This window comes from Nocardia spongicola, assembly GCF_047200775.1.
Taxonomy (GTDB): Bacteria; Actinomycetota; Actinomycetes; order Mycobacteriales; family Mycobacteriaceae; genus Nocardia.
In genome coordinates this window covers 1-56,371 of record NZ_JBJZOO010000005.1, presented here as the reverse complement: position 1 = coordinate 56,371, position 56,371 = coordinate 1, and the positions used below count along the sequence as shown (strand labels likewise).

Below are 56,371 nucleotides of genomic sequence, written 5' to 3'. Positions count from 1 at the left end.
TCGCTCGTCTGCTCGAATGCAGTCCCCCTGAGGGAATCCCGTGCAGTAACTGGAAAAGTCGACCAGACCAGAACCGGTACCGCTGTCAGCCGGCCGCGCCAACGACTTCCACCCCATGGATCCGGGCGGTCTTTTGCATCCCGTCGTCCATGGTCATCAGTGGATAGGCGAGGCGCTGAGCCAGTGCGATGTACCAGGCATCCGCGTAGGTGGCGTTATCGATCAATCCCATGGCAGCGACCGAATCGACCGGCTCGCGGATCCGCTCCACGGGGTGATTGCTGAACGCCGCGATCAATGCGCGCGCCTGATCGAATTCCAGTTCGCCGCGGCGCGCCAGCCGGATCAGTGCTGAACCGACCTCGAAGTCCACATGCGGCGGAGAAACACATCCGGCTGTGCGGATCCGGTCCGCATAGCCAGGCGGCAGAGCCCCCCGCAGCAGATCGACCCAGACCGAGGCATCGACGACGATCACTCTTCGCCCCGGTCGTAACCGTCCCGAATCTCACGCACCGCTTCGGCTCCGGATACCGTCGCCCGGCCGGTAATACCCAGCCGCCGATGCGTCTGCCGTAACTCTTCGTCCCATGCGGCGATAGCCCGCCGCTGCAGTTCCTGCCGAACATCTGCTGCCATCAGGTCCCGCAGATATGCCGACACCGACTTATGCTCAGCACTGGCTTTCTCCGCGATCACCGCTGCCACTTCATCCGGGACATCTCGCACCTGAACCGTGGCCATAGCCCACCCTCCTCCCCATGATTACATGCAATACTTCATGCAAAGGATAGCATGCATCTATTGTGAGGAAGTGGACCGTTCGGTGGGAGGAGTTGATCCGCTACCGGAGTCTGCCACTACGAGTGCGGTGCTTCCTGGTCGGCGAGAAGCCGGCTTCCGCATCCTCGACAGTGGTAGCGGTGGGGCTGGAACTGTAGGTGGGTGCGGTGGCATGCTCCGGTCCACGACTCGCTGCGGCACTTTGAATATCAGCGCGTTGAATGAAGGGGATAGATTGCCTCAGGGTAGTAGTTGCGCCGCATAGGCTTGGTGATGAGGAGATATTCTTGATAATCTGCCCGCTCTTGGACTTGGAATGATGGTTATTTCAGGGATGAACGTGCTGCGTATCTCCAGCTCGCTTGTCGAAAAACAATCTGGAGGTTCGTGTGTCTCTATCATCGGTTGTCGAGTCGACCGAATGCCTTTCCGAGGGCGCGAATGTCGAGTACCTGTTTTTCTGGGGTCATCAGCCGGAGCGGGACGGTAGTGTCGGACGTGGGTGCCTCAGTCAATGGCGGGATGCCCCGTTCGAGCTTTCGGGTAACGAATTTCGTACTGCTGAGCACTATATGATGTGGCTCAGGCACTGAAGATCTTTCGATATTTCGGCCGGACTGCGGGTGCATCCTTTTCCGGCACATCGTGATTGTGCTACGCCGCAACCCGATCCACCCGAAACGACTCACCGAATTGCCGAAAGATCTTTAGGTCGTAGACCTGGACATAGTCCAGTTCGTACAGGGGTGCTTCCCCGGAGTCTTCTCGATAAGTCATTCCGGACATGGGCGAGGTGGTGATTCGTGCCGCAAGCCGGAACGCTCTGATATCGTCTGGGAGACAACAACATTCACTATAGGGGATGGGCTGATATGGCGAACACTCAGGGGCGGAAGAAGTCTGCCGAGGCACTCCAGACGGTGGCCGTTTTGGCCGGAATCCCGCTGGGCGTGGTCCCGCTGGTGAAATACTTCACCAGCGACAATCACAGTGGCGGCATCTACAGCAAACTCTTCGGGGAAGAGCTGGGCACCCTGGGCTTGGTGTTGCCTACGCTGGTGATCATCCTGGTCGTGCTGCTTGTGGGATTTCTCGAGGTCGTCAAGAAGCGAAACTAGTCGGGGTACCACCGTTGTACTCCAGAGCGACTTCGTGGCCGGTGACGAGGATGTCGGATAGTGAAGTCATGAGTTGCGGTGTCGGCGTCGACGGTTTCGACCGGCTGTTTGCGAGTGATCTCTGGCAGGTGCCGACACCGGATTCGTACCGTGATTTCGAGTCGTGGTCGATTGTCGGTCCCGATGGATTTCGAGTTGTTCGTATGCCTGGAGGAGATGTCGCCGAATGGTCCCACGGATAACCAGTATTCGTGGAGCCGGGTGGGTCTTCGTCGGATCTCCGGCTCTCGATATGGATTTGGATTCAGCCGTGGCTGCTCAGCTCCCGATCTGGTGGCGCAGGCGGTGGACCGCGTCGTCCATATGCTCGATGAGCAGGGCCCGTGCTCGGGCCGGTGGTGCGGTGGCGATGGCCTCCCTGAGGTCGATGTGTTCGCGGGCCTGCTCGAGGAGGTCGGGATAGGTGGTTTGCAAGGCGCCGAGGCACATTCGGGTTTCGATCAGCAGGGTGCGGGCAGCGCGTACCAGCCGTGGGCTGGCCGCACTCTCCACCAAGGCCTGGTGGAAGGCTTGGTCGGCGTCGGATACGCCTACCGCGTCGCCCTTTTCGGCATAGGCGAGCATGTCCTCGATGCTGGGTTCAAGGGCCTTGTAGGCGAGGGTGCGGCGGCCGTCGAGGATCAGTTCGAGCGCACCGCCTTCCAGTGCCGTCCTGGCTCGGTAGATATCGATGATGTCGTCGAGGGTCAGTTCGATGACGAAGATGCCGCGGTGGCGGATGCTGTGCAACAGGCCTTCGGACACCAGGCGCTGCATCGCCTCGCGCAACGGACCGCGCGATACCGCGAACTGTGCGGCCAGATCGGCTTCGCCGAGCTGGGTGCCCGGCGCGAGACTGCCACGCATGATCGCCTCGCGGAGCCGATCGGCGATCCGCTCCGCGGTCGATTGCCGATTCACCGGCTCGAAGTCAACGACGGACATCGGTCTTCCGGTGTGCGAACAGCGCGCCGAACGCGGGGGAGACCGGTTCGACGCCGGCCAAGCGCAGGCCCGCCCAGATCGTGACCTGATTGGCGGTCAGCACCGGTTTGCCCAGCCTGGCTTCCAGATCGGGCAGTACCGCCAGGGTGCGCATAGCGGTATCGGGGATGAGGAGGGCTTGTGCGTCGGGGTGGTCGTTGTCCACGGCCAGTTGCAGGACCTGGTCCGGGGTGAGGGTGCCGACTTCCGCGGCGGTATCGATACCCGCGCTGGCCATCGAGACGACGTCGATATCGGCATCGGCGAGGAATTCCACGAACAGCTGGGCGACATCATCGGGATAGCTGGCCGCGACCGCGACGGTGCGCAGGCCGAGTGCGTGTACCGCATCGGTGAAGGCGAAACTGGTGCTGGTCGCGGGCACTCCCGCCGCGGTGGCCAGTGCGTCCGCTTGGTCACGGGCGCCTGTGGGGCCGTAGACGAAACTGCCCGAGGTGCAGGCCCAGACGATCGCTTCGGGCTGATGCGGGGCGAGTAATGCCGCGCCGCCGCGTAACTTCTCCGGGCTGCCCAGTTCGAGCAGTTCGGGGACGGCGTGCAGATCCGTACCGTAGATATGCGCTACCGGTAGGTGCGCGCCGAGTGCCTCCGCCGCTAGTGGATAGTCGTCTTCGGCTGCGTGGTCGGGGTAGATGAAGCCGACAGTGGGTGCGCGCATAGGGGGTTCTTTCTCCTTCGGATCGTCGGGAACCGGACCGTCAGAAAACGTTGAGCAGCCATTTACCCGGCCCCATCATCGGCAGTTTCATCCGGCCGAGGCAGGCCCACATGGTGAGCTGGTTGGCGGTGAGTACGGGTTTGCCGAGCGCTTTTTCCAAGGGCTCGATGACGTCGTAGGTAGGCAGGTTGGTGCAGCTGACGAAGATGGCTTGGGCGTCGGGGTCGTCGGCACTGACGATGCGTTCGGCGATGGTGCGGTAGCTGACTTTCCAGATACCGCCACCGAGTCCGAGATGATCCGAGCGCACCACGGTGCATCCGGCTTCGGCGAGGAAGTCGTGCAGTTTGTGCGTGAGGATCTCGTCATAGGGGGTGAGTACGGAGATCCGGGTGAGGTCGAGATGCTGGATCGCCTCGATCAGCGCGCCCGAGGTGGTGACCGCGTGCTGAGCTCCGGCCTGGCAAATGGTTTCGCGCAGTGCCTTCTCGTGGGCGAGACCCTTGATGAAACTGCCCGAGGTGCACAGATAGGCGACCACTTCGGGTTCTACGTGCAGCACATTGCGGGTGGCCGCGGTCAGATGCGCGGCGTCGGACACCAGCTCGGCCATCTCCAGTGACACCGGGACAGGTTCATAGGGGGTGCGAGCCAGGTGCAGGCTCACCTCTAGCGGGGCCCAGCGCCACAGCTCACGTTCGAGCGCGAGGTCGAACGGGGCGATGATGCCGATGTCTCGTTGCGCGACGGGCCCGTCGAGGTCAGGAAAGCTCAGATCCACTGCGGCCCCTCTCGTGCCCAGCCGGGACGACCTCCGAACCCGATCGGATTGTTGACAATCATACGATGTGATCTTACTGTGTCAATGTGAATCAGGGCCCGATTGTCACCGTCCTGCATAGTGACAGTGTGCCCGACGGTGAGGACATGGCCCGTGTGGCAGATAGTGCGACCGTTCGCTACACCGAGGCGGACGGGCTTGTGAGCGCCCTGCGTGGGGCGGAGGTGTTGTTCGTCTACGACTTCGGCACCACCGCTTTGCCTGGTGCGTGGCATGCGGCCGATCGGCTGCGCTGGCTGCACATGGGCTCTACTGGTGTCGACCCGGCGATGTTTCCCGAGTTGCAGGGAAGTGACGTGGTGGTGACCAATACCCGAGGTATCTTCGATTCGGCGATGGCCGAATACGTACTCGGACAGATTCTCGGTTTCGCCAAGGATTCGTACGGCTCGCTGATGTTGCAGCAGCGGCACGAATGGCATCATCGCGAGTCCGAACGGATCGCGGGGGCGACGGCGGTGATCGTCGGCACCGGCTCGATCGGCCGCCGCATCGCCCATCTGCTGCGCGCGGTGGGGATGTCGGTGCGGGCGGTGGGCAGGCGCGCCCGTGACGCAGATCCGGATTTCGGTACCGTCACCACCGATCTGTACTCCGAACTGGCCGAGGCCGATTATGTCGTCGCCATCGCTCCGTTGACCGAACAGACCAGAAATATGTTCGATGCCAAGGCTTTCGCCATGATGCCGCCTTCGGCCAGGTTTATCAATGTCGGGCGAGGGGAACTCGTTGTGACCGACGATCTCGTCGACGCCTTGCGCGCCGGAACGATCGCCGGAGCGGCACTCGATGTGGTGGACCCGGAGCCGCTTCCGCCAGGCCACCCACTATGGGATCTACCGAATGCTCGGATCACTCCGCACAATTCCGCCGACTTCATCGGATGGCGTAGCGAGATCGTCACAGCGTTCACCGAGAACTTCGACAAGTGGATCGCCGGACATCCGCTGGACAACGTGGTCGATAAAAGACTGGGCTATGTGCCCAGTTGAAGGAGCCCATTCATGAGCTACCCCGATATGAACCATCCCACCGATCCGACCGTGATGACGGCGGTCGAGCTGGTCTCCGCCTATGCCGCGGGTGTGCTGTCGCCGGTCGAGGCGACCGAGGCGATCCTACGGGCGATCGCCGAACGTGACGGCGCGCTCAACGCTTTCTGTCTGGTCGATCCCGACCGGGCGATGGTGCAGGCGAAGGAATCCGAGGCGCGCTGGCAGTCCGGACATGCCAGGGGCCTGCTCGACGGTGTGCCGATCTCGATCAAGGACATCTTCCTGACCGAGGGCTGGCCCACCCGGCGCGGCTCCGCCTCGATCGACCCGGCCGGTCCGTGGTCGGTGGACAGTCCTGCGGTGGCGCGGCTGCGTGAGGACGGCATGGTCTTCCTCGGCAAGACCACCACTCCGGAGATCGCCTGGAAGGCCGTCACCGATAGTCCGCTGACCGGGATCACCCGCAACCCGGCTGATCCGGCCACCACCGCGGGTGGGTCCTCCGGTGGCAGCGCCGCGGCTGTCGCGGCGGGCCTCGGCCCGGTCTCGGTGGGCACCGATGGCGGTGGCAGCGTGCGTATCCCGGCGGCTTTCTGCGGGATCGTCGGTTTCAAGCCGACCTACGGCAGGATTCCGCTGTATCCGGCCAGTCCGTTCGGTCCGCTGGCGCATATCGGTCCGATGACGCGCACCGTCGAGGAGGCGGCGCTGCTGATGGATATCCTGTCGCTGCCCGATCCGCGCGATCCGACCGCACTGGCTCCCATGCTCACCACATTCCGTGCCGAGATGCACCGCGATGTGCGTGGGCTGCGGGTGGCGTATTCACCGACGCTCGGCTACGCCGAGGTCGATCCCGAGGTCGCCGCGATGGTTGACGCGGCAGTACAGCGGCTCGCCGCGGCCGAGCTGCGCGTCAGCGCCACCGACCCAGGTTTCGACGATCCCCGGGAGGCGTTCGAGCTGCTCTGGGCGGCGGGGGCGGCCACGATGCTGTCCGGTTTCCCCACGGGCACCCGCGAGCGGGTCGAACCCGCGCTGCGCCTGCTGTGGGAACGCGGGGAAACCATCAGCGCTGTCGATTATCTGGCCGCGCGTAACGAGGCGGCGCGTATCGGTATCACGATGGGCGCTTTCCACACCGATTACGACGTCCTGATCACCCCGACGGTACCGATTCCCGCATTCGAGGCGGGCCATGATGTCCCTCCTGGCAGCGGTATGCGCAGCTGGCCGGAGTGGACGCCGTTCACCTATCCGTTCAACCTCACCCAGCAGCCCGCGATCAGCATCCCGGTCGGCACCACCCGCGCCGGTCTTCCGGTGGGTATGCAGCTCATCGGTCCACGCCATTCCGACGATCTACTGCTGGCGGTGGCGCGCTACGCCGAGTTCGTGCTGGCGTCCTGAACAACCGGTGGCCCCGCGCGGTATGCGCGGGGCCACCGGTGTGTCGGATTCAGGCGCGGGCGAAGGCCAGTGTTTCGCCCTGGACCCCCTGCAACCACAAGGTGTTGCAGGCCGCGGCCATCTCGGCGAGGCCATCCTCGATGGTGGCGAAGACATTGCCTGGCACCCAGCCGAGATCGCCGTTGATCAGCAGATTGTTGCGACCGTAGAAGAGTGCGAGGTCGGTAGCGCCCTGTTCGTGCTCGGCCGCAGAGCCGGGCTCGTAGCCGTAGGCCGGATTGCCGATCTCCCACGGCTCGAAATCGAAGAGGCACACATCGCCGGGGATCGGCGTGACCGTCGGATTCTCCCGATGCGGTGCCGCGCTGATCCGCGGGAGCAGGGTGTACACCTCGTTGCGGGCGTACTTGGCGTGGAATGCGTCGCCGGCCTGCGGCAGGGCGTCCCACACCGCGGCACAGGTGCCAGGTGCCTCCGCGTCGAGCAGGCGGGCGCGGCAGGTCACCCCGGCTTTGGTGAGGGTGATGGTGATATAGCGGGCCATACGGTCTGGCTTCCTGGTCGGTGCTCGCCGGGCGAGCGGGGCGGGCCGGGACACCGGCGGGGTCATCGGGCGTTATAACTCGGCAAGGACCTCCGACCAGATCGCGAGTGCGTCCTCGATCTGGGTCTCGGTCACGATCAGCGGCGGAACCATCCGTACCACATTCATATGCGCGCCGCAGGTCAGCAGCAACAGGCCCTTGTCGACCGCGGCGCGCTGGGCGGCCGTCGCGGTGGCCGGATCCGGTTCGCCGGTGGCGGTGGTGAACTCGGCGCCCGCGAGCAGTCCGAGGCCGCGGACATCGCCGATCGCTTTGTTCGCACTATCGCGCAGACCGCTCAGCAGCTGCCTGCCCCTGGCCGCGGCATTGTCGACCAGCCCTTCGGATTCGATGACCTCCAGCGTGGCGACCGCCGCCGCGCACGACACCGCGTTCCCGCCGTAGGTGCCGCCCTGGGAGCCGGGCCACGCCCTGGCCATGAGTTCGCGCGGCGCCGCTATCCCCGAGAGCGGGAACCCGCTGGCCAGCCCCTTCGCGATGGTGATCACATCGGGCCGCACATCGAAGTGCTGATGTCCGAAGAATTTTCCGGTACGGCCGAAGCCGGTCTGGATCTCGTCGAAGACCAGCAGGATGCCGTGCCGATCCGCGCGCTCGCGCAGCCCTTGGAAGAACTCGGTGTTTCCCGGAATGTAGCCGCCCTCGCCGAGCACCGGCTCCACGATGAACGCCGCGGTCTCGGCGGGGGAGGTGAGTGTGGCGAAGAGATAGTCGAGTTCGCGGAGTGCGAAGGCGGTGGCCTCCTGTTCGCTCCAGCCGTAGCGGAATGCGGTGGGGAAGGGCGCGACATGCACGCCGGACATGAGCGGGCTGAAGCCGGCCGAGAACCTGGTGCCCGAGGTTGTCATGGTCGCTGCCGCGACGGTGCGACCGTGGAAACCGCCGTGGAAGACGATGACGTTCGGCCGTCCGGTGGCCTGGCGCACCAGTCGCAGCGCTGCTTCGATCGCCTCGCTGCCGGAGTTGGCGAAGAACAGCGTGTCCAGCCCTTCCGGAAGCACCGTGCCGAGCCGTTCGGTCAGTTCCAGCAGCGGCCGGTGCATCACAGTGGTGTACTGGCCGTGGACCAGCGAGGCGACCTGCGCCTGTGCCGCCGCGACCACCCGAGGGTGGCAGTGCCCGGTGCTGGTCACGCCGATCCCCGCGGTGAAATCCAGATAGCGGCGACCGTCGGTGCCGTAGAGGTAGCACCCGGCGCCGTGATCGACGGTCACCGGCGTGGCCTGTTTCAGGACGGGCGATAACTCGGTCATAGTGGTACGCCTTCCTGGCGAAGAGGGATGAGATGCCGACGTGAATGTCTGACGTGAGTGGGGCTGACGTGAGTGGCTGACACGCTTGTCGTACACGATTGTCTATTGTCGGATTGTTGACAATATGCATAACATGACCGCACAGATCGCAGCAATGGCCGATTGCTGCGCTGGGCGGAGAGGAGCCACCGACGATGCTCGCCGATAGCACCCTGAGCGCAGCCGAACGGACCGCGATCGATACGGTGCCGCGCGGACTGTTCATCAATGGTGAGTGGCGGGAGACCGCGCGAACGTTCCCGGTTGTCGATCCGGCGACCGGGGTGCCGCTGTGTTCGGTGGCCGACGCGGATCCCGCGGACGGACTCGCCGCCCTGGACGCGGCGGATGCGGCGCAACCGGCCATGGCAGGCACCTCGCCGCGGGAGCGCGGGGATCTGCTCATGCGGGTGCATCGCGCGCTGCTGGCAGAGACCGAGCGGCTCGGCCTGATCATGACCCTGGAGATGGGCAAACCGCTCGAGGAGGCACGCCGTGAGATCGCCTACGCCGCGGAGTTCTTCCGCTGGTTCGCCGAGGAGGCCGTGCGCATCGACGGCGGATATATGTCCGCGCCGACCGGTGGTGCCCGTTTTCTGGTGACCAAACAGCCGGTCGGCCCGAGTTTGCTCATCACGCCGTGGAACTTCCCCATGGCGATGGGTGCGCGCAAGATCGCGCCCGCGCTCGCCGCAGGCTGCACCTGCGTGGTGAAACCCGCTGAGCAGACCCCGCTGAGCATGTTGGCGCTGGTCGAGCTGATGGCGACGGCCGGGCTGCCTGCCGGGGCGGTCAACGTGGTCACGACCACCGACCCCGCGGCGTTGATGACACCGCTGATCCGTGACGAGCGCTCACGCAAACTGTCGTTCACCGGCTCGACCGCGGTCGGTAAGGTGCTGCTCGAGCAGTGCGCGCAGACGGTGATGCGTACGTCGATGGAACTCGGCGGTAATGCTCCGCTGCTGGTATTCGACGACGCCGATCTCGATGAAGCGGTGGAAGGCGCGCTCGAGGCGAAGATGCGCAATATCGGCCAGGCATGCACCGCCGCCAACCGTTTCCTCGTCCAGCGTGGTATCGCCGAAGAGTTCGCGCAGCGGCTCGCCGCCCGAATGGCGGCCCTGCCGATGGGGCGGGGCACCGAGCCGGATGTGGTGGTCGGTCCGCTGATCGACGCGGATGCCGTCGCGAAGGTGCAGCACTTGGTCGACGACGCGCGTACCCGCGGTGCCACCGTGCTCACCGGTGGCACCGCGCCGACCGGTCCCGGCACTTTCTATTCCGCGACCGTGTTGGTGGATGTGCCCGATGACGCCGAGTTGTACCACACCGAGATCTTCGGGCCGGTCGCGGCGATCGGTGTTTTCGATACCGAGGACGAGGCGATCCGGCGAGCCAACGGCACCCCGTACGGCCTGGTGAGCTACGTTTTCACCGAGAATCTCCGGCGTGGCCTGCGGGTATGTGAGGCGATGGAGACCGGGATGGTCGGACTCAACCAAGGGGTAGTGTCCAATCCGGCCGCACCGTTCGGTGGCGTCAAGGAATCCGGGCTCGGCCGCGAGGGCGGATCGACCGGGATCGATGAATTCCTGGAGATCAAATACATCGGAGTGCGACTGTGAAGGAGTGCCGGTGAGTGGATATCGCCTCGCCACGATTCCGGGGGACGGGATCGGGGTCGATGTCACCGCGGAGGCGGTGCGTGTACTCGATGCCGTGCTCCCCGACCTGGTATGGACCGAATTCGACTGGTCCTGTGAGAATTACACGCGCACCGGGGCGATGATGCCGCCCGACGGTGTCGAGCAGCTCGCGGGCTTCGACGCGATCTTGCTCGGGGCGGTCGGTTTTCCCGGGGTGCCCGACCATATTTCGCTGTGGGGTCTGCTGATCCCGTTGCGCCGTGCTTTCGGTCAGTACGTCAACCTGCGTCCGGTGCGCCTGCTGCCGGGAACCGAGTCGGCGCTGCGCGGCCGGACCGCGGACGATCTGGACATTCTCATCGTGCGGGAGAACTCCGAGGGCGAGTACTCGCAGATCGGCGGTATGCACAACGAGGGGCGCCGCGACGAATTCGTGCTCCAGGAATCGGTATTCACCCGGACCGGATGTGAGCGGATCATCCGCTACGCCTTCGAACGGGCCGCCGAACGGTCGGGGCAGCTGTGCTCGGCGACCAAATCGAACGGGATCATCCATTCGATGCCGTACTGGGACAGCGTCTTCGAACGTATCGCGGCCGAATACCCGCAGGTGCGGACCCGGCAGATGCATGTCGACGCACTGGCCGCCGAGCTGGTGCTGCATCCGGACCGGCTCGATGTGATCGTCGGCTCGAATCTGTTCGGCGATATCCTCTCCGATCTCGCCGCCGCGATCACCGGCGGACTCGGCCTGGCGCCGTCGGGCAATATCAACCCGGAGCGCACCGGTCCGTCGATGTTCGAGTCCGTGCACGGCAGCGCCCCCGATATCGCGGGTCAGGGGATAGCGAATCCGGTCGCCGAGATTCTCGCGGGAGCGATGCTGCTCGAGCAGCTCGGTGAGTCAGCGGCGGCCACCGCGGTCGACCGGGCGGTCTGTGATGTGCTCGCCGCGGGCGAGGTCCGTACTCCGGATCTCGGCGGCACGGCGACCACCGCCGAACTCGGCAGTGCTATCGCGGCTCGTGCCGCCGAACTCGCCCACCGCACCGCGACTGCCGACCTCGGCTGATCCACCGCGGGTACGAGCCGATCGCTCTGTGATCGGCTCGTACCCGCGCCGCAGCAGGTCGGTTCGCACCGGAGCGGTGATTCCGGCGCAGGCCCGCCGCTGGCTCAGGATGTGAGCCAGATGGCTTCGGCAGCGGGATTGCCCAGGTCCGTGGCCGTCTCGGTGGTGCCGATGCGGATAGCGATGGTGCCTGCGAAATCGCGGCGTTCGACGACCGTGATGGTGGTGTCGAGGGCGATGCCGACGGAGTCGAAATAGCGCAGCATCTCCGGATCCGAATCGGAGATGCGGGCGACGCGGCCGGATTCGCCCGCGGTGAAGTCGCTCAGTTGCCTGGCGGGCGGGGTCGGCACCGCACCGTCCACCGAGGGGATCGGGTCGCCGTGTGGATCCCGATCGGGATAACCGAGTTTGGCGTCGATGCGTGCCATCAGCAATTCGGAGACCGCGTGCTCCAGTATCTCGGCTTCGTCGTGCACCTCGTCCCAGCCGTAACCGAGTACGTTCACCAGGAAGGTTTCGATCAGCCGGTGTCTGCGCACCATGGCGATGGCGGCGCGGCGCCCCTCTGGAGTCAGTGTGATCGCACCGTAGCGGGCATGCTCGACCAGCCCTTGGTCGGCCAGTTTGCGCACTGCTTCGGAGACGGTCGAGGCGGAGACGCCGATTCGTTCCGCGAGCAACTTGGTGGACACTCTGTCCTCGGACCACTCCTGCGCGGTCCAGATGACCTTCAGATAGTCCTGGGCGACCGACGAGAGCACAGGAGCGATCGTCGCGGTGCTTCCTCGGGCTTCGCCTGGCACAAGGGTGCCGGCCAGCTCACGTCGCGTGGCTATATCACGTTTACCGGGCACATACTCGAGCTTAGGCATTATGACGCTGATATACACATTCAGGCGCTGATATCCCCATTCGGGCATTCCGGTCGGTTCGCCGGGGATCGGAAACGTTGTGTGACATCAGCATGCCCGACTACTGCTCGCTACCCGGGGTGCGTAGGCTGCGCACTGTGCAGAGATGGCGAAGTCTCGACGAAGTGCCCGCGGATTGGGGGCGCTGCGTCCTCACGATCGGTGTGTTCGACGGCGTGCACCGCGGCCACGCGCAGTTGATCAGTAGGGCGGTGAAGGCCGCGGCCGCCCGCGGTGTACCCGCGGTGCTGATGACCTTCGACCCACACCCGATGGAGGTGGTCCGCCCCGGCTCGCATCCGGCGCAGCTGACCACGCTGACCCGTCGGGCCGAACTGGCCGAGGAACTGGGTGTCGACGTGTTCTGCGTCATCCCGTTCACGCATGAGTTCATGAAACTGACCGCCGCGCGTTACGTCCACGATCTGCTGGTCGAACGGTTGCATGTGGTCGAGGTGGTGGTGGGGGACAATTTCACCTTCGGTAAGAAGGCGGCGGGCACGGTCGAGACCATGCGTGAACTCGGTAAGCGGTTCGGCTTCGAGGTCGACGGCGTGACCTTGCTCGGGGAACACGCGGTGACCTTCTCCTCTACGTACATCCGTTCCTGTGTCGACGCGGGTGATATGGCGGCCGCGGCCGAGGCGCTCGGCCGTCCGCATCGGGTCGAGGGGGTGGTGGTGCACGGCGACGGCCGTGGGAAGCAACTCGGGTTCCCGACCGCGAACATCGCTCCGCCGATGCATGCCGCGATTCCCGCCGACGGGGTGTACGCGGGCTGGTTCACCGTTCTCGGCCCAGGTCCCCGCATCGGTACCGTTACTCCGGGTGAGCGGGCGATGGCCGCTGTCTCGGTCGGCACCAACCCGACTTTCTCCGGGCGTGCCCGCACCGTGGAGGCGTACGTGCTCGACGGCGAGGCCGATCTCTACGGTCAGCACGTCGCGGTCGATTTCGTGGAGCACGTACGCGGCCAGCGCAAATTCGATTCGGTGGACGAACTCATCGAAACCATGGGCCGTGATGTGAGCACCGCGCGCAAGATTCTGACCGCCGTCGGTGAACGGTGAGTGCCATCAGCACCTGCGGATAGGTCCCCGCGCATCGGGTGGCCGAGTCCATGGTGCTTATCGATAGGTCGCGCTCGCCGCGCAGCACGGCACGATCGACCCGGCAGACCAGGGATATCCGCTGTGATTTCGGCGGGAGCATCTGCTCCGGTAGGGTGGATCCTCGGGTTTGCTGCGGTCCGCGGTGGCGCCCACACCGGGTAACCGGATATTCGCGCGCGGAACTGAGAAACAGGAGTGGATGCCCCATGGCGCTGACCACCGAGCAGAAGTCGGCGATTCTGGCCGAATACGGCCTGCACGAGAAGGACACCGGCTCGCCGGAGGCGCAGATCGCGCTGCTGTCCAAGCGGATCGCCGACATCACCGAGCATCTGAAGAAGCACAAGCACGACCACCACACCCGCCACGGTCTGATGGCATTGATCGGTCGCCGTAAGCGGCTGTCGAAGTACCTGCAGGACAAGGACATCAACCGCTACCGTTCCCTGATCGAACGCCTCGGTCTGCGGCGTTGATCGTATTCGCCGCGCCGCATCGGCGGCGTCGCGAAGGTGCTGCCGGGTGACCGCTCGCGTGCGCGCGGGCGGGCTCGGTGGGTGTGCTCGGCGGTGCGCCTGCCGCCGCCGAAGCCCGGTATGCCGCATACCGTAGCGGTCGTCCGAGCGGTGGAAGCCCACCGGATTTCGGCGAAGCGAGGTAGCAGGTAGCTCGGCCAACGAGGAGACGTACAATCTCCTCGTTGGCTATTCGTGCATCAGGGGAGGAATCCGCTCCGCGGCACGACAACAGTGCACAGCCGTATGCACCCGACCGCGTGGCGTCGGTCTTCGGTAGTGGCCTTTCGACAGCGATTTCGCGTCGTCGGGCTTCGATCGATGACCGCCTCCGCGTCGCCGTTTCCAAGGGGATCCGGCCGGGTGCGCACGCGTCGGCCGGGAAGGCAGCCGCGTGCCCGTGCCCGGTGCGGCTGACGATAGCCGGATCGCGCCTGTCCGACAGGCGCTCGAGTCGGCGAAGACGAGAGGTTGAGAGAGAAGAATGACCGAAACAACCGAACGCAAGACCTCGGCAATCGAGGTCGAACCCGGTGTTTTCGAATCCGTCGCATTGATCGACAACGGCAGCTTGGGTACCCGCGTCGTCCGGTTCGAGACCGGGCGTCTGGCCCGGCAGGCCGCCGGCTCGGTCGCCGCCTACCTGGACGACGAGACCATGCTGCTGTCGGCAACCACCGCGGGTAAGCAGCCCAAAGACCAGTTCGACTTCTTCCCGCTGACGGTGGACGTCGAGGAACGGATGTACGCCGCGGGACGCATCCCCGGCTCGTTCTTCCGCCGTGAGGGCCGCCCGACCACCGACGCGATCCTGACCTGCAGGCTGATCGACCGTCCGTTGCGTCCGTCGTTCGTCGACGGCCTGCGCAATGAGATCCAGGTCGTGGTCACGGTATTGAGCCTGGATCCGAAGGATCTCTACGACGTGGTGGCGATCAACGCCGCGTCCGCGTCCACCCAGATCGCGGGCCTGCCCTTCTCCGGCCCGGTCGGCGGGGTGCGGGTCGCGTTGATCTCCGGTCAGTGGGTGGCGTTCCCGACCACCGAGCAGCTGGAGGACGCCGTATTCGATATGGTCGTCGCCGGCCGGGTGGTCGAATCCGGTGATGTGGCCATCATGATGGTCGAGGCCGAGGCCACCGAGAAGGTCATCGAGCTGATCGAGGGTGGCGCGCAGGCGCCGACGGAGGCGATCGTGGCCGAGGGCCTAGAGGCCGCCAAGCCGTTCATCGCCCGTCTGTGCCGTGCCCAGCAGGACCTCGCCGAGCTGGCCGCCAAGCCCACCGAGGAGTTCCCGCTCTTCCCGCCGTACGGCCAGGACGTGTACGAGGCGGTCGAGGGTGCCGCCAAGAGCGAGCTGGGCGAGGCGTTGAGCATCGCGGGCAAGCAGGAGCGCGAGGAGAAGATCGACGAGATCAAGCTCGCCGTGCTCGATCGCCTCGGTGACGACTTCGCGGGCCGCGAGAAGGAGCTCGGCGCGGCGTTCCGCTCGGTCACCAAGAAGCTGGTGCGCCAGCGCATCCTGTCCGATGGCTTCCGCATCGATGGCCGTGGTCTCGCGGATATCCGCGCGCTGTCGGCCGAGGTCGCTGTGGTGCCGCGCGCGCACGGTTCGGCGCTGTTCGAGCGGGGCGAGACGCAGATCATGGGCGTCACCACCCTGGATATGGTGAAGATGGCTCAGCAGGTCGACTCCCTCGGCCCGGAGACCAGCAAGCGCTATATGCACCACTACAACTTCCCGCCGTTCTCCACCGGTGAGACGGGCCGGGTCGGTTCGCCCAAGCGCCGCGAGATCGGCCACGGCGCACTTGCCGAGCGGGCGCTGGTCCCGGTGCTGCCCAGCCAGGAGGAGTTCCCCTACGCCATCCGTCAGGTGTCCGAGGCGCTCGGCTCGAACGGCTCCACATCGATGGGTTCGGTGTGTGCCTCCACCCTGTCGCTGCTGAACGCCGGTGTGCCGCTGAAGGCACCGGTCGCCGGTATCGCCATGGGCCTGGTGTCGGACACCGTCACCAATGACAAGGGCGAGGACGAGGTCCGCTACGTCGCGCTGACCGATATCCTCGGCGCCGAGGACGCCTTCGGCGATATGGACTTCAAGGTCGCGGGCACCCGCGAGTTCGTCACCGCGCTGCAGTTGGACACCAAGCTGGACGGTATCCCCTCGCAGGTGCTGGCCGGTGCGTTGAGCCAAGCGCACGATGCGCGCACCACCATCCTCGACGTGATGGCCGAGGCCATCGCCACCCCGGACGAGATGAGCCCGTACGCGCCGCGCGTCACCGCGATCAAGATCCCGGTCGACAAGATCGGCGAGGTGATCGGCCCCAAGGGCAAGGTGATCAATCAGATCACCGAGGACACCGGCGCCAATATCTCCATCGAGGACGACGGCACGGTCTTCGTCGGCGCGACCGACGGTCCCTCGGCACAGGCCGCGATCGATGCGATCAACGCCATCGCCAACCCGCAGCTGCCCAAGGTCGGCGAGCGCTTCCTCGGCACGGTCGTCAAGACCACCGCCTTCGGCGCCTTCGTCTCGTTGCTGCCCGGCCGCGACGGTTTGGTGCACATCTCCAAGCTCGGCAACGGCAAGCGCGTGGCGAAGGTCGAGGACGTGGTGAACGTCGGCGACAAGCTGCGGGTGGAGATCGCCGATATCGACAACCGCGGCAAGATCTCGCTGGTGCCGGTCGACGAGAACGCCGAAGAGCCCGCCGCCGATGCGGCCGATGCGGCGGCATCCGATACCGCCGATGCGGGTTCGGCCGGGGCCGAGTAGTACTCGCCCCTGTGACGAAGAAGAAAACGACGATTTCCCCTCTGCTCGATACCGGGCAGGGGGGTTCGTCACTCGAACTGAGTGTTGGCAGCGACAGCGGAGTGCGGCGTACCGTGCTGCCCGGTGGACTGCGCGTGGTTACCGAGCACCTGCCAGGGGTCCGGTCGGCATCCATCGGTATCTGGGTCGGGGTCGGTTCGCGCGACGAAGGTCCGACCGTCGCCGGTGCCGCGCATTTTCTGGAGCACTTGCTGTTCAAGGCGACCCCGACACGGTCGGCGAGGGGGATCGCCGAGGCCATGGACGCCGTCGGCGGCGAGCTCAACGCGTTCACCGCCAAGGAGCAGACCTGCTACTACGCGCATGTCCTCGACGAGGATCTGCCGCTGGCCGTCGATATGGTCTCCGATGTGGTGCTCAACGGTCTGTGCCGGGCCCAGGACGTCGATGTCGAGCGTCAGGTAGTGCTCGAGGAGATCGCCATGCGTGACGACGATCCAGAGGATCTGGTCGGCGACGCGTTCCTGACCGCGTTGTTCGGTGATCACCCGATCGGGCGCCCGGTGATCGGCTCTGTCGATTCCATCGAGGCCATGCGGGCCGCTCAGTTGCGGTCGTTCCATATGCGGCGGTACCGCCCGGACCAGATGGTCGTCGCGGTCGCGGGCAATGTGGAGCACGACCGCACGGTGGAATTGGTGCACCGCGCTTTCGCCGATCGGCTGGATCCGGCCGCGACGCCCGCGCCGCGGCGTGAGGGCCGGTTCCGTCCGCGGGGTGCGCCGGTGCTGCACTGGAGTCACCGTGACAGCGAACAGGCGCATCTGGTCCTCGGGGTGCGCGCTTTCGGCAGGCATGAGGGACAGCGGCGCTGGCCGCTTTCCGTGCTCAACACGGTGGTCGGCGGGGGACTGAGTTCGCGTCTGTTCCAGCGCATTCGGGAAGAGCGCGGATTGGCCTATTCGGTGTATTCCAGCGTCGATACCTTCGCCGATACCGGTGCGTTCTCGGTGTACATCGGCTGTCAGCCGGAAAATCTCGGCACGGTGGCGGCGCTCGCGCGTGGTGTGCTGGAGGAAGTGGCCGCCGACGGAATCAGCGCCGCTGAGTGTGTTCGGGCCAAGGGTTCGCTGCGCGGCGGTTTGGTGCTCGGTTTGGAGGATTCCGCCTCGCGGATGAACCGGCTCGGGCGTAGTGAGCTCAGTTATGGCAACCATCGCAGCGTCTCGGAGACCCTGGATCGCATCGACGCCGTCACCACCGACGAAGTATCGGACGTGGCGCGCACCTTGCTGGCCCGTCCCTTCGCCGTAGCGGTCGCCGGACCGTACAGGCGCACTCGTGAGCTGCCCGCGGCCGTTCGGCGGCTGGCGCCGAACTGACCCGCCGCCGACCGGGAATCCGTCGGCGGCGAGCCGGTCACTCCTGGTCGGCGCGGTTGGCAGCGGCGACGATCGCCGGGATCAGTCCGGGTAGTGCCGACTCCAGGTCGTGGATGCGCAGCCGCTGACAAGTCTGGCCACCGACGATCAGTCGTTCGGTGATGCCTGCCTCGCGCAGGATCTTGAAGTGGTGGGTGGCGGTCGATTTGTTGATCGCCTCGTAGAGCGCACCACAGCGGACTGCTGTCCCGGCGTTATCGAGCCTGCGCACCATCTCCAGGCGTACCGGGTCCTGTAGGGCGTTCAACACCGTGGGCAGCGCGGCCACCGGTGGCGCCTGCTGCGCGGTGGCTTCGGCTTCGGCCATGATTCGGCTTACTCCTCGGTTTGATGATTGTCGTACCGGATGTATTGTCGTTTTCGGTTCGATCACTATCAAACTTACCTGATCGGAGTTCCGATGGCAGCGACGATCGCGGCAGCCGCCCCTGAGCAGACCACGCAGCGCTGGGCCTATGCCCTGATTCTGGCGGCCACTGGTGTGGCGCTCGGGGTCTCGGGTGCCCCCGCGCCGCTCTATGGCGTCTACGAAGAACAATGGCACTTCTCGTCGCTCACCACGACCATCGTGTTCGCCGTCTACGCCGTGGCCGCGCTGGGCGCGGTGCTGGTGTCAGGGCCGATCTCCGATGTGGTCGGCCGTAAGCCGGTATTGCTCGGTGCCTTCACCGTCATGGTCGCCGGGGCGATCGTATTCCTGCTCGCCGACAGCGTGCCCATGCTGCTGCTGGCACGCGCGTTACACGGCTTCGCGGTCGGTTCGACCGTGGTCGCAGGCGCCGCCGCGCTGCTGGACCTGCGCCCGCATCGCGGTGCGCGGTCCGGGCAGCTCAGCGGTGTCGCGTTCAACGTGGGGATGGCGGTGGCGATCCTGGGCTCGGCGCTGCTGGCGCAGTATGCTCCACATCCACTGCGCACCCCCTATGTGGTGGTCACCATCGTCTGTCTGATGGTCGGCGTCGGTGTGCTCGCGCTGCGCGAACCGCACTCCGTGCGCGTGGCCGGACCCATCCGGATCGCGAAACCAGCTGTACCGCAGGAAATCCGGGCCGAATTCTGGTTCTCCGCGCTCGGCGTGATGGCGGCGTGGTCGGTGCTCGGCGTGCTGTTGTCGCTCTACCCCTCGTTGGCCGCGCAGCAAACCGGTATCCACAACCTGGTCTTCGGCGGCGCGGTCGTCGCCTCGACCGCGTTGTCGGCTGCCATCGTGCAGTTGTTCGCGACCAGAGTGCCCGCTCACCGCGCCGCGATCCTCGGCGACACCGGTATGGCGCTGTCGCTGCTGCTGACCGTGCCCGTACTGGCTACGCACAATTGGATCGCGGTGCTCGGCGCGGGAATTACGCTCGGCGCGACTTTCGGTCTCGGCTTCGGTGGTTCGCTGCGTCACTTATCGAAGGTCGTGCCGCAACACAAACGCGGCGAGACGATGTCGGCGTACTACCTGCTCGCCTATTCCGCCATGGCATTGCCCACCATCCTGGCCGGCTGGGCCGCGACCTCCTGGGGCTTGGCCGCTGTGTTCCCATGGTTCGTCGGTGTCGTCGCCCTGGCCTGCCTGACTGCCGCCGGACTCGGCCTGCGCAGTAGCCGGGTGACGGCGCACCGGCCCCGCTGAGCGGCGATTGGCTTTTTCTCCTTGCTGTCCGCTAATGTTCTGTGACGCGTCACGGACAGCACCGTGATGCGAATGCGGATGTAGCGCAGCTGGTAGCGCATCACCTTGCCAAGGTGAGGGTCGCGGGTTCGAATCCCGTCATCCGCTCCACAATCAGGTGCTCCGTCATCGGTCGGATCGACAGGGCGGAGCGGGTGTACCGATCGTGGTCGGCCGCGAAGCTCGCTGTAAGACATTCATCGCTGATGTGTTCGCGCAATGTCCTTCTCTGTTGTGGAACTCCGCTCAACGGAACATTCTGGTTGCGCATATGTCGAGGGGTTCTGCTCTGCCTACGTACATGACGCGGATCGGTTCGCCGGGGTCCGACTGCCGACTGCATCGATGACGGCGATAGCGCGGTGGCCCGTACAGTCGATCAGTTGTTTGTCACGGCATTCGGCAACGCCACTGCTGCTCGTTCTCGGCGGAATCATAATCACCGCCGAACTCCCTGTTTCCGATGTGGGCGAGCATTCCATCACCGGCCTCGGCCCTGCTAGCATTCAGTTACTGAATGAATATTCAATCAGGAGGCTCTCATGTTCTGGAATGCGACAAAAATCCCTGATCAACGCGGTCGGACCGCTGTGGTGACCGGTGCCAACGGCGGGCTTGGGCTCGAAACCGCGCGGCAGCTGGCCGCGAAGGGCGCGCATATCGTGATGGCGGTACGCAACCAGCAGAAGGCATCGGCCGCGGTCGACGAGATCCGCCGGACCGCGCCGGACGCTTCGCTCGAACTGGTGGCATCGGACCTCGCATCGCAGGCCTCGGTCCATGCTGCGGCCGAGCGGATCCTCGGCGCACACCAGCGCATCGATATGTTGATCAACAACGCCGGTGTGATGGCGATCAGCGAGACGAAGACCGTCGACGGGTTCGAGATGCAGTTCGGTGTGGACCATCTGGGGCATTGGACACTGACCGCACTGCTGATGCCCGCATTGCTGCGGACCGAGGGCGCGCGGGTCGTCACGGTGACAAGCACAGCGCATCACGCGGGCCGCGCCGTCGACCCGGCCAATCCGCACCTGGAGGGCCGCTATACGCCGTGGCGCGCCTACAGCCAGGCCAAACTCGCCAACTTCCATTTCGGCCTCGGACTGCAGCGTGAGTTCGACAAGGCTGGTGTGGACACCGTCAGCCTGATCGCGCATCCGGGACTGTCGAACACCGATCTGCAAGCGGTCAGCGTGCAAGAGTCCGGTGGCGGACTGAGTCAACGGCTCTCGCTCTTGGCTGCCCGGCGTACCGGGATGTCTCCGGCCAACGGTGTGCTGTCCCAGCTGCGCGCGGCGACGGACCCGACCGCGAAGGGAGGCGAGTTCTACGGGCCGCTATTGGTCAACAACGGACCGCCGGTGCGCAAACCGATCTTGCGCCGGATCGGCATGGGTACTGCGATCGCCAAACTGTGGGAGGTCTCCGAGCGTGAGACCGGGGTATCGATCACAGTGTCCACCCCGGCACACAAGTGACGACAAAGCCGGTGGACCGCGCTGCGGCGGTCCGTCGAGCGTTGCGCGCATTGGTGGCGCGCAATGGTTTCCACGGCACATCGATGAACGCGGTCGCGAAGCAGGCTGGTGTGGCGACCGGTACCGCCTATACCCATTACGCGTCCAAGGACGAACTGGTGCTGGCCACGTACCGGGAAACGAAGGCATGGCTCGCGGCCGCCGTCACCGCGGGGCTCGATACCGCCGCGCAGGCGGCCGAGCGTTTTCGCAGCGCCTGGGTGAGTATCTACCGCTATTTCGAAGCACATCCCGATCACGCCCGCTTCCTGTTGCAGGTGGACAACTCGCCGTATCGGGAGGCCGCGCACCACGCGGCGATCGCTGACGGTGACCCACTGGTGGACCAGATGGTGCTACCCGATGTCGCTTCCCGGCTGCTACCGCTTCCGCTGGAGGTGCACTACGAACTCGGCTTCGCTCCGGCCGTGCGGCTCGCGACCGCCGGGATCGAACTGACCGAGGAGCAGCTCGACGAGATCGCCACCGCGTGCTGGCGGGCGGTCTGTCTGCCGAACTGACTTTCGACGCTATCGGCGGAAAATCCGTTGTCCGGCCGCGGCGCCGTACGTAACGTCACTTCGGTTTGTGCATTGATCAACCGAAGGAGATCGGTCATGGAGCCCGTTACCGAACGCGATATTCGGTCGTCGTTCGTCAACTGCTCGAAAGGGGAGGCCAAGCGGCTGTCCGTGCCGAAGAACCTGAACGAACGGCCGTGGGACGATCTGGACTTCCTCGGCTGGAGTGATCCGTCCCTGCCGGGGCGCAGTTACCTGGTCGTCCCGCAAGAGGAGCGCTTGATCGGTGTCGTACTGCGCTATGCCACCGGCGGTACGGGGCGGACACAGCTGTGCTCGATCTGCCTGACCACGCATATCGGCGGCGTCTCGTTGATGACCGCGCACAAGGCCGGGGAATCCGGGCGCCGGGGTAACTCGGTCGGTAGCTATATGTGCACCGACCTCGCCTGCTCGCTCTACGCGCGTAACAAGAAGCGGCCCGCGCGTGGAACCCGATCCCGAGAGGATCTCACACCCGAGGAGAAGGCAGAGCGGGCGCGCGAGAATATGGCCGCGTTCCTCGCGAAGCTCTACACCTGACCGTTCTTCGAGGTATGGATGCCGACCGCGTCGCCACTGCGGCACGGAGTGGTGCTCGACTCCGGGGAAAGCCGCCGCCTGTCCGAGTTCATCGGTTCACCCGCAGTGTTGTATGTGGCGAAGCCGAGGGCGAATACACACGGCCCTGGGCGTGGTATGTACCCACACGGTAACGTCGGCGGAATGAAAATCCGTGGCGCGGTCCTGGAGCGGATCGCGGCACAGGCGCCCTACGCCGAATCGATGCCGATTACGGTGTGTGACTTGGATCTGCGCGACCCCGGCCCCGGGGAGTTGCTGGTTCGGATCGAAGCGGCGGGACTGTGCCATTCCGACCTGTCCGTCGTCGATGGCAACCGGGTGCGGCCGGTGCCGATGCTGCTCGGACACGAAGCCGCGGGGCGGGTCGAGATGGCCGGCCCCGACGCGGGCGATATCGCGGTCGGGCAGCGCGTCGTGATGACGTTTCTGCCTCGCTGTGGCGAATGCTCGGGTTGCGCGACGGGCGGTCGCACGCCCTGTGTGCCTGGCAGCGTCGCCAACAATGCGGGCGAACTGCTCGGCGGGGGACGGCGATTGCTCCGTGACGGCGCCGAGGTGCACCACCATCTGGGCGTATCCGCGTTCGCCACACACGCGGTGGTGGATCGCAGATCGGTGGTCCCGATCGATGACGATGTGCCCCCCGAGGTCGCGGCCGTGCTCGGCTGCGCGGTGCTGACCGGTGGCGGTGCCCTGCTGAATTCGGCGAAACCCGCTGCCGGGGACCGGATCATGGTCGTCGGCCTCGGTGGGGTCGGTATGGCGGCGGTCCTGGTCGCTGTCTCGCTCGCCGTGGCGGGCCATGAGGTCATCGCCGTCGATACCGTGCCGGACAAACTGAAACTCGCAAAGGAACTGGGTGCCGACGCGGTGTACACACCTGCCGAGGTCGCCGAGCTCGGTGTGCAGGCCGAGGTGGTGGTCGAGGCCGCGGGCAATATCCGTGCCTTCGAGACCGCCATCGCCGCGACCGCACCCGGCGGCACCACGGTCACCGTCGGATTGCCCGCGCCCGATGCGGTGGCGAGCATCTCGCCATTGGCTTTGGTCGCGCAGGGGCGTTCGATCGTCGGCAGTTATCTCGGTTCCGCCGTGCCTTCCCGCGATATTCCCGAGTACGTCCGGATGTGGCGGTCGGGCCGGCTGCCGGTGGAGCGGCTCATCTCGGCGCATATCGGTCTCGGTGAGATCAACCGTGCCATGGACGAACTCGCCGCGGGGAACGCCATGCGACAGATGATCGTCTTCGACTGAGGCGGTCGTCCGGAATCACCGACGGTAGTCGAATGGTGGCTGAGCAGTGCTCTGGTGCCACCATTTCACTCCACTCACCAGGTTGAGCAGCCAGTACCTGTCGGTGTCGGTCGGCCTGCTCGTCGCAGGCTCCGAATTCTCGAACATATCTTCGGCAGCAGGGGCATCGCACGCACCGAGCATCCGCACTGATCGAGGGCTGTCCGGCCTGCGCTTGGCCCGGTATGGGTTGCGGCTGTCTCGTCTGTGCTCGGCCGGGTGCGGGCGGTGGCCGGATCGCGTCCGGCGGGGCCTACTAGGCTGACTGCGACTGGAACGGAACGAGGAGGTGCGGTGGCCATTCGGGTCGGAGTGCTCGGAGCGCGTGGCAAAGTCGGAGCGGCGATCTGTGCGGCAGTGACCGCCGCGGACGATCTGGAGCTGGTCGCGCAGGTCGACAAGGACGATTCGCTCGATCTGTTCACTGCGGCGAACACGCAGGTGGTGGTTGATTTCACCCACCCGGATGTGGTGATGGGCAATCTGCGCTTCCTGGTGGAACACGGCATTCACGCGGTGGTCGGCACTACCGGGTTCGACGCGGACCGTGTGGCGCAGGTGCGGGAGTGGCTGAGCGGACGTCCGGAAGTCGGCGTACTGATCGCCCCCAACTTCGCCATCGGCGCGGTGCTGTCGATGCGTTTCGCTGAGCAGGCCGCCAGGTTCTTCGAATCGGTCGAGGTCATCGAACTGCACCACCCGAACAAGGCGGATGCGCCGTCCGGCACCGCCTACCGCACCGCTGGCCTGATCGCCGCGGCCAGGGATACCGCGGGGCTGCGCGATAGTCCCGATGCGACGAGCACCGAGCTGGCGGGCGCCCGTGGCGCCGATGTGGACGGGGTGCGGGTGCATTCGGTGCGGCTGGCCGGGCTGGTCGCGCACCAAGAGGTGCTGTTCGGCACTCAGGGGGAGACCCTCACCATCCGGCACGATTCGATCGACCGCTCCTCTTTCGCTCCCGGCGTGCTGCTCGGTGTGCGCGAGATAGCGAACCGTCCCGGCCTCACTGTCGGTCTCGATCCTTTCCTGGACTTATGAGTGAGCCGACCGGTGAGTGAGACGGGACCGGTGAGCGAGTCCGAACCGGCTGATCAGAACAACGGCGCGCAAGTCGTCAAGATCGTGGCGCTGATCGTGGCGTTGATCGTGGCGCTCTGCGGCTACTTCGTGCTGCTCGGCCGGTACGCGTTCATCCTGATGGGTTCCGGTGAGGTGGCTGGAATCGGCGTCGGTATCGGTGTGCTGATCCTGCCTTTCCTCGGGGTCTGGATGGTTGTGGCCACTATCCGTGCGGCACTGGCACATCAGCATCTGGCGCGGCGCATCCACGAGGAGGGCCTCGAACTCGACGTCACCCAGTTGCCGCGTCGGCGGTCCGGTCGCATCGAACGCGCGGCAGCCGATGAACTGTTCGCCGCCGTCGAGGCCGAGTGGAAGGCCGATCCGGACAATTGGCGCGTGTCCTATCGCCTCGCCCGCGCCTACGACTACGCGGGGGATCGGGCCAGAGCCAGGGAGACCATGCGGCGGGCGGTCGAGCTGGAGCGGCACGAGCGCGACAACACCTGACCGCCGCGCGGCCGAGAGGCGGCCGATACCATCGCACCGTGGCTCGATTGCTGCTTATCCATCACACTCCGTCCCCGCATACGCAGGCGATGTTCGAAGCCGCTGTCTCCGGGGCCACCGACCCCGAGATCGAAGGCGTGGAGCTCGTGCGCCGTGCCGCGCTGGCCGTTACCGCGTCCGATGTGCTGGCCGCCGACGGATACTTGCTGGGGAGCCCGGCGAATCTGGGATATATGAGCGGCGCGCTCAAGCACGCATTCGATACGTTCTACTACCCCTGTCTCGATTCGACGCGTAAGCGGCCGTTCGGCCTCTACCTGCACGGAAACGAGGGCACCGAAGGGGCGGAGCGAGGTGTCACCGCCATCACGACCGGGCTGGGGTGGGTGCGGGCCGCTGATTATGTGGTGGTGTCGGGCAAGCCTGCCAAGAGCGACCTCGAAGCGTGCTGGGAGCTGGGGGCCACAGTGGCCGCGCAATTGATGGCGGAGTGAGCCGGTGCCTGCTGTCGGTGCGCTGTGGCATGGTTCGGGCATGCGGAAGATGGGTGCGGCGGCGGCGCGTCGAACAGCTTTGGCGGCACAGGGTTTCGGAGCGCGCAAGCCGACGCGAGCGACACGGCGATCGGTGCTCGGAGTGCTGGACAGAACGCAACTGTTGCAACTGGATTCGGTGTCGGCGGTGGTGCGCGCGCACTACATGCCGGTATTCAGCCGTATCGGGCCCTACGATCGCGCTGTGCTCGACCAGGTCGCGTGGCGCGATGGCGCGCGCCGTCCGCGCGCGCTGGTGGAGTACTGGGCGCATGAGGCCGCACTCATTCCCGTCGAGGACTGGCCGCTGCTGCGCTGGCGTATGCGGGAATACGAGCACGGCCGCTGGTCCGGTATGCGTGCGGTGATACAGCGTAATCCGACTCTGGGTAAGGACATCCTCGATGTGATCACCGAGGTGGGCGCGGCTACCGCCGGTACCGTGGAGCGCCACCTCGAGCTGGACAAGCCGCGGTCGGGAGGTTCCTGGTGGAATCTCAGCGATACCAAGCTGATCTGCGAGCAGCTCTTCGCCGCCGGGGAGTTGTCCGTGCCTACTCGTGTCGGTTTCGCCAGGCATTACGACTTGGTGGAGCGGGTGATTCCGCCGCAGGTGCTGGAGCGTGTCGTTCCCGAGCAGGAGGCGGTACGTGAGCTGGTGCTCAGGGCGGCTACGGCGCACGGTATCGCCACGGAGGCCGATCTGCGCGATTACTACCGTCTGCGGCGTACCCAGACCGAGCCCGCCATCGCCGATCTGGTGGACGCGGGGGAGCTCGTTCCGGTAGCGGTAGCGGGCTGGGAGCGACCGGCCTATCTGCGGGCAGGTGTGACGACACCACGTCGTATCGAAGGCGCCGCGCTGCTCTGCCCGTTCGATCCGCTGATCTTCTTCCGGGCACGCACCGAACGGATCTTCGGTTTCCGCTACCGCCTGGAGATCTACACCCCCGAGCACAAACGGGTGCACGGCTACTACGTCTTCCCGTTCTTGCTCGACGGTGAACTCGTCGGACGTGTCGACCTGCGCGCGGACCGTGCGACCGGCCGGTTGTCGGTGCCCGCGGCATTCGCCGAACCGGGCTACGACACCCCGGCCACCGCGGCCGCGCTCACCGGCGCGCTACGCGAACTGGCCGATTGGCTCGAACTCGATGATGTGGTGATAGGCGAGCGCGGCAACCTCGCCGCATTGCTGTAGTGCGGTGGCCTCAGTCGTCGCGTTTCGGTCCCGGCCCGCGCATCTGGTCCCGCAGCGCACCGTACACGGCGCCCGACAGCCAGGAGTTCAGCGATTGACCGCTTTGCGCGGCAGCCTCTTCCGCACGAGACTTCATCTGCTCGACCAGCCGGAGCGTGACTCGGCTGATATCTCCGGTCATCTCCTCGATCGTCGGCGGTTCGTCGGTCGCCGCGCGCTTACGCACATCGATGGTGGCAGCGGTGCCGTCGACCGACACATGGACAGTGCGATCACCGAGTGCCGAGCTGATCTCCGCGGCCAGATCGGACAGTGCGGCGAGTACGACCAACCGGGCCGGTCCCTCTGTCGCCGAGGCCAGTGCCGCGGCGGTGGCCTGGGTTTTCTCATCGCCGAGAGCCGCGGCGGCGATGAGATTTTCGCGCAGCTGGGCGGTATAGGTGGTCAAATCCATGACATTATTATGACGCCATATTTGATGTCATACTAGAGTGATAAAGATGTCATGATGCAGTCTTAACGCGGTCGTAAGGGGAAAGCGCGCCAGTTGTGATCCGATCGCAGACAAGGGTGTCGAGGGCGGATCACAGACCAGGTAGCCTTTCTGACCATGACGAACGGTGAATCGACGGCAACGGAGCTGCACGCGTCCGGCACAGTAGGTGTCGCGATGGTGACCCCCTTCAGTGCCGAGGGCAAGCTCGACGTCGATGCCGGTGTCGCGCTCGCGGCTCGCCTGGCCGACCACGGGGTAGATCTGCTCGCGATCTCCGGAACCACCGGAGAATCGCCGACCACGACCGAATCGGAAAAGGCCGATCTGCTGCGCGCCGTCGTCGACGCCGTGGGCAACCGGGTCACGGTGATCGCGGGTGCGGGCACCTACGACACCGCGCACTCGGTCGAACTCGCGCGCAATGCGCAGCGCGCGGGCGCGCACGGATTACTCGTCGTGACGCCGTATTACTCCCGGCCTACGCAAGAGGGCCTGATCGCGCATTTCACCGCGGTCGCCGATGCCACGGATCTGCCGGTCACTCTCTATGACATCCCGGGCCGGTCGATAGTCCCGATCGCCAGCGACACTATTCGCGCGCTCGCCGAACATCCGCGTATCGTCGCGGTGAAAGACGCCAAGGGCGATCTGAACATGGGCGCCGAGCTCATCGCCGATACCGGTCTGGCCTTCTATTCCGGTGACGACGCGCTCAACCTGCCCTGGCTTTCGGTCGGCGCGGTCGGATTCATCAGCGTTATCGGGCAGCTCGTGCCCGAACGGCTGCGTGCGCTGCTGGAGGCGTATACCGCGGGCGATGTGGTGCGGGCCCGCGAGATCAACACCACACTGCTGCCATTACATGCCGCCATGGCCAGACTGGGTGGAGTCGCGATGAGCAAGGGCGGGTTGCGGCTGCTCGGCGTCGAGGTCGGCGAACCGAGGTTGCCGCAACTGATGCCTACCGCTGAGCAACTGGCGGAGCTGACCAACGACCTGCGGACTGCTGGAGTGCTTTCGTGAATGATTCATCGACCCGACGTCCCCGCCGTAGCGCGTCCCGTCCCGCCGGGGCGCCCGCGGTACCCGTACCGGTCGCGCAGCCGACACCGGTCGAACCGCCCGAGGCCGCGGCCACCGCGGCTCCGGTAGCGGCAGAGTCCGGTCCGGTTACTGCGCAGACCCCGCCCGCTGCGCAGACGAAGCCCGCGCGGGCCAGGCAGACTTCCCGGACGCAGGACACGCAGTCTCGGCGAGCGAACCGCGGACGTACGCAATCCGGTCCCCGGCGAGGCGAAACACCTGCACCGCCTGCGGATTCGAGTGCCGCGCACGACCGTCTCGGCGCTCCTCCCGTGCTGCCGGAGAACGGCCTGCGGGTCTTCGCTCTCGGCGGTATCGGTGAGATCGGTCGCAACATGACCGTTTTCGAATACGGTGGCAAGCTGCTGATCGTCGACTGCGGCGTGCTGTTCCCGGAAGACCAGCAGCCCGGCGTCGACCTGATCCTGCCGGACTTCCGGCCCATAGAGCATCGGATGGACGATGTGGTCGCGGTGGTGCTCACCCACGGCCACGAAGACCATATCGGCGCGGTGCCGTTCTTGTTGCGGCTGCGCCCCGATATTCCGGTGGTCGGCTCGAAGTTCACCCTCGCGCTCGTCGCCGCCAAATGCCGGGAACACCGCCAGCATCCGAAACTGGTCGAGGTGACCGAAGGCCAGCACACTACCCACGGCCCGTTCGGTTGCGAATACTTCGCGGTCAACCACTCGATACCGGACGCGCTCGCCGTCGCGATCCGCACACCCGCCGGTGTCGTCCTGCACACCGGCGATATCAAGCTCGATCAGCTTCCGCTGGATCGGCGGCTCACCGATCTGGCCGGGTTCTCCCGGCTCGGTGACGAGGGCGTCGACCTGTTCCTGGTCGACTCGACCAATGCCGAGGTTCCCGGTTTCGTCACCCCGGAGCGGGAGATCGGTGGTGTGCTGGACACGGTGATCGGCAAGGCGAGCGGCCGGGTGATCGTCGCCTCGTTCGCCAGTCATGTGCACCGCATCCAGCAGGTGGTCGATGTAGCCCAGAAGTATGGGCGGCGAGTGTGTTTCATCGGTCGTTCGATGGTCCGGAATATGCAGATCGCTCAGGATCTCGGCTATCTGACCGTGCCGGAAGGGGTGGTTGTCGATCTCGATGTCGCCGCGACCCTGCCCGTGCACCGCTTGGTGCTGATCTCGACCGGTTCACAGGGTGAGCCGTTGTCGGCGCTGTCCCGGATGGCACGCGGTGAGCATCGGCAGATCAATATCCGTGCCGACGATCTCGTGGTACTGGCCTCCTCGCTCATCCCTGGCAATGAGAACTCGGTATTCGCGGTGGTCAACGGTTTGGCCAGGTTGGGTGCCACGGTGGTTACCCAGCAGAACGCCAAAGTGCATGTCTCCGGGCACGCGTCCGCGGGAGAACTGCTGTACTTGTACAACGCGGTACGCCCGACCAACGCGATGCCGGTGCACGGTGAGTGGCGGCATCTGCGCGCGAACGCGGCCTTGGCCGTGGCGACCGGTGTCCCTGAGGATCGGGTGGTGCTCGCCGAGGACGGGGTGGTGGTCGATCTGGTCGACGGGATCGCCTCGATCGTCGGGCGGGTACCGGTGGGATATGTGTACGTCGATGGGCTCTCGGTGGGTGATGTCGGTGAGTCGACACTGTCGGATCGGCTGGTGCTCGGCGAAGGTGGTTTCATCGCGATCACGGTCGCGATCGATGAGACCACCGGTAAAGCGGTGAGTCCGCCTGAGCTGAGCGGACGTGGCTTCTCCGATGATCCTGCCGCCCTGCTCGATGCGGCGGAACTGGTGGAGGCGGAATTGCTGCGGCTCGCGGGCGAAGGTGTCACCGACACCCATCGGATCGCGCAGAGTGTGCGCCGGGTGGTCGGCCGCTGGGTAGCCGAGACCTACCGCAGGCGCCCGATGATCGTGCCGACGGTCATCGGCGTCTGATTCCCACGGCGGCGAGACGAACGGGCAGCCCGGCCACCGGCGCTGGTCGCAGTACGCCTGCGTCGGTGTGCTCGGGCCTGATGAATCGGGCGGAGGAACAACGGCGTTGCGTTCCGCGTTGGGTGATCGCCTGCTGTTCCCGCGGCAGCGGAAGCAGGCCACGCAGCGCGGATGCGCGAGAGGTGTTCGCGATGCGCGTTGTGTTGTGCGGCGGCCCGCTCGGATGGCCGGTATGTTCGAGGGATGACGATGGCGCAGCGGGAACGTCGAGGGCTTGTCGAAGCGATGCGCGTCGCGGGACCGGATGCGCCGACACTGTGTGGTGCCTGGACGGTGCGAGATCTGGCCGCGCATCTGGTGGTTCGGGAACGGCGGCCGGATGCCGCGCCGGGCATCCTGTTGTCGCCCTTCGCCGGATATCTCGACCGGGTCCAGGCCAAAGCGGCGAGTAAACCGTTTCCTTCGCTGTTGGAGCAGGTGCGCACCGGTCCACCATGGTGGTCGCCACTGCGGCCGATCGACGCGATAGCCAATCGCGCGGAGATGTTCGTCCATCACGAGGATGTGCGCCGTGCCGAACCCGGTTGGCAACCACGCGAATTGGCCGAGGCCGATGAGGACGCGTTGTGGTCGCTGGTGCGCAGAATGGGGTCGATGGCGTACCGCAAGGCACCGGTCGCCGTCGAGCTGGCGACCCCGGACGGCAGGCATGTCATGGCGCGCTCGGTATCCGGCTCCGCCGTTACGCTGACCGGGATGCCCTCGGAATTGCTGTTGCATGCCTTCGGCCGGGACGAGGTCCGGTTGGAGGCCACCGGCTCCCCCGAGGCGGTGCGCGCGGTGCTCGGCCTCGACCGCTCCATCTGATCCGTCGATCCGCGCGGGGAAGGGTTTCGGCACCGGATATTCTCGCGCCTGCGGATGATCGGCCTTGTTGCCGCTCTTCGTGATCCGCGGTGCCCGCATACTCCGGAATCGGAACAAGGCAGCAATCTACCTGCGGTAACCGCCGTACCGTACCGCTGAGGCCAGCGATACCAGTGTTGCGGATGGTCCGGATGGGGTGATTGCGGCTAGCCTGGGGGCCATGGCAGGTAAGTCCCGCAGCACCACGACGACTCGGGCGCGGGCGGGATCGGCGCGGGGGAGAACTACCACAGCGCGGTCGCGCACGGCCACACCTCGTGCGGCCACATCCCGTACGACAGCGAAGCCACGCAAACGCGCCACACCGACCCGGCCTCCGGTACGTCGCCCCTCGAATACCGCGCCGCTGCCGGTGATCGGGCGCACCATCGCTACCGGTTGGACGGTGCTCGCCCGCGGGCTCGGCGCGAGCACCAGGGCATTGAGCCGGGCCAAGGAGATCGAACACGGACATCGGCGTGATGGCATCGCATTGGCTCTGATCGCGCTCAGCGCCGTGATCGCGGCGGCGGTGTGGTGGTCGGCGGGTGGCCCGGTCGGGCATTGGGTGGAAGACATCATTCGCGCGATATCCGGATCGGCTTCCGGCGGGCTGCCGTTTGTGGCGTCCGGGATCGCCGTCGTGCTGATGCGCACCGAACCACGCCCGGAGATCCGGCCCCGGCTGGTCCTCGGTGGCCTGCTGATCGGTTTGCCGGTACTCGGCCTGTGGCATATCGCGGCAGGTGCCCCGACCGACGCGTCCGGTCGTTCCCGCGCCGCCGGGTTCGTCGGTGTGGTAGCGGGTGGCCCGCTGACCGACGGTCTTACCGCCTGGTTGTCGGTCCCGATCCTGTTGCTGACCATCGTTTTCGGTGTGCTGCTCATGACAGGGACAACCGTGCGCGAGGTGCCGGCCACGGTGCGGCGGTACCTCGGCGCCCACCGTGGTGGCGGTACCTACGGCGAATACCAGGATTACGATTCGGCCGGCTACGACGCCGACGGTTTCCCACTGCATCGCTCGAGCGCTGGGCGGCGCGGTCGTACACCTGCCGAGAATTATCCGCCCGACGAATTCGGCGATCCCGAGGCGGCCACCGAAATGCTCGGTGAACCGCCGCTACGAGATGCCAAGCCGATCGCGGTCGGAGAGCAGGCCGCGCCACCACCGCAGCAACCGAAGCCGAAGCCGAAGCCGAAGCGTCCGGCCGTAGCGGTCGAGGACCAGACTCCGCCACCGCAACAGTTGGAGTTCGTCGCCGATCGTGAAGTCGAAGGTGATTACGCACTACCGCCGCTGTCGTTGCTCACCGACGGCGACCCACCCAAGAAGCGCAGCGCTGCCAATGAGTCGATGATCGAGGCGATCACCGAGGTGTTGGTGCAGTTCAAGATCGACGCGGCGGTCACCGGTTTCGTGCGCGGTCCGACCGTGACCCGATACGAGGTCGAACTCGGGCCCGGCGTGAAGGTGGAGAAGATCACCGCGCTGGCTCGCAACATCGCTTATGCGGTGGCCACCGAGAATGTCCGGTTGCTCGCGCCGATCCCTGGTAAGTCCGCCGTCGGTATCGAGGTGCCCAATGCCGACCGTGAACTGGTCAGATTGGCCGATGTACTCAAGGCACCGGCCACCCGCAACGACCATCATCCGTTGGTGATCGGCCTCGGGAAGAATATCGAGGGCGAGTTCGTCTCGGCGAATCTGGCCAAGATGCCACATCTGCTTGTCGCGGGCTCCACCGGTTCGGGTAAGTCGAGTTTCGTGAACTCGATGCTGGTGTCGTTGCTGCAGCGGGCGACACCGGACGAGGTCCGGATGATCCTGATCGACCCGAAGATGGTGGAACTGACACCCTACGAAGGCATTCCACACCTGATCACGCCGATCATCACACAGCCGAAGAAGGCCGCGGCCGCGCTGGCTTGGTTGGTCGAGGAAATGGAGCAGCGCTACCAGGACATGCAAGCCAATAAGGTTCGGCACATCGACGACTTCAACAAGAAGGTGAAGTCGGGTGCGATCACCGCGCCGTTGGGCAGCGAACGGGTGTATCGGCCCTATCCGTATATCGTGGCTATTGTCGATGAGCTGGCCGATCTGATGATGACCGCGCCACGCGATGTGGAAGATGCCATTGTGCGCATCACACAGAAGGCCCGTGCGGCGGGTATTCATCTGGTGCTGGCCACTCAGCGGCCGTCGGTGGATGTGGTGACCGGTCTGATCAAGACTAATGTGCCTTCCCGGCTGGCTTTCGCCACTTCGTCGCTGACCGACTCCCGGGTGATTCTCGATCAGCCCGGCGCAGAGAAACTGATCGGCATGGGCGACGGATTGTTCCTGCCGATGGGCGCGGGTAAGCCGACTCGGCTACAGGGTGCGTTCATCAGCGACGAGGAGATCCACGGCGTCGTCGACTTCACCAAGAACCAGGCCGAGCCCGACTACCGGGAGGGGGTGACCGCGGCCAAGGCAGGCGAGAAGAAGGACGTCGATCCCGATATAGGTGATGATCTCGATGTTTTCTTACAAGCGGTGGAACTGGTGGTGTCCTCGCAGTTCGGGTCCACCTCCATGCTGCAGCGCAAGCTCCGTGTCGGCTTCGCGAAGGCAGGACGGTTGATGGATCTTATGGAAACGCGGGGTGTGGTCGGCCCGAGCGAAGGCTCCAAAGCTAGGGACGTACTCGTCAAACCCGATGAGCTGGAGGGGTTGCTGTGGTCGATTCGGGGTGGTGACCCGGCCGAGTCACCGGAGTGATCGGGTACCGCGTGGTTCCCTCGGCGAGATTCGAACTCGCATCTCCCGGAGTCTAGATCCGGCGCCTCTACCGATTGGGCTACGAGGGATCGGTTGGATTCGCGTTCGCGATGTCCGTTGTCGACGGCAGGACCCTGATCTCCGGCCACCTGTTCGGTGGGCAGGTGTTCTCCTCGGTCCGAGGCGCATTCCAGCCGATACGAAAAAGGGGCTACTCCGTGGAGATTCGCTGCGAGCCGCTGCGCATCGTCGTGGAGTAACCCCCTTCCGCGTGGTCTGCCCAGGACACGTTCAGGGGCCGCTCCGTACCATTCGCCTCGCGTGGGCGGATGAGGTGGATAGCACGGTTAGGGCACGTGACTGCCGAGCGTCGCTCGGCGATCCCTGCCGCCGCACCGACCAGGTCATCGTCTCCGCCCTTCCGTGATCTTCGCTCGTTTCGAAAGAAAGTAACATCCGAGTCTGGTGTTGTGCATCACATTTCCATAGTGAATGCGTCATTACGGGTGGTTGTCTCGCGGTGCGGTTCGGTTCTCTCGTGCCCGAAGTTCTTTCGCGCCCGGAATCGGATGGCCCAGTATGTGGCTCCCGGTCCCTCTCGCGCCGAAGAGTTCGGCCGAAGACGGGCGTACAGCTCAGTTGCGCTGGGGCGGCGCGGAAGCGGTGGGGATGTGTTCGCGGTGGAGGAAAGCGGTGATGAGATCGCCGACGGGATGGTCGGCTTCGGCGGGATGGCGCAGGGCGACGGTGGGGTCGATGGTGTAGCGGTTGCGGCGGCCCACTCTGGTGCGGGTGAGATACCCGGCGGCTTCGAGGTCCGCGACGATGAGCTGGACGGCTCGTTCGGTGATGCCGACGCCCGTGGCGACATCGCGCAGGCGCACATCGGGATCGTCGGCGATGCGCAGCAGAACCCGTGCGTGGTTGGTCAGAAAAGTCCAGTGATCGCCACGGGAGGAGGACGTGCTCATCGAATCAATTATACGAACAGGGGTTCGTATGTTCAACTTCACGTCTAATGGTGAAAAATTTTTCGCGTAAATATTGACGTATATACGGGGATCGGGGAAGCTGGGTACACCCTCGGGCCACGCTCGGCCCACCCAGAAAGGGGCGGCAACGGGCTCCGGTCCGGTGCGGCCCCCTGTGGACCCCCGGTTCTCATCCAGGAAAGTCGATTGCCAATGAATGAGCTGTCGTCCACCGTCCCGTTGTGGGTATGGGCCGCGATTATCCTCGTGATCGCCGTCATGCTCGCCATCGATCTGATCGCCCATCGCGACAACCATGTGATCGGTTTCCGTGAAGCGGCGATGTGGAGCGGTATCTGGATCGCCATCGGTCTCGCCTTCGGGCTGGTTCTGCTGGTGTGGCAGGGCGGTGACGTGGCCTCCACCTACTACGCCGGGTATCTGATCGAAAAGGCGCTGTCTGTCGACAACGTCTTCGTCTTCGCGCTGGTCTTCTCCTTCTTCGCCGTTCCGGACGCCTACCAGCACAAGGTGCTGTTCTGGGGGGTCATCGGAGCGTTGGCCGCCCGGCTGGTGTTCATCTTCGTCGGCGCCGAGCTATTGCAGCTGTTCTTCTGGACCGCCTATATTTTCGGCGCGTTCCTGATCTGGACCGGCTACAAGATGGCCGTTTCGAAGGATGAAGAGGTCCACCCCGATCGCAACATCGTGGTCCGCTTGGTGACGAAAGTCATCCCGACCGATGCTCGCTTCCACGGTGACAAGTTCTTCGTCAAGATCAATGGCCGGCGGGTGGCTACCCTGCTGTTCGTAGCGTTGATCGCGGTGGAGGCCACCGACTTGCTCTTCGCGGTGGACTCGGTCGCCGCGATCCTCGCCATCACCACCGACACCTTCTTGGTGTGGACCGCCAATGCCTTCGCTGTCCTTGGTCTGCGCAGTCTGTACTTCTGCCTTTCCGGCCTACTGCGCCGCTTCGTCTACCTGCACTACGGTCTTGCGGTCTTGCTCGCCTTCGCGGGTGTCAAGCTGATCCTGTCCGAAACGCCGGTCGGCAAACTGCCCATCCCGCTCACGCTCGGCGTCATCACCGCCACGATCACCGTGTCCATCGTCTGGTCCCTGATCGCCACTCGGAATTCAGACGGGTCTGATGCGAACCAGGAGGGGGCGGGCACTGTTTCCCCTGCCGGCGCCTCGCCGGATCAGTCCACCGAAGGGGCTGGTAGTGGTCTCGAGAAATCGTTGTGACCGCGATCGATGCAGTCGAAGGGGTGAACTGCTCATTCGGCCAGGAGGAGGGCACGCCACTGCTTCCTGAGTCCGATTCGATGGATATGCCTCGAAGGGAGATCTCGAGGGGGTAGGTCTTTCGATGAATAGGGCGGAGCCGGCTGTACGCCGGCCCCGCCCTATTCTCACAGCCCGGAGGTTACCGAGATGAGCCCGGGGTTTACCGAGATGGAGGAGCCGTTGCTGATCGCATCGGCCAAAGCTTGGAGTAGTGCGGTGAAGCCCGCGCTTCCGGTGTTCATGGTCTGAATTCCTTTCGCGGTCGCGCTCAGGCGCCCGGCGTGTAGTCGATGGAAGAGCCGCCGCTGAGGAACTCGAGAATCTGGGCGACCAGGGCGCCGATATCGACACCGTCCATGGGGATTTCCTTTCGCTTGCACCGGGATTCGGTCGGCCCGTCGAGTGCGTGGACGAGCCCGTCCCCCGGTTCACGTATCGTCGCTGCTCGGTCGCACCCGAACAGCCGAGCCAATCTTAACCGCACATATTTCACTTTTGTCCGTAATTTCGGACATGGTGGTGATAAGGGGTGATACAGACGCTTAGTTGTGTACGGTGTCAGCAGCTCGGGACGTGAAGGCGCCCAGCACCGGAGTCCATTCGACGGTGCGGACCTCGTCGATCAGTCCTTGTTCGGCGAACGGGTCCTCGGTGAGTAGATCCGCCAGCTGGGTCGCGCGCTCCGCCTGGAAGATGAGCAGTGCGCCGGACCCGTCCGGGTACGGTCCGCTGGACAGCAATGTGCCGGACCCGAGCAGATCGGCAAGCCAGGCTCGGTGCTCGGGTCGGTGCCTGTCGCGGCCCTGGCCGGTGGCCTCGGAGTAACGGTAGTGCACGGCGAAGATCGGCATGAGGTCGCTTCCTGGTGGAGTGGACTCAGAGTGTCAGCAGCATTCGAGTGTTGCCGAGGGTATTGGGTTTCACAAAGCTCAGATCGAGGAACTCCGCCACACCGGTGTCGTAGGAGCGGCACATTTCCGCGTAGACCTCAGCAGTGACCGGGGTGCCGTCGATCTCGGTGAATCCGTGCCTGCTGAAGAACTCCACTTCGAAGGTCAGCACGAACAGCCGCCGCAGCTCGAGGTGGCGAGCTACTTCGATCAGTCGCTGCACGATGAGCTTGCCCACACCGGTGCCCTTGACATCCGGATGGACCGCGATGGTACGCACCTCACCGAGGTCGGCCCACAGTACGTGCAACGCGCCGCAGCCGACGACACGCCCGTCCAGTTCGGCGACCCAGAACTCCTGGACCGCTTCATAGAGTGTGACCAGGCTCTTCTCCAGTAGAATGCGGCCTGCGTAGGCATCGACCAGGCCCTTGATCGTGGGCACATCGGAAGTGCGCGCGCGTCGAACCACCGCGACGGGGGTCTGCGCGGCTGCTGCCGCGCCGAAGCGCGCATCACTTGTCGAACCATCTAGTGGTCCCCGAGAAGTCATGGGGTGCACAGTAGCTTGCCCGGTTACCGATAGTCTGAACGTGTGCCGCAGATCCACCCGCTTCCCCTCACCGCATCGCGCTGGGATGATGAGGCGGCTATGACTCAGCCGACCGCAGGCCAGGAAGGGGTGGGTATGGTCAGGCCCGGAGGCGGCAGTGCGGCGTGACCACGGAGGGCTCCGCTCGTGCGGCGGGAGATACAGCATGAGCGGTCAGGCCCGGAGGCGGCAGCGTAGCGTCACCACGGAGGGCTCCGCTCGTGCGGCAGGAGATACAGCATGAGCGTGCAGCCGGATGAGGCGGATCGTCCCTGGAGTGCGCAGGCGGCCCCGATCCGCCCCGATTTCGCGATCGCCAGGGCGGAGGCCGGGGCGCCGTTGCTGAACATCGCGAATGTACTCACCATGCTGCGTATCGCGATCGTGCCCTTGTTCATTGTCGCGCTCTTCATGGGTGGTGGTCATCAGACCAGCTGGCGGATTGCCGCTGTCTCGCTGTTCGCCCTCGCCTCGATCACCGATCGGTTCGACGGGCAACTGGCACGCAAATACGGTCTCGTCACCGATTTCGGTAAGCTCGCCGACCCCATCGCGGATAAGGCGCTGATCGGATCGGCGGTGATCGGCTTATCCGTGCTCGGCGATCTGCCCTGGTGGATCACGATCGTCATCTGCGGGCGGGAGATCGGTATCACGCTGTTGCGGCTGGTAGTGGCACGGCGTGGGGTGATTCCCGCCGGGCGTGGAGGAAAGCTCAAGACATTGGTGCAATCGTTGGCTGTCGCCATGCTGTTGCTGCCGTTGTCGGGCACGTACACCGAGGTCGGAATGGGGATGATGTATCTGGCCGTTGCGCTGACCGTTGCCACCGGGCTGGACTACGTGGGCCAGGCGGCCAGGGTGTGGTTCGCGGGTGGGTCGGGCCTGGTTCGTGGCCGATGAGCGATCCACTCGTCGCCCGCGTGCCTGCCGCCGAGCTTGTGCAGGCGTTGGCTACTGCACAGCAAACTATGGCTACCGCGGAGTCGCTGACCGCCGGACTACTCGCCGCCACTGTCGCGGGCGTCCCTGGGGCCAGTGCTGTATTGCGCGGTGGGCTGATCGTGTACGCCACGGATCTCAAACGCAGTCTCGCGGATGTGGACGCCGGGACGCTTGTTGCCGAAGGCCCGGTGGCCGCGAGCACCGCCGGGCAATTGGCCGTAGGCGCTCGCACCAGATGTGGTGCGGACTGGGGCGTCGGGCTGACCGGGGTCGCGGGCCCCGACTCGCAGGATGGGTATCCGGTGGGCACCGTCTTCCTCGGTATCGCCGGACCAGGGGTTGCCGAGGTGATGCGGTTGCAGCTACCCGGCGACCGGTGGACGATCAGAATCGGCACGGTACATGCGGCAGTGCGCGCATTGCTCGAGCATGTGGGAAAGGTCGGAGCATGTGAGAAAGGCGGAGGCAGGTCCGGTCGGTAACGCAGGGGCGAGTGCTCGAGATACTGCGGCGGGAACCAATCGGCCCGGTTCCGACGTTGTGGGGGAAAGACGGCATGCGTGGGGTCACGAATCGCGTCGGCCCGGCGACCGGGAGCGAAGGAGAACGAGATGACGCTGCTGCGAGAGGCGATCGGGGACAGTCTGCGGCGTGCGCGTCTCGCCCAGCACCGGACACTGCGTGAGGTGTCCACGTCGGCGCGGGTGAGCTTGGGGTATCTCTCCGAGGTGGAGCGGGGTCGTAAGGAAGCCTCTAGTGAGTTGCTCGCCGCCATCTGCGAGGCGCTGGATCTGCCGTTGTCGCGGGTGCTGTGGGACGTGAGCACGGTCATGGCGGATACGGACGGACGGTCCGCCGGTGTGCCCGCGGACGCCGCCGTCGCGCCTGCGGAGTCCACCGCCGAGCCGGCGCGGGACGCGGCTCGACAAGCGCTGTCGCTGGCCGAGGACACCAGAATCGTTATTCCCGCGCCGAGATCGGACACACTGGTCCTGGTGAAGGATGTGTGACCGGGAACGCGCCGTGGTTGCCATAGCAACGCTGCGGGCCGGGGCGGAAAGCGGATAGATTCTCCGTAGGCGTCTGTTGGGCCGGGTTCGCCCGGTTCTGGTGCCGCATGGTGGAGGATAGGCACATATCCTGTGGGTGACAGTCGCGCACGGGAGTCGCGCCGGAGCGCGGCATGTCAGATGGAGGCGGGATCAATCGATGGCTAATCCGTTCGTCAAGGCCTGGAAGTACCTGATGGCCCTCTTCGATTCCAAGATCGAGGAGCACGCGGATCCGAAGGTTCAGATTCAGCAGGCTATCGAGGAAGCTCAGCGGCAGCACCAGGCTCTTTCGCAGCAAGCCGCGTCGGTCATCGGCAACCAGCGTCAGCTGGAGATGAAGCTGAACCGGCAACTGGACGAGGTCGAGAAACTCAACGCCAATGCGCGTCAGGCCGTTGTGCTCGCCGATCAGGCCACTACGGCGGGTGATACGGGTAAGGCCATCCAGTACACCAATGCCGCGGAGGCGTTCGCCGCGCAGTTGGTCACCGCCGAGCAGTCCGTCGAGGACCTGAAGGTGCTGCACGACCAGTCGTTGCAAGCGGCTGCCCAGGCGAAGAAAGCCGTAGAGCAGAACGCCATGTTGCTGCAGCAGAAGGTCGCCGAGCGTACCAAGCTGCTCAGCCAGCTGGAGCAGGCCAAGATGCAGGAGCAGGTCTCCGCGTCGCTGCAGCAGATGGATTCGACGTTGTCCGCACCGGGTAGTACGCCGAGTTTGGACGCGGTGCGGGAGAAGATCGAGCGCCGGTACGCCAATGCGCTCGGTTCCGCCGAGCTCGCGCAGAACTCGGTACAGGGCCGCATGCTCGAGGTACAGCAGGCCAGCATCCAGATGGCCGGGCACAGCAAGCTCGAGCAGATCCGGGCGTCCATGCGCGGTGACCAATTGCCTACCGGTGGCGCTCAGCCGACTCTGGAGCAGGCACAGGCCGATCCGGCACAGCCACAGATGAACAAGGGACAGGCCGCACAGCAGTAGTGCGGGCGCGAGCACGACCAGGATGTGTCGGTGGAGGCTGATCTACTGAACGATATGGCGGCAGAGGTCGGGCAGGTCGCTCGTCGGCACGTCGGGTTCCGGCCCGATCCAGGTGCGTGACGCGTGGGAGAGAAAGCATGAGCGGCAGTATTTTTCGTGAGCGACGCCTCGAAACCGGGCGTTCGCCAGGGTCGGCGATGATCCGGGCACAGGCGGCGCTCGCGCCGCGCCCTGGCAGCGTGCCGGACAGTCTTCGTGAAGCAGGGGAGAACGCGTTGGTCGCGGTACGGCGCTGGGCCGATCCGCGGGAACGAGAATTGCGCCGTCGCCGTAGGGCTCGCCGCCGTAGTTTTCAACTCGGCGCGGCCTCCGGCCTCACCACTGTGGGAACTGTTGGGCTCGTCGTTGTTTCGGCACCGGTATGGGCCCTGATCATGGTAGGTGGCGGCGCTGTCGCGTTCGTGACCGGTGCTGCGTTCAGTACCCGTCGTTATCTGCGGTTGCGGGGCGCGCCGCTGCCACAGGCGGCGTTCATGCCGCGCAAACAGCCGCCGCTGTGGTCGAACGCCCGGCCGCCGATCGCGCGGTTGATCCGGGCGGAGAAGGCATTACACGGATTGGGGGTGCAGATCGCTCGCTCGTGCAGGCTGCCGGAGCATGAATTGGCCGACATGCTGGAGACGGCCGCTTCGGGAGCGGCGGCGCTGCATGCGCTCGCCGCCGATATCGTTGCGATGGAGCAGGGGCTCGCTGCGGTGGAGCGCTCGAATTCACCTTCGGCGGTGGCATTTACCGAGAATTTGCGGTATGTGCTGGACCGGCTCGATACCGGGGTTGCCGAGTACGAGCATATTGTCGCGGCGGCGGGCCGGGTGCTCGCGATTCCGGAAAATGTCGTAGTGCGGTACAACTTCGACACTATCGTCGCTGATCTCCGGCACGCCTCGGATCGGCTGGACGGTTGGGCGCAGGCGCTCACCGAGGTCGCCGACCGGTCGGCGGTCGCGGCGCGGTCATCGATCTGACCGTTCCGCTTCACTCCGATCGGTCGTGGCGGCGCAGTTCCTCGACCTTGGCTCGGAATGCCGCACCTACCAGTTCACGGCTCTCGGCCACGAGATCCAGCATCTCCCAGGACGTTTTGCGTGCGGCGGAACCGACGATCCCCGCAATCGCTGTGCCGTGTCGCCGTGCCGACGCTGCGAGCTCTTGTGCCAACTCGTTGGTGTGCTGCATCAAGTCCTGGCCGTTATACGCGTTTCGGTGCATGACTACCTACTGAATAGTATGGCCGCATCGATCGATCGTCCCTTCCGTGTGCCGCTCGACACCACTGTGTGTTCTAGAACAGAGTACATTCGCGCATTGATCAGCAGCATGGCTTATATGTGGCATTGCCTGCGGGCGAGTGCGATCCAGGTATGCCGGAAAGGAATCGACCGGACCGAACGCAGTTCTGCTCGGGTAATCGGTAGGCTTTGGCAATGCGGTTCCTCCCGGCTCGTGGATACGGTGGTGGGCGAGTCGCTGGTACAGCGAGCAGCGTGGATCGCTGGCTGGTCGATCGCAGTGCCCGGATCCGGCCCACTCCTATGGATCGAGTGTTGAAGGGTCTGAGCACCACGGCCGACAAGAATCGGTTGTGGCTCGCGATCGGTGCGGTGCTGTTCGTTACCACAGAAGGTCCGGCGCGGCGCGGCGCGGTACGCGGCCTGTTGGCGCTGAGCCTGGCCAGCGGGACGGCCAATGGTATAGCCAAGCCGCTGTTCCCGCGTCGTCGTCCGCCCGACGAGTCTGTTCCGTTTGTGCGCAGGCTGGTCGCTGCTCCGTCGTCATCGTCGTTTCCGTCCGGGCACTCGGCCTCTGCCGCTGCTTTTACCGTGGGGCTGGCAGTGGAGTCCCCTGTCGCGGCCGCGGTGGTGGCTCCTGTCGCCGCCGCGGTCTGCTATTCGCGGGTGCATATCGGGGTGCACTGGCCCTCGGATGTGTTCGCGGGTGCTTTGTTCGGTGGCACGGTCGCGCTGCTCACCCGGCGGTGGTGGGCGGTACGCGATGATGAACCCGCCGCACTCGGCGCCGCCGAACAGATCGATCCGCTACCCGGCGGCGCCGGATTGCTGCTGATCGTCAACCCGCGGGCGGGGGCGGGTAATGGTGCGGACCTGCTTTCCGCTCTGCGCGAGCGGTTGCCCGCTGCCGAGGTGCTGGAGCTCGACAGCTCGGAAGATGTCGAGGCGCAGGTGGAGGCGAGGGTACGGCGTGCGGATATCAGCGTGCTCGGTGTAGTCGGTGGCGACGGAACAGTGTCCGCCGTGGCCGAGTACGCGGTGCGTCACCGCGTGCCGCTGGCGGTTTTCGCGGGCGGCACACTGAATCATTTCGCCAGAGACTCCGGTGTGGCGGATCCGGAGCCGACCTTCGCCGCGTTGGAGACCGGCGCGGCGGTCCGCGTCGACGTTGCCGAGGTGAGCTTCGACGATGCCGATGAACAGATCTTCGTCAATACCGCCAGCCTCGGCGGCTATCCCGATTTCGTGCGCATCCGCGAGCACTGGGAACATCGCATCGGTAAGTGGCCCGCGGCGGGAATCGCCATGGCCCGTGTCTTGTTCCGCGCTCAGCCGGTGCGTGTCATCGTGGATGAGAACCGCACCGCGCTGTGGATGTTGTTTCTCGGAAACGGCGCGTATCGGCCCGCTGACCAGGTCCCGATGTCGCGCCCGGACCTGCGTGGCGGGACCTTGGATGTTCGTTACCTGCGCGCGGATGTGCCGTTCTCACGGTTACGGCTGATTTTCGCGGCCTTCACCGGCACCTTGGCTTACTCCTCCACCTACGTACACCGTCAGGTCGCCCATCTGGATGTGCGGGTGTCCGGTCCGCCGGTCTCACTGGCCATGGACGGCGAAGTCGGGCACAGCGGCAAATTTTTCCGGTTCACCAGCAAACCGGAGGGACTGGTCCTGCTGGAGCACGGGCACCGCACCGATCACGAGCCGTCGGAGCATTAGATAGCCAAAAAATAGCTATTGAAGGATGGCTCTCGCTGTCCACTGCTCCGAATTGGGGTTATCGCGGTTTGCCTTCGGTGTTCGGGGGTAGTTGCCATCCTGTAGCTGATCGACTCGACCCGGTGTGGGCCGGGAACATGCACTACAGGGCAGGAGTACGTCATGCTTGATGTTTCCTACCGTCGATTGCTGCTCGACCAAGACACGCAGCAGCTGGACGTCAGCAAGTATCTGGCGCGTGAATCCACTGAGGACCCGGCGCGCCGAGAGCACAGCGCACAGCACGTCGTCGCCGGGGCAGCGGAAACCGAGCCATCGACAAGCGACTGAATCGCTTTCAGCTCGCGGTGTACAGCCGCGTTCTGTCGGGCTGCGCATCGCACCGAACGAACTGCGGAGGAAAACCATGACCGAAATGCTGGAAATGCTCATCGGTAGCTCCGTCTACGATCCGGGAGGCGCCAAGATCGGCAAGGTCAAACGGGTCTATGTCGACAACAATTCCGGGTTACCTACCTGGGTCGCGGTGTCAACGGGCCTGTTCAGTCCCGATGCGTTGGTTCCGTTGGCCGGAGCCGAGCATCGCACCGACTCGGCCACATTGCAGGTGAAGGTGGCGAAGGACGCGGTGAAGACCGCTCCGCAGCTGGATCGTGCCGGGCAGATCAGTCCGCAGGCAGAGCAAGAACTGTTCGATCATTATCAGATCGATCCCGATCAGCCCGCATGGGCCGACCATGGCAGGCATCCGCTGTCGGATCCGCACAAGCGCGCCGATACCAGGACGATGCACTCGCAGAAGCACTGGGACAGCGATGCGGAGCACGATGACATCGGTACGGTACGGCTGGGCGGGTCCCCGGAGCGTGAAGGTGAGAGGCTCAGGATGCCTGCTTCCGGAGACCGGATGCGCATCGAGCGCAACTCCATCACTGATACGTACGTCGACTCGGCCGACCTGGGTATTCCATATCAAGAAAGGCTCGCCGAAGAAGTGCGGGAACCCGGACGTCCGCAGTCTTGACGGTCGTCCGGACCTGTCACACCGGACGTAGGCAACAGGTGCGACCGGGTTCGTCGACATCAGTAGGCAAGGGTGTGCGGGTTCCGGCTGCGCACACCCTCGCCGGATGAGCTCACCGGGTAGAACCTGTTCCGGCTCGTGCCGTAGCGCGCGGCGCGCCAGGGACCGGGAATCAGGCTCGCGACCGAGGTCGCTGTGGATCACTCCGGAGAGTGCTGATCAGCTCTCGGGGGCTGGTGGTGCAGTCTGCCGACAGGAATTGCCATGCGAGTGTCGCGGCATGCAGGTTGAACCGGGTGCTGACATCGCGTAGATCGAATCCGGTGAGTTCGCGAATTCGTCCCAAGCGGTAGCGCAGGGTGCTTCGGTGAATATGTAATGCGGCAGCGGAGGCATCGTAATTGCCGCCGCATTCGAGATACTGGCTCAGCGTATGCACCAGTTCGGCGCGGCGGGCGCGGTCATAGTCGAGCAGGGTACCGAGCCACTCGCGGATGAACCGTTCTACGTGACCATTGGCTCGGGCAGCGGTGATCAGACGATAGAAGCCCAGTTTGTCTGCTGCCGGCGGGCTATCGGTCAACCGTAGCCGGATATCGATCGCGTGGCGCGCCTCGTCGAAGCATCGGACGAGATCACTTGGTTGCGCACAGCGGCCACTGACACCGACGACCACCGGAGTGGTGCCGAGGTGCGCACGGATGGCGTGGTCCACCGCGCCTGGGTCGGGACGCCGGTCGGTGATCAGGACCACCGTATCCGCATAGCGCCCCTGGATGACGTGTAGCCCGAGCTCGGCTGCCGCCGCGCTGACCGCACCGGTTATCGCGCTGTCGTCGCCGTGGACGAGTACTACGTAATGCTCACCGTGTAAGTCGTGGCCCAGTGCCTCGGCGCGGGTGAAAGCACTGTCGTTGTCGATACCCGAGAGCAGGGCTTCGAGCAGCTCTTGACATACCTGCGGTTCGGTCTCGGTGAGATCGGGCCTGCGAGCCAGGCGCACGCGAGCGTGGTGTTCGAGCGACAGCACGGTGGCGGGACGTTGCTCGCCGATAGTAGCCGGACCGATGGCGCAAGCGACGGTCTGTTCATCCGGTGCGATGTCTGCCAGTGCGGTGCCCGTGAGCTGGGCAAGTACTCTGAGCACAAGAATTTCCTCAGGCGACGGCTCATGCTCGGCGCCGATGACCAGCGTGTCCATGGTGTCCGAGCGGCTACGTAAGGGAAACGCCCATCCCCAGCGCAGGCCGGGTAGTCGGATGCGGCCTTCCCCGTGCTGCGTGCGTAGCTGTGCGTCGAGGTCGGTCGGGGGAGCTTGCCGCGATGGGCAGAGCGGATAGTTGCCTGTGGCCGATCGGTAGCAGCCCAGTGCCCGGCAGCTTCCGACAGCCGCCACCGACTCCGCGGCGATGCGCAGGATATCGGTCTCGCCGTGCGCGGTGAAGAACCGGATCGAGGCCGCGCCGAGAGCGCGCAGCGCTGCCGCTGGTACGGGCGTCGACGTGGTATCGACGTCCGAGCTCAACAGGTGCTGATCCATCGGCTCCGGTCCGTAGCCGTCGAGGTCAGGTATCGCCAGCGTGGACCGCGGTCACGACGCATCGGTGCTTCTGTGGCCGATCCTTCTGCCCTCGCAGCTGTGACCTGCTTCGATCGCATACCGACGCGGTGGTGCGGACACAGTTCCCGACGCTACACCGCACGGTGCGCACGCGCAGGCGGATAACACGGTCGGAGGTCTCGATCCGGTGATCACAGTTCGGTCGAGCGCACCGTACTGTCTCGGCTCAGTGCAGGGCCAGCTGGATTTGTTCGTTCGTCAAACGCTGAGGGGCGATGTAGTACAGCGTGCTGCCTGGTGCCAATGTGGTGCGCCAGTCCGGGTTGACCATGAGCTCATCACCCGATCGGATCGCCAGCACAGTCGCGCCGTGTTGCCTGCCGAGCGCGATCCGGCACTGCTCCATCGTCACCGTGCCGACCGCTTCCGGTAAGGCGACCGAATAGGTGTTGGCGCCGCCATGGGTCATCAGTTCGGCGTAGACCTCGGTGATGCCGGGTGAGGTCAGTTCCTCGGTGATCATCCGCGGCGCATGCCACTGCACACATCGGATACGGCTGTCCACATGCCCGACCAGATCGGCGCGGGCCAGATCACGAAGCGAGACGACGATATGCGCGGTGTCGTTGAGGTTGGCGACCATCACCGCGATCGCCAACGCCTCGTTGTCGTCGCGAGCGTCGACCAGCACCGTATGCGCCCGGTGGGTACCGGCGCGCCGCAGCACGTCCTTGTCGGTGAGCTCTCCGCGGACGAATTCCACCTCGCGCTGTTCCGGTATCGGGTGGGTGCCTACCTCGTCCCATGCGCACAGCACTATTCGCTGGCTGGTGTCTGCCAGCACCTCACCGATGATCCGTTCGGTGCGGCCGGGACAGTAGCCGAGCACAACGGTATGCCCGGCGGCGGAGGTGGTGATCGCTCCTCGCATATAGCGTCCTTTCGTGGCCTCCAGTATTGTCGCCAGCTTGGTGAATACCGTGGTCAGCGTCACGATGCCACCGACAATCACGTAACAGCCAACGACATGACCCATTCCGGTCTGCGGATACAAGTCGCCGTACCCCACCGTGGACGCGGTGACCACGAAGTACCACCAGTAATTGGCCGGTTGTACCAGTTCGCTGCCTGCAGGCTCGGCCAAGGCCAGTAGCGGCCAGCTGGTGACGAAGACGAAGACGATGATCGCGATCGGCGTCGCCCAGCGCCGCAACAGACCCAGACGGGTGAGCAGGCGAGATAGCACAAACAGCACTTTTCTCCATCGGTATCGACTGCCATCCCACCTTAAGGGCTCTGTGCGGCGAGGTCGGTAGCGCCACCACTGGGCGTTCGGCACCGGTTCGTTCGCCGGTTATTCGGTGGGGTGGTAGTGGTTGATCAGGGGAAGGTGGGAAACGGTATGGCCGCGTCCGATATTTCGATCGATGATTGAATCGTCGTTCGATACGTGTTTCACTTGCCGCGCTGCGCGATGTCATGGTGGCCGGACCGACCACCCCGGTGGAAGGCGGATCATGAACCCACCAGAGGTATTCGCCCCAGCCGCGCTGGGGCCGATCATATTGCGCAATAGAGTGATCAAGGCCGCGACGTTCGAGGGCCGGACGCCTGACGCGCTGGTCACCGATGATCTGATCGCATTCCACCGGGAACAGGCGGCGGGTGGGGTCGCGATGACGACGGTCGCCTATTGCGCGGTCGCGCCGGGCGGGCGAACCGACCGGCATCAGATCTGGATGCGGCCGGAGGCAGTGCCGGGACTACGGAAGCTGACCGACGCTGTACATGCCGAAGGTGCCGCGGTCTGCGCGCAGATCGGCCACGCGGGCCCGGTGGCGAATGCGGCCTCCAACGGTGTCGCCGCGCTGGCACCGAGCCGGATATTCAGCCCGCTGGGTATGCGCTTTACCAAAGTGCCTGATGCGACCGAGCTCCGCCAGATCATCGCCGCGCACGCCGAGGCCGCTCGGCTGGCCGAGCGATCGGGGTTCGATGCGGTCGAGATCCATTTCGGTCACAACTACTTGGTGAGTGCGTTTCTGAGCCCGCTGTTGAACAGGCGCACCGACGGTTACGGTGGTTCGACCGCCAAGCGAGCGCGACTGGCCAGGGAAATCGCCTGCGCCGTCCGGGAAGCAGTAGGTGATCGGCTTGCGGTCACGGCGAAGCTGAACACCGAAGACGGTGTACCGGGCGGATTGACGGTGCCAGAGTCGTTGCAGGTGGCCGTATGGCTGGAGGCGGACGGCGCATGCGACGCTCTGGAATTGACCGCGGGCAGTTCGCTGCTCAACCCGATGCTGCTGTTCCACGGTGACGCGCCGAGGCGAGCTTTCGCGAAAGTCCTTCCCCCTCCGGCTCGGTGGGGGTTCCGGATCGCAGGACGGGTGTTTCTGAAGCAGTATCCGTACCGGGAAGCATATCTGCTGGAGCGGGCGCGGCAGTTCCGACGGGAGCTGTCGATGCCGCTGATCCTGCTCGGCGGTGTGACCGATCTGGACACCATGCGGCTGGCGATGGCGGAAGGCTTCGACTTCGTGGCCATGGGCCGGGCACTGCTGCGCGAGCCGAATCTGCTGCACCGGATCCGATCCGACCCAGGGACGCGCTCGGCCTGCACCCACTGCAATGAGTGCATGCCGAGCATCTATACCAAGACCCGGTGCGTATTCCGGCCCGAACAACAGGCCGAGCCGATCCGGCAGGTACAGATCGATCTCGGTACGCCGACGCGTAGATCCGAATGAACGTAGATCCGAATGAACTCGGACCGACCCAGCGGAAGCACCGCATCGCAGGCCCACACCGAATAGCCGCACCGTGGGGATATCGGGGTGAACCCTGATCTTCACCCGGATATCGCCGCGCACCTGCTGATCCGTGCCGGTTCAGGTGCCATGCTCGGAAGAACACCCGTCGACCCGAGGGAGGCAGCAATGTTGTGGAAGATCATCGGTATCGTCGCAGTCGTCTGGATCGCACTGGCGGTCATCGGCGCACTGTTGGAGGGGCTTTTCCCGATCCTGGTCATCAGCGCGATCGTGTTCGGGCTGTATCTGCTGTACAAGGCGGTGTCGGGCTCGGGCAACTCGACGGTGGACAAGTTATAGCAGGGTGCGGTGGAGGTATACCGACCGGTGACAGCACCGGATGACCGCAGGGACGCACACCGGGTATCGGACACATCGCGGCGGGGGAGCGATCTGCCGCGACACCGGTGTGGCAGGCTGGACGAGTGCGAATCGCCGTCGTCGCGGGGCCCGATCCCGGGCATGCCTTTCCCGCTATAGCGTTGTGCTTGCGGTTTCTGGCGGCCGGTGACGAGCCGGTGCTGTTCACCGGGCCACACTGGTTCGACTCCGCACTCGCGGCCGGAATCGGGGTACGCAGGCTGAAGGGCCTTGCGCCGCGGCCGGCGGACGATGATTCGGATGCGGGCAAGCGCATCCACGAGCGGGCCGCGCACATCGCCACCGAGATCCTGCCCGATCTGAGCGCCATGTTGCCCGAGCTGGTGGTTTCCGATGTACTGACCGCGGGTGGCGGGATGGCCGCGGAGCGGCTGGGCGTGCCGTGGGTGGAGCTGTCCCCGCATCCGTTGTACCTGCCGTCGAAAGCATTGCCACCCGTCGGAAGTGGGCTCGCGCCGGGCGAGGGATTGCGGGGGCGGTTGCGTGACCGGGTATTGCGTGCGATGACTGCCCGCGCCATTCGGCACGGCCACCGTCAGCGAGAGCGGGCACGTGTGAGCATCGGTCTCCCGGCCCGCGATCCAGGTCCTGTCGCCCGTTTGATCGCCACACTGCCCGCGCTCGAAGTGCCGCGCCCGGATTGGCCGGAATCCGCCCATGTCATCGGCCCGCTGCTATGGGAGCCGACCGATACGATCCTCGAACTCCCGCCCGGCGACGGCCCGCTGGTCATGGTCGCGCCTTCGACCGCGCATATCGGTGTCGAGGGCATGGCGGAGACGGTCCTGGAGGCACTGGACGGAACCGGTCTTCGCGTGGCGATCTCGACGTTGGCCACCCCACCTGCCGATCTGCCTCCATGGGCGACGGCAGGGCTGGGTCGTCAGGACGAACTGCTGACCCACGCCTCGGTTGTCGTCGGTGGTGGCGGGCATGGCCTGCTCGCCAAGTCCTTGTCCGCGGGCGTCCCCATCGTCACTGTCCCCGGCGGGGGCGATCAGTGGGAACTGGCCAACCGCGCTGCTCGCCAAGGCAGCTCGATTTTCGTACGTCCTCCATCGCCCGCTGCCTTGCGGGAGGCGGTCCTGCGAATCCTCGCCGACCCCGGCTACACCGAGGCTGCCCGAGCCGCCGCGATTCCGGCCGACCTGCCGGATCCCGTTGCCCTCTGTCATCAGTTGCTGCAGTCCGCTCATCCCTGATCACCTGACCAGGAGCAGACGAGTACTATCGGCCCCGGTCTGTCGGGTAGTCCGCTCATGGTGTGCCACTGGCCTCGGGATGCGTGGCAGGGGAGTACATTCGGCACAGTGCGGTTGACCGAGTTCCACGAACTGTTGCATACCGAGTTCGGTGTGGTCCGAGGTGATGCGTTGCTGACCGATCATGTGATTCCCGCATTGGGTGGACGCACCGGCTCCGCCGCCATAGCGGCCGGTGTCGATCCCCGAGAGGTATGGCGCGCACTATGTGCGGAGTTCGATGTGCCGAGGGCGCGCTGGTGAACGTTCCCGAGCGGGTCGCTCCCGGCGGTGCGCTGCCCGGTGCCGACGAGCGCAGGCGGATGATTCCGCGCGATCCGCGGCGGCTGACCGCCAGGGTGGCGCATGCCGACCCGGTCGATTTCGTGAGCTTCCGGCAGACCGGTATCGAGCTGATGCTGCTCGGGCGCTATGACGAGGCGCTGGATCATCTCGATCGCGCACTGGAGCTGGTGGATACCGAACAGCGCAGGATCAGCGTGTGGATCAACCTCGGTGAGGTCTACCACTATCGCGGTGATGCGGATACCGCCGAGACGCTGTATCGCCGTGCCGTCGAGCACGCCCGAACAGCAGCGCCGGAAGTGCTTCCGTTCGCCGTCCAGCACCTGGGTAAGGCGCTCGCCGAGGACAATCGGCTCGCCGAGGCACATACATTGCTGATCGAAGCGCTGCGGCTGCGCGCCGTCGAAGGTGACCCTGAGGAGATCGAAGCCACCCGTACCGCTCTGGAGACTCTCGGTGAGCTGCCGATTCCGTTGCCACCGACGGTTGCCGCGGTGCTCGGTGCGTCATCGGCCCCGTCGAACGAGGATGAGGACGGCAGTGGTGGTGTCGGGTCGGTCGAGGGAACCTATCGGCTGGAGCGCGGCCCGAGGGCGCTCGCCGAATATCACCGGCTCAGCTGGTTGCGCGGCCGGGGGATTCGGCTGCCGGAAGTAGCGGCGTTCGAAGACGATGTGCTGGTGCTCGCGGGCTCCCGCGGGCCGCGGCCCGGCTCGGCAGGTACCGCCATGGGTGCGGTATTGCGCAGGCTGCACAGTATTCCGATCGCCGAGTGCCCTTTCGATGGATGCCTCGATGTGACTTTGGCGCGAGCTCGGCGTCGTGTGGTCGAAGATCTGGTGGATCCGGATGATTTCGACCGTGCCGGCTGGGGGCTGACCCCGGCGGAGGCCTGCGCACGCCTGCTGGCACAGCGTCCGGACCAGGAGGATCTGGTGGTAGCGCACGGTGATTTCACCCTGCGGAACGTTCTGGAGGGTGGGATTCTCCTCGGTGTCGGTGCGCTCGGCGTGGCCGACCGCTATCGCGATCTGGCGCCTGCCGCGCGCGATCTGCGCAATCATTTCGGCGAGGTGGCGGTCACCGCTTTTTTCGCGGCCTATGGGATTGCCGAACCGGACGAGGGTCGCCTGGAGTACTACGGGTTGCTCGGCGCGTTGTGCTGAGCCGGGTGCCTGCCACGGCTCCTTACCGCCACTCCGGTCGGTTCCCTGTGCGGGGACCGGGTGTGTCGCTTGACTCGAACATCTGTTCGTCTAGTCTTGTCGCCAGAACTTGTCGGTGCCGGGCTCTACTGTAGGCGCCAACCACAGAACGAGACTTACCCGTCGAAGAGGGGATCAGGACATGGCACCACAGGCGTACGACCGGGACAAGGCGCTCGAGCTCGCGCTGGCCCAGGTGGAGAAGAGCTTCGGCAAGGGTGCTGTCATGCGCCTCGGCGAGGAGGCGCGCCAGCCCGTTTCGGTGATCCCCACTGGTTCGATCGCGCTCGACGTGGCGCTTGGCATCGGTGGTCTGCCGCGTGGCCGTGTCGTCGAGATCTATGGTCCGGAGTCCTCGGGTAAGACCACCGTCGCCCTGCACGCCGTGGCCAATGCGCAGGCCGCGGGCGGGGTGGCGGCGTTCATCGATGCCGAGCACGCCCTCGATCCGGACTATGCCCGCAAGCTGGGCGTCGATACCGACGCGCTGCTCGTCTCCCAGCCCGATACCGGTGAACAGGCGCTGGAGATCGCCGATATGCTGGTGCGCTCCGGCGCCATCGACATCATCGTCATCGACTCGGTGGCCGCGTTGGTACCGCGGGCCGAGATCGAAGGTGAGATGGGCGACAGCCATGTCGGTCTGCAGGCCCGTCTGATGAGCCAGGCGCTGCGCAAGATGACCAGCGCGCTGAACAACTCCGGAACCACCGCGATCTTCATCAACCAGCTGCGTGAGAAGATCGGCGTGATGTTCGGCTCGCCGGAGACCACCACCGGCGGTAAGGCATTGAAGTTCTACGCTTCGGTGCGTTTGGATGTGCGCCGCATCGAGACCCTCAAGGACGGCAGCGACGCGGTGGGCAACCGTACCCGCGTCAAGGTTGTGAAGAACAAAGTCTCGCCGCCGTTCAAACAGGCGGAATTCGACATCCTCTACGGACACGGGATCTCCAAGGAGGGCTCGCTCATCGATATGGGTGTCGAGCACGGCTTCATCCGCAAGTCCGGCTCCTGGTACACCTATGAGGGCGATCAGCTGGGTCAGGGCAAGGAGAATGCCCGCAGGTTCCTGTTGGAGAATATCGACGTCCGTGACGAGATCGAGAAGAAGATCAAGGAGAAACTCGGTATCGGGGCCGATGTGACGGCTGATGGAGGCGGCGAGGTCCCCGCTGATTTCTGAGCCGATGAACAGCAGGCATTCGCCCGAGCCGGGTCGAGGCAGATCCGAGGACTCGCGATCCGACCCGGTACGGGAGATGCGGCTTCGATTGGAAGAACTTCTGTCCGCCTCCGGTCGGCCATCGGGGAACCGGACTGGTGAACAGGGAACTGAGCTGGTCCGGAGCGTCGAAGTTGATTCGGCTGCGCCGGACGTCCCAGGGGCTCGGCCGAACGCGCTCGATCCGCAGCGGGCGCGTTCGGCCGAGCCCCATCCGCGTCGAGGAGTGAGTAAGCGCACGAATACTCCATCGATCGACTCCGGACGATCCATAGATCGATCGGCGGCTTCCGATATCGGGGACTCCGGTGCGGAGGATGCCGATGGCGGAACAGTCGAACAGGCGAAGCGGGTGTGTCTTCGCCTGCTCGGCGTTCGTGCGTACAGCCGCGCCGAACTGGTCCAACGCCTGACTACCAAAGGGTACGCACCCGAGGTGAGCGAACAGGCTCTCGATCGCTTGGCCGAAGTGGGGCTCGTGGATGATGCGGCCTTCGCGGAGCAGTGGGTGCACTCCCGGCACCGGTTCTCCGGCAAGGGCAGGCAGGCACTCGCTCGGGAACTCCGGCGCAAAGGTGTCGCGCAGTCGGATGCCGCGCCCGCCTTGGCCGCGATCACCGCCGCCGACGAGGAAGCCCGCGCCACCGAGCTGATCCATCGTAAGCTGCGTTCCCTGCCCCGGGACCTCGACCGGGACAGGGCTTTTCGCCGCCTCGCCGGTATGCTCGCCCGGCGTGGCTACGCCCAGCACATGATCTACCGAGTAGTCGAGGCAGCCCTGGCCGAGCGCGATATACCCGGCGATATCGCCGGGTATATCGACTGAACCGCACCGCGCCGACCGGAGGTCGGCGCGGCGGTCACGGTTTGCCGATATCGACGCCGGGCGCCGCATCGGTGCCGACGGAGTCCGCCGCGGCAACAGCGTCGCCGTTCTTCTTCCCGCGCTTGCGCGTTCGTAGCCGCTGTTCCAGCTTGGTTGCCACCAGAGTCAGCGTGCTGTTGAGGGCAATCATGAGGACAGCGATAACGATGAGCGAGGGGACAGTGTTCTGCTCGGCCGCACCGATCTGTTGTCCGGAGCGTACGATTTCCACATAAGTGATCTGATAGCCCAGCGCCGAGTCCTTGAGCGCGACCACCATCTGCGAGATGAGCGCGGGCAACATTGCCGTGATGGCCTGTGGCAGCAGGATCAGCCGCATCAGCTGTCCCTTACGCATACCGAGCGCGACGGCTGCCTCGGTCTGCCCCTTGGGCAGTGATCGGATGCCCGCCCGCACGATTTCCGCGATGACCGAGCCGTTGTAGATGGTGAGCGCGGTGACCACCGCGGCGAGCGCGAGGTCATCGGACTTGAACAGGTTGTAGTCGGAGAACACCGCGAACAGGAAGATCATCAGGATCAGCACGGGGATCGCGCGCGCCACCTCGACGATCGTGCCCGCCGTCCAGCGCACGATCCGATGATCCGACAGCCGCAGGACACCGAAGATCATACCGAGGACCATCGCGAAAACGATCGACAGCAGTGCGGCGACAATCGTGCCACGCAAGCCGGGGAGCAGATAGGTCGACCAGACATCGGCCTCCAGGAACGGCTTCCATTTCTCGGCGGTGAACTGCCCCTTATCGGCGAAGCCACGATAGAGCGTCCATACCGCCGCGGCCACAACGAGCATGACCAGCACCGAGTAGACAGCGTTGCGCCGCCGCGCCTTCGGGCCCGGCGCGTCGAACAGGACCGAAGCACTCGCACTCATCGGGCCACCTCGTATCGCTTGGCCAGCCAGCCGAAGAACAAGCCGGTAGGCAGGGTCAGGACTACGAAGCCGAGCGCGAAGATCGTGCCGATCGCCAGAATCGCGGCCTCGGTCTCGGTCATTTTCGCCATCAGGGTCGCTGCCTCGGCGACGCCGATGGCCGAGGCGATAGTGGAATTCTTGGTCAGCGCGATCAGCACACTGCCCAAGGGAGCGATCACCGCGCGAAAGGCCTGTGGCAGGACGACCAGTCGCAGATTCTGCAGAAAGCCGAAGCCGAGCGAGCGGCCTGCCTCGGACTGGCCCATCGGCACGGTGTTGATGCCCGCGCGCAATGATTCACAGACGAACGCGGCGGTGTAGATGCTCAGACCGACGACAGCGAAGCGGAAGTTGTTCTGTGCCAGCGAGTCCGGGCCTTCGCCCGCCAGCCGCCATCCCATCGTTGTGTAGAGGCCGAGCGACATGAACACGATGATCAGCGTGAGTGGAGTGTTGCGAAAGATGGTGACGTAGGCGGTGCCGACCATGCGTGCGATCGGCACGGGGGATACGCGCAGTGTGGCTACCACGGTGCCGAGGATCAGCGCGCCGATAGCCGACAGCACGGTCAGTTCGATGGTCACCCAGAAGGCTTCGAGGATTTCGGTGTCATACCTCGAAAACAGGTCGAACACGGTGGACGTGTCCCTCCGATCGGGTCTCGATGGTCAGGGAAAGCGTGGCGGGGGGGGGGGGGGGGGGGGGGGGGGGGCCCCCCCCCCCGGGGGGGGGGGGGGGGGCGGC

General features: G+C 65.2%; 57 protein-coding genes and 2 tRNA genes. 40 read left to right on the top strand and 19 right to left on the bottom strand.

Annotation, left to right across the window (positions count from 1 at the left end; all coding sequences use genetic code 11):
- Positions 1-85: 85 nt before the first annotated feature.
- Positions 86-478, bottom strand: a complete 393-nt coding sequence (locus ACL02S_RS12430) for a type II toxin-antitoxin system VapC family toxin (protein WP_412802534.1) — start codon at positions 476-478, stop codon at positions 86-88.
- Complete coding sequence (locus ACL02S_RS12425) at positions 475-744, bottom strand: hypothetical protein (protein ID WP_412802533.1); 270 nt, start codon at positions 742-744, stop codon at positions 475-477. The genes ACL02S_RS12430 and ACL02S_RS12425 overlap by 4 nt, the downstream gene beginning before the upstream one ends.
- Positions 745-1,655: 911 nt before the next feature.
- Between ACL02S_RS12425 and ACL02S_RS12420 the strand changes: the two genes are divergently transcribed.
- Positions 1,656-1,901: a hypothetical protein gene (locus ACL02S_RS12420; protein WP_412802532.1), complete on the top strand. Its 246-nt coding sequence runs from the start codon at positions 1,656-1,658 to the stop codon at positions 1,899-1,901.
- A gap of 318 nt (positions 1,902-2,219) precedes the next feature.
- On the opposite strand, the gene ACL02S_RS12415 is transcribed toward ACL02S_RS12420, so the two are convergent.
- Genes ACL02S_RS12415 through ACL02S_RS12405 form a run of 3 tightly spaced genes read right to left on the bottom strand, consistent with a single transcriptional unit; the run spans position 2,220 to position 4,384 of the window.
- On the bottom strand, positions 2,220-2,885 hold the full coding sequence (locus ACL02S_RS12415; protein ID WP_412802531.1) for a GntR family transcriptional regulator: 666 nt from the start codon (positions 2,883-2,885) through the stop codon (positions 2,220-2,222).
- Positions 2,872-3,603 (bottom strand): maleate cis-trans isomerase family protein, encoded by a 732-nt coding sequence (locus tag ACL02S_RS12410; RefSeq protein ID WP_412802530.1) that lies wholly within the window; start codon positions 3,601-3,603, stop codon positions 2,872-2,874. The genes ACL02S_RS12415 and ACL02S_RS12410 overlap by 14 nt, the downstream gene beginning before the upstream one ends.
- Before the next feature lie 40 nt (positions 3,604-3,643).
- On the bottom strand, positions 3,644-4,384 hold the full coding sequence (locus tag ACL02S_RS12405; protein ID WP_412802529.1) for a maleate cis-trans isomerase family protein: 741 nt from the start codon (positions 4,382-4,384) through the stop codon (positions 3,644-3,646).
- Positions 4,385-4,470: 86 nt separating this feature from the next.
- Here ACL02S_RS12405 and ACL02S_RS12400 point away from each other — a divergent pair, with 86 nt between their 5' ends.
- Together ACL02S_RS12400 and ACL02S_RS12395 are read left to right on the top strand one after the other, a co-directional pair.
- Positions 4,471-5,436, top strand: coding sequence for a D-2-hydroxyacid dehydrogenase (locus ACL02S_RS12400; protein ID WP_412802528.1), 966 nt, complete (start codon positions 4,471-4,473; stop codon positions 5,434-5,436).
- A 27-nt stretch (positions 5,437-5,463) separates the two neighbouring features.
- The gene (locus ACL02S_RS12395; RefSeq protein ID WP_412802782.1) at positions 5,464-6,849 is read left to right on the top strand and encodes an amidase; all 1,386 of its coding nucleotides are present in this window, start codon (positions 5,464-5,466) and stop codon (positions 6,847-6,849) included.
- A 49-nt stretch (positions 6,850-6,898) separates the two neighbouring features.
- Here the strand turns inward: ACL02S_RS12395 and ACL02S_RS12390 are convergent, their stop codons facing one another.
- Positions 6,899-7,393 carry a DUF3830 family protein gene (locus tag ACL02S_RS12390; protein WP_412802527.1) on the bottom strand — a complete coding sequence of 165 codons (495 nt, stop codon included), beginning with the start codon at positions 7,391-7,393 and terminating at the stop codon, positions 6,899-6,901.
- A gap of 72 nt (positions 7,394-7,465) precedes the next feature.
- Positions 7,466-8,707 carry an aspartate aminotransferase family protein gene (locus tag ACL02S_RS12385; protein WP_412802526.1) on the bottom strand — a complete coding sequence of 414 codons (1,242 nt, stop codon included), beginning with the start codon at positions 8,705-8,707 and terminating at the stop codon, positions 7,466-7,468.
- A gap of 194 nt (positions 8,708-8,901) precedes the next feature.
- Here ACL02S_RS12385 and ACL02S_RS12380 point away from each other — a divergent pair, with 194 nt between their 5' ends.
- The gene (locus ACL02S_RS12380) at positions 8,902-10,374 is read left to right on the top strand and encodes an NAD-dependent succinate-semialdehyde dehydrogenase (protein ID WP_412802525.1); all 1,473 of its coding nucleotides are present in this window, start codon (positions 8,902-8,904) and stop codon (positions 10,372-10,374) included.
- A gap of 10 nt (positions 10,375-10,384) precedes the next feature.
- Entirely contained in the window at positions 10,385-11,467 is a 1,083-nt protein-coding gene (locus tag ACL02S_RS12375) for a tartrate dehydrogenase (protein ID WP_412802524.1), read from the top strand.
- A 104-nt stretch (positions 11,468-11,571) separates the two neighbouring features.
- Here ACL02S_RS12375 and ACL02S_RS12370 read toward each other — a convergent pair whose 3' ends face one another.
- A complete protein-coding gene (locus tag ACL02S_RS12370) occupies positions 11,572-12,342 on the bottom strand; it encodes a metal-dependent transcriptional regulator (protein ID WP_412802523.1) in 771 nt (256 codons plus the stop codon).
- 137 nt (positions 12,343-12,479) lie between these two features.
- Between ACL02S_RS12370 and ACL02S_RS12365 the strand changes: the two genes are divergently transcribed.
- From ACL02S_RS12365 to ACL02S_RS12350, 4 genes are all read left to right on the top strand, one after another.
- The gene (locus ACL02S_RS12365) at positions 12,480-13,451 is read left to right on the top strand and encodes a bifunctional riboflavin kinase/FAD synthetase (RefSeq protein ID WP_412802522.1); all 972 of its coding nucleotides are present in this window, start codon (positions 12,480-12,482) and stop codon (positions 13,449-13,451) included.
- 248 nt (positions 13,452-13,699) lie between these two features.
- On the top strand, positions 13,700-13,969 hold the full coding sequence (gene rpsO, locus ACL02S_RS12360; protein WP_063021162.1) for a 30S ribosomal protein S15: 270 nt from the start codon (positions 13,700-13,702) through the stop codon (positions 13,967-13,969).
- Between the two features lie 523 nt (positions 13,970-14,492).
- Positions 14,493-16,793 (top strand): polyribonucleotide nucleotidyltransferase, encoded by a 2,301-nt coding sequence (locus ACL02S_RS12355; protein ID WP_412802521.1) that lies wholly within the window; start codon positions 14,493-14,495, stop codon positions 16,791-16,793.
- A 41-nt stretch (positions 16,794-16,834) separates the two neighbouring features.
- Entirely contained in the window at positions 16,835-18,175 is a 1,341-nt protein-coding gene (locus ACL02S_RS12350) for a M16 family metallopeptidase (RefSeq protein WP_412802781.1), read from the top strand.
- 37 nt (positions 18,176-18,212) lie between these two features.
- Here ACL02S_RS12350 and ACL02S_RS12345 read toward each other — a convergent pair whose 3' ends face one another.
- Positions 18,213-18,542 carry an ArsR/SmtB family transcription factor gene (locus ACL02S_RS12345; RefSeq protein ID WP_412802520.1) on the bottom strand — a complete coding sequence of 110 codons (330 nt, stop codon included), beginning with the start codon at positions 18,540-18,542 and terminating at the stop codon, positions 18,213-18,215.
- 93 nt (positions 18,543-18,635) lie between these two features.
- Here ACL02S_RS12345 and ACL02S_RS12340 point away from each other — a divergent pair, with 93 nt between their 5' ends.
- From ACL02S_RS12340 to ACL02S_RS12295, 10 genes are all read left to right on the top strand, one after another.
- The gene (locus tag ACL02S_RS12340) at positions 18,636-19,853 is read left to right on the top strand and encodes an MFS transporter (RefSeq protein ID WP_412802519.1); all 1,218 of its coding nucleotides are present in this window, start codon (positions 18,636-18,638) and stop codon (positions 19,851-19,853) included.
- A gap of 74 nt (positions 19,854-19,927) precedes the next feature.
- Positions 19,928-20,003: transfer RNA gene (locus tag ACL02S_RS12335), tRNA-Gly, on the top strand.
- A gap of 431 nt (positions 20,004-20,434) precedes the next feature.
- Complete coding sequence (locus tag ACL02S_RS12330; RefSeq protein WP_412802518.1) at positions 20,435-21,373, top strand: oxidoreductase; 939 nt, start codon at positions 20,435-20,437, stop codon at positions 21,371-21,373.
- Positions 21,370-21,933, top strand: coding sequence for a TetR/AcrR family transcriptional regulator (locus ACL02S_RS12325; RefSeq protein ID WP_412802517.1), 564 nt, complete (start codon positions 21,370-21,372; stop codon positions 21,931-21,933). The genes ACL02S_RS12330 and ACL02S_RS12325 overlap by 4 nt, the downstream gene beginning before the upstream one ends.
- Before the next feature lie 96 nt (positions 21,934-22,029).
- Positions 22,030-22,515, top strand: coding sequence for an FBP domain-containing protein (locus ACL02S_RS12320; protein ID WP_412802516.1), 486 nt, complete (start codon positions 22,030-22,032; stop codon positions 22,513-22,515).
- Positions 22,516-22,698: 183 nt separating this feature from the next.
- Positions 22,699-23,811: an alcohol dehydrogenase catalytic domain-containing protein gene (locus ACL02S_RS12315; protein ID WP_412802780.1), complete on the top strand. Its 1,113-nt coding sequence runs from the start codon at positions 22,699-22,701 to the stop codon at positions 23,809-23,811.
- 333 nt (positions 23,812-24,144) lie between these two features.
- On the top strand, positions 24,145-24,891 hold the full coding sequence (gene dapB, locus ACL02S_RS12310) for a 4-hydroxy-tetrahydrodipicolinate reductase (protein ID WP_412802515.1): 747 nt from the start codon (positions 24,145-24,147) through the stop codon (positions 24,889-24,891).
- 81 nt (positions 24,892-24,972) lie between these two features.
- The gene (locus tag ACL02S_RS12305) at positions 24,973-25,422 is read left to right on the top strand and encodes a hypothetical protein (RefSeq protein WP_412802779.1); all 450 of its coding nucleotides are present in this window, start codon (positions 24,973-24,975) and stop codon (positions 25,420-25,422) included.
- A gap of 38 nt (positions 25,423-25,460) precedes the next feature.
- Positions 25,461-25,916 (top strand): flavodoxin family protein, encoded by a 456-nt coding sequence (locus tag ACL02S_RS12300; RefSeq protein ID WP_412802514.1) that lies wholly within the window; start codon positions 25,461-25,463, stop codon positions 25,914-25,916.
- A gap of 40 nt (positions 25,917-25,956) precedes the next feature.
- Positions 25,957-27,156 carry a winged helix-turn-helix domain-containing protein gene (locus ACL02S_RS12295; RefSeq protein WP_412802778.1) on the top strand — a complete coding sequence of 400 codons (1,200 nt, stop codon included), beginning with the start codon at positions 25,957-25,959 and terminating at the stop codon, positions 27,154-27,156.
- Positions 27,157-27,166: 10 nt separating this feature from the next.
- Here the strand turns inward: ACL02S_RS12295 and ACL02S_RS12290 are convergent, their stop codons facing one another.
- Positions 27,167-27,610 (bottom strand): hypothetical protein, encoded by a 444-nt coding sequence (locus tag ACL02S_RS12290; protein ID WP_412802513.1) that lies wholly within the window; start codon positions 27,608-27,610, stop codon positions 27,167-27,169.
- Positions 27,611-27,766: 156 nt separating this feature from the next.
- Here ACL02S_RS12290 and dapA point away from each other — a divergent pair, with 156 nt between their 5' ends.
- The 4 genes from dapA to ACL02S_RS12270 all read left to right on the top strand — a co-directional run bounded on the left by dapA (position 27,767) and on the right by ACL02S_RS12270 (position 34,333).
- Positions 27,767-28,675, top strand: a complete 909-nt coding sequence (dapA, locus tag ACL02S_RS12285; protein ID WP_412802512.1) for a 4-hydroxy-tetrahydrodipicolinate synthase — start codon at positions 27,767-27,769, stop codon at positions 28,673-28,675.
- Positions 28,672-30,660 (top strand): ribonuclease J, encoded by a 1,989-nt coding sequence (locus ACL02S_RS12280; RefSeq protein ID WP_412802511.1) that lies wholly within the window; start codon positions 28,672-28,674, stop codon positions 30,658-30,660. Before dapA ends, ACL02S_RS12280 begins: the two co-directional genes overlap by 4 nt.
- 243 nt (positions 30,661-30,903) lie before the next feature.
- Complete coding sequence (locus tag ACL02S_RS12275) at positions 30,904-31,527, top strand: TIGR03085 family metal-binding protein (RefSeq protein WP_412802510.1); 624 nt, start codon at positions 30,904-30,906, stop codon at positions 31,525-31,527.
- A gap of 220 nt (positions 31,528-31,747) precedes the next feature.
- Positions 31,748-34,333: a DNA translocase FtsK gene (locus ACL02S_RS12270; protein WP_412802509.1), complete on the top strand. Its 2,586-nt coding sequence runs from the start codon at positions 31,748-31,750 to the stop codon at positions 34,331-34,333.
- Positions 34,334-34,345: 12 nt separating this feature from the next.
- Here ACL02S_RS12270 and ACL02S_RS12265 read toward each other — a convergent pair.
- A tRNA-Leu gene (locus ACL02S_RS12265) sits at positions 34,346-34,422 on the bottom strand.
- Positions 34,423-34,443: 21 nt separating this feature from the next.
- On the opposite strand from ACL02S_RS12265, the gene ACL02S_RS12260 reads away from it, so the two are divergent.
- Positions 34,444-34,593: a hypothetical protein gene (locus ACL02S_RS12260; protein WP_412802508.1), complete on the top strand. Its 150-nt coding sequence runs from the start codon at positions 34,444-34,446 to the stop codon at positions 34,591-34,593.
- Positions 34,594-34,968: 375 nt separating this feature from the next.
- Here ACL02S_RS12260 and ACL02S_RS12255 read toward each other — a convergent pair whose 3' ends face one another.
- Positions 34,969-35,304: a helix-turn-helix transcriptional regulator gene (locus tag ACL02S_RS12255; protein ID WP_412802507.1), complete on the bottom strand. Its 336-nt coding sequence runs from the start codon at positions 35,302-35,304 to the stop codon at positions 34,969-34,971.
- Between the two features lie 213 nt (positions 35,305-35,517).
- Here ACL02S_RS12255 and ACL02S_RS12250 point away from each other — a divergent pair, with 213 nt between their 5' ends.
- Entirely contained in the window at positions 35,518-36,555 is a 1,038-nt protein-coding gene (locus tag ACL02S_RS12250; RefSeq protein ID WP_412802777.1) for a TerC family protein, read from the top strand.
- 584 nt (positions 36,556-37,139) lie between these two features.
- On the opposite strand, the gene ACL02S_RS12245 is transcribed toward ACL02S_RS12250, so the two are convergent.
- Positions 37,140-37,448: a YciI family protein gene (locus tag ACL02S_RS12245; RefSeq protein ID WP_412802506.1), complete on the bottom strand. Its 309-nt coding sequence runs from the start codon at positions 37,446-37,448 to the stop codon at positions 37,140-37,142.
- 25 nt (positions 37,449-37,473) lie between these two features.
- The gene (locus ACL02S_RS12240) at positions 37,474-38,040 is read right to left on the bottom strand and encodes an amino-acid N-acetyltransferase (RefSeq protein WP_412802505.1); all 567 of its coding nucleotides are present in this window, start codon (positions 38,038-38,040) and stop codon (positions 37,474-37,476) included.
- A 279-nt stretch (positions 38,041-38,319) separates the two neighbouring features.
- Here ACL02S_RS12240 and pgsA point away from each other — a divergent pair, with 279 nt between their 5' ends.
- From pgsA to pspM, 5 genes are all read left to right on the top strand, one after another.
- Positions 38,320-38,982 (top strand): CDP-diacylglycerol--glycerol-3-phosphate 3-phosphatidyltransferase, encoded by a 663-nt coding sequence (gene pgsA, locus ACL02S_RS12235; RefSeq protein ID WP_412802504.1) that lies wholly within the window; start codon positions 38,320-38,322, stop codon positions 38,980-38,982.
- Positions 38,979-39,506: a CinA family protein gene (locus ACL02S_RS12230; protein ID WP_412802503.1), complete on the top strand. Its 528-nt coding sequence runs from the start codon at positions 38,979-38,981 to the stop codon at positions 39,504-39,506. Before pgsA ends, ACL02S_RS12230 begins: the two co-directional genes overlap by 4 nt.
- Positions 39,507-39,635: 129 nt before the next feature.
- On the top strand, positions 39,636-40,034 hold the full coding sequence (locus tag ACL02S_RS12225) for a helix-turn-helix domain-containing protein (RefSeq protein WP_412802502.1): 399 nt from the start codon (positions 39,636-39,638) through the stop codon (positions 40,032-40,034).
- Positions 40,035-40,233: 199 nt separating this feature from the next.
- Positions 40,234-41,055 (top strand): phage shock protein PspA, encoded by an 822-nt coding sequence (gene pspA / locus ACL02S_RS12220; RefSeq protein WP_412802501.1) that lies wholly within the window; start codon positions 40,234-40,236, stop codon positions 41,053-41,055.
- A gap of 137 nt (positions 41,056-41,192) precedes the next feature.
- Entirely contained in the window at positions 41,193-42,080 is an 888-nt protein-coding gene (gene pspM, locus ACL02S_RS12215; RefSeq protein WP_412802500.1) for a phage shock envelope stress response protein PspM, read from the top strand.
- Positions 42,081-42,090: 10 nt separating this feature from the next.
- Here pspM and ACL02S_RS12210 read toward each other — a convergent pair whose 3' ends face one another.
- The gene (locus ACL02S_RS12210) at positions 42,091-42,324 is read right to left on the bottom strand and encodes a hypothetical protein (protein ID WP_412802499.1); all 234 of its coding nucleotides are present in this window, start codon (positions 42,322-42,324) and stop codon (positions 42,091-42,093) included.
- Between the two features lie 323 nt (positions 42,325-42,647).
- On the opposite strand from ACL02S_RS12210, the gene ACL02S_RS12205 reads away from it, so the two are divergent.
- The 3 genes from ACL02S_RS12205 to ACL02S_RS12195 all read left to right on the top strand — a co-directional run bounded on the left by ACL02S_RS12205 (position 42,648) and on the right by ACL02S_RS12195 (position 45,090).
- A complete protein-coding gene (locus tag ACL02S_RS12205; protein WP_412802776.1) occupies positions 42,648-44,066 on the top strand; it encodes a bifunctional phosphatase PAP2/diacylglycerol kinase family protein in 1,419 nt (472 codons plus the stop codon).
- 162 nt (positions 44,067-44,228) lie between these two features.
- Positions 44,229-44,396, top strand: a complete 168-nt coding sequence (locus ACL02S_RS12200; RefSeq protein WP_412802498.1) for a hypothetical protein — start codon at positions 44,229-44,231, stop codon at positions 44,394-44,396.
- A gap of 76 nt (positions 44,397-44,472) precedes the next feature.
- Positions 44,473-45,090 (top strand): PRC-barrel domain-containing protein, encoded by a 618-nt coding sequence (locus tag ACL02S_RS12195; protein ID WP_412802497.1) that lies wholly within the window; start codon positions 44,473-44,475, stop codon positions 45,088-45,090.
- Positions 45,091-45,262: 172 nt separating this feature from the next.
- On the opposite strand, the gene ACL02S_RS12190 is transcribed toward ACL02S_RS12195, so the two are convergent.
- Positions 45,263-46,630 (bottom strand): PucR family transcriptional regulator, encoded by a 1,368-nt coding sequence (locus tag ACL02S_RS12190; protein ID WP_412802496.1) that lies wholly within the window; start codon positions 46,628-46,630, stop codon positions 45,263-45,265.
- Positions 46,631-46,877: 247 nt separating this feature from the next.
- Positions 46,878-47,906 carry an ion channel gene (locus ACL02S_RS12185; RefSeq protein WP_412802495.1) on the bottom strand — a complete coding sequence of 343 codons (1,029 nt, stop codon included), beginning with the start codon at positions 47,904-47,906 and terminating at the stop codon, positions 46,878-46,880.
- A 262-nt stretch (positions 47,907-48,168) separates the two neighbouring features.
- On the opposite strand from ACL02S_RS12185, the gene ACL02S_RS12180 reads away from it, so the two are divergent.
- From ACL02S_RS12180 to recX, 7 genes are all read left to right on the top strand, one after another.
- Positions 48,169-49,401, top strand: a complete 1,233-nt coding sequence (locus ACL02S_RS12180; RefSeq protein ID WP_412802494.1) for an NADH:flavin oxidoreductase — start codon at positions 48,169-48,171, stop codon at positions 49,399-49,401.
- Positions 49,402-49,488: 87 nt separating this feature from the next.
- Positions 49,489-49,764 carry a hypothetical protein gene (locus tag ACL02S_RS12175; RefSeq protein WP_412802811.1) on the top strand — a complete coding sequence of 92 codons (276 nt, stop codon included), beginning with the start codon at positions 49,489-49,491 and terminating at the stop codon, positions 49,762-49,764.
- 125 nt (positions 49,765-49,889) lie between these two features.
- Positions 49,890-51,047 (top strand): glycosyltransferase, encoded by a 1,158-nt coding sequence (locus tag ACL02S_RS12170; protein ID WP_412802493.1) that lies wholly within the window; start codon positions 49,890-49,892, stop codon positions 51,045-51,047.
- A gap of 108 nt (positions 51,048-51,155) precedes the next feature.
- On the top strand, positions 51,156-51,350 hold the full coding sequence (locus tag ACL02S_RS12165; protein ID WP_412802492.1) for a DUF3046 domain-containing protein: 195 nt from the start codon (positions 51,156-51,158) through the stop codon (positions 51,348-51,350).
- Complete coding sequence (locus ACL02S_RS12160) at positions 51,347-52,558, top strand: aminoglycoside 3'-phosphotransferase (RefSeq protein ID WP_412802491.1); 1,212 nt, start codon at positions 51,347-51,349, stop codon at positions 52,556-52,558. The genes ACL02S_RS12165 and ACL02S_RS12160 overlap by 4 nt, the downstream gene beginning before the upstream one ends.
- 181 nt (positions 52,559-52,739) lie before the next feature.
- Positions 52,740-53,783, top strand: a complete 1,044-nt coding sequence (gene recA / locus ACL02S_RS12155; RefSeq protein ID WP_412802490.1) for a recombinase RecA — start codon at positions 52,740-52,742, stop codon at positions 53,781-53,783.
- Between the two features lie 310 nt (positions 53,784-54,093).
- Entirely contained in the window at positions 54,094-54,648 is a 555-nt protein-coding gene (gene recX / locus ACL02S_RS12150) for a recombination regulator RecX (protein ID WP_412802775.1), read from the top strand.
- A gap of 34 nt (positions 54,649-54,682) precedes the next feature.
- On the opposite strand, the gene ACL02S_RS12145 is transcribed toward recX, so the two are convergent.
- Positions 54,683-55,585: an amino acid ABC transporter permease gene (locus ACL02S_RS12145; RefSeq protein ID WP_412802489.1), complete on the bottom strand. Its 903-nt coding sequence runs from the start codon at positions 55,583-55,585 to the stop codon at positions 54,683-54,685.
- Positions 55,582-56,262: an amino acid ABC transporter permease gene (locus tag ACL02S_RS12140; RefSeq protein WP_412802488.1), complete on the bottom strand. Its 681-nt coding sequence runs from the start codon at positions 56,260-56,262 to the stop codon at positions 55,582-55,584. The genes ACL02S_RS12145 and ACL02S_RS12140 overlap by 4 nt, the downstream gene beginning before the upstream one ends.
- Positions 56,263-56,371: the final 109 nt, after the last annotated feature.

Bases quoted from the DNA above. Each gene is read 5' to 3' on its own strand.
- pspM (WP_412802500.1), top strand. From the start codon at position 41,193: ATGAGCGGCAGTATTTTTCGTGAGCGACGCCTCGAAACCGGGCGTTCG.
- ACL02S_RS12245 (WP_412802506.1), bottom strand. From the start codon at position 37,448: ATGCCGATCTTCGCCGTGCACTACCGTTACTCCGAGGCCACCGGCCAG.
- ACL02S_RS12225 (WP_412802502.1), top strand. From the start codon at position 39,636: ATGACGCTGCTGCGAGAGGCGATCGGGGACAGTCTGCGGCGTGCGCGT.
- pspA (WP_412802501.1), top strand. From the start codon at position 40,234: ATGGCTAATCCGTTCGTCAAGGCCTGGAAGTACCTGATGGCCCTCTTC.
- ACL02S_RS12190 (WP_412802496.1), bottom strand. From the start codon at position 46,630: ATGGATCAGCACCTGTTGAGCTCGGACGTCGATACCACGTCGACGCCC.
- ACL02S_RS12380 (WP_412802525.1), top strand. From the start codon at position 8,902: ATGCTCGCCGATAGCACCCTGAGCGCAGCCGAACGGACCGCGATCGAT.
- ACL02S_RS12195 (WP_412802497.1), top strand. From the start codon at position 44,473: ATGACCGAAATGCTGGAAATGCTCATCGGTAGCTCCGTCTACGATCCG.
- ACL02S_RS12255 (WP_412802507.1), bottom strand. From the start codon at position 35,304: ATGAGCACGTCCTCCTCCCGTGGCGATCACTGGACTTTTCTGACCAAC.
- ACL02S_RS12390 (WP_412802527.1), bottom strand. From the start codon at position 7,393: ATGGCCCGCTATATCACCATCACCCTCACCAAAGCCGGGGTGACCTGC.
- ACL02S_RS12410 (WP_412802530.1), bottom strand. From the start codon at position 3,603: ATGCGCGCACCCACTGTCGGCTTCATCTACCCCGACCACGCAGCCGAA.
- ACL02S_RS12295 (WP_412802778.1), top strand. From the start codon at position 25,957: ATGCGGAAGATGGGTGCGGCGGCGGCGCGTCGAACAGCTTTGGCGGCA.
- ACL02S_RS12230 (WP_412802503.1), top strand. From the start codon at position 38,979: ATGAGCGATCCACTCGTCGCCCGCGTGCCTGCCGCCGAGCTTGTGCAG.
- pgsA (WP_412802504.1), top strand. From the start codon at position 38,320: ATGAGCGTGCAGCCGGATGAGGCGGATCGTCCCTGGAGTGCGCAGGCG.
- ACL02S_RS12355 (WP_412802521.1), top strand. From the start codon at position 14,493: ATGACCGAAACAACCGAACGCAAGACCTCGGCAATCGAGGTCGAACCC.
- ACL02S_RS12210 (WP_412802499.1), bottom strand. From the start codon at position 42,324: ATGCACCGAAACGCGTATAACGGCCAGGACTTGATGCAGCACACCAAC.
- rpsO (WP_063021162.1), top strand. From the start codon at position 13,700: ATGGCGCTGACCACCGAGCAGAAGTCGGCGATTCTGGCCGAATACGGC.
- ACL02S_RS12275 (WP_412802510.1), top strand. From the start codon at position 30,904: ATGACGATGGCGCAGCGGGAACGTCGAGGGCTTGTCGAAGCGATGCGC.
- ACL02S_RS12240 (WP_412802505.1), bottom strand. From the start codon at position 38,040: ATGACTTCTCGGGGACCACTAGATGGTTCGACAAGTGATGCGCGCTTC.
- recA (WP_412802490.1), top strand. From the start codon at position 52,740: ATGGCACCACAGGCGTACGACCGGGACAAGGCGCTCGAGCTCGCGCTG.
- ACL02S_RS12205 (WP_412802776.1), top strand. From the start codon at position 42,648: ATGGATCGAGTGTTGAAGGGTCTGAGCACCACGGCCGACAAGAATCGG.
- ACL02S_RS12395 (WP_412802782.1), top strand. From the start codon at position 5,464: ATGAACCATCCCACCGATCCGACCGTGATGACGGCGGTCGAGCTGGTC.
- ACL02S_RS12270 (WP_412802509.1), top strand. From the start codon at position 31,748: ATGGCAGGTAAGTCCCGCAGCACCACGACGACTCGGGCGCGGGCGGGA.
- ACL02S_RS12145 (WP_412802489.1), bottom strand. From the start codon at position 55,585: ATGAGTGCGAGTGCTTCGGTCCTGTTCGACGCGCCGGGCCCGAAGGCG.
- ACL02S_RS12330 (WP_412802518.1), top strand. From the start codon at position 20,435: ATGTTCTGGAATGCGACAAAAATCCCTGATCAACGCGGTCGGACCGCT.
- ACL02S_RS12290 (WP_412802513.1), bottom strand. From the start codon at position 27,610: ATGGATTTGACCACCTATACCGCCCAGCTGCGCGAAAATCTCATCGCC.
- ACL02S_RS12370 (WP_412802523.1), bottom strand. From the start codon at position 12,342: ATGCCTAAGCTCGAGTATGTGCCCGGTAAACGTGATATAGCCACGCGA.
- ACL02S_RS12260 (WP_412802508.1), top strand. From the start codon at position 34,444: ATGTCCGTTGTCGACGGCAGGACCCTGATCTCCGGCCACCTGTTCGGT.
- ACL02S_RS12180 (WP_412802494.1), top strand. From the start codon at position 48,169: ATGAACCCACCAGAGGTATTCGCCCCAGCCGCGCTGGGGCCGATCATA.
- ACL02S_RS12200 (WP_412802498.1), top strand. From the start codon at position 44,229: ATGCTTGATGTTTCCTACCGTCGATTGCTGCTCGACCAAGACACGCAG.
- dapA (WP_412802512.1), top strand. From the start codon at position 27,767: ATGACGAACGGTGAATCGACGGCAACGGAGCTGCACGCGTCCGGCACA.
- ACL02S_RS12420 (WP_412802532.1), top strand. From the start codon at position 1,656: ATGGCGAACACTCAGGGGCGGAAGAAGTCTGCCGAGGCACTCCAGACG.
- ACL02S_RS12340 (WP_412802519.1), top strand. From the start codon at position 18,636: ATGGCAGCGACGATCGCGGCAGCCGCCCCTGAGCAGACCACGCAGCGC.
- ACL02S_RS12320 (WP_412802516.1), top strand. From the start codon at position 22,030: ATGGAGCCCGTTACCGAACGCGATATTCGGTCGTCGTTCGTCAACTGC.
- ACL02S_RS12250 (WP_412802777.1), top strand. From the start codon at position 35,518: ATGAATGAGCTGTCGTCCACCGTCCCGTTGTGGGTATGGGCCGCGATT.
- ACL02S_RS12415 (WP_412802531.1), bottom strand. From the start codon at position 2,885: ATGTCCGTCGTTGACTTCGAGCCGGTGAATCGGCAATCGACCGCGGAG.
- ACL02S_RS12345 (WP_412802520.1), bottom strand. From the start codon at position 18,542: ATGGCCGAAGCCGAAGCCACCGCGCAGCAGGCGCCACCGGTGGCCGCG.
- ACL02S_RS12315 (WP_412802780.1), top strand. From the start codon at position 22,699: ATGAAAATCCGTGGCGCGGTCCTGGAGCGGATCGCGGCACAGGCGCCC.
- ACL02S_RS12425 (WP_412802533.1), bottom strand. From the start codon at position 744: ATGGCCACGGTTCAGGTGCGAGATGTCCCGGATGAAGTGGCAGCGGTG.
- ACL02S_RS12385 (WP_412802526.1), bottom strand. From the start codon at position 8,707: ATGACCGAGTTATCGCCCGTCCTGAAACAGGCCACGCCGGTGACCGTC.